Origin of the sequence: Mesorhizobium sp. CA10 (assembly GCF_020165285.1) — a bacterium.
In the GTDB taxonomy this organism is placed as follows: Bacteria; Pseudomonadota; Alphaproteobacteria; order Rhizobiales; family Rhizobiaceae; genus Mesorhizobium.
This window is the reverse complement of the sequence record NZ_JAIUHV010000005.1, coordinates 170164-227191: the sequence shown is the minus strand read 5'-3', so window position 1 is coordinate 227191 and position 57028 is coordinate 170164. Positions and strand designations below refer to the sequence as shown.

At 63.9% G+C, this 57028-nt stretch carries 52 protein-coding genes (1 of these 52 cut by a window edge); 22 read left to right on the top strand and 30 right to left on the bottom strand.

The genetic code is table 11. The features are described from left to right. A protein-coding gene (locus LB535_RS13450; RefSeq protein WP_224632522.1) for an efflux RND transporter permease subunit crosses the window boundary here: on the top strand, window positions 1-745 show its 3' portion. The gene continues 2408 nt to the left of window position 1, outside the view; 745 of the gene's 3153 nt are visible here — the last part of the coding sequence; its start codon lies off the left edge, out of view; it ends in the stop codon at window positions 743-745. Window positions 746-1033: 288 nt separating this feature from the next. On the opposite strand, the gene LB535_RS13445 is transcribed toward LB535_RS13450, so the two are convergent. The 16 genes from LB535_RS13445 to LB535_RS13370 all read right to left on the bottom strand — a co-directional run bounded on the left by LB535_RS13445 (window position 1034) and on the right by LB535_RS13370 (window position 18825). Next, on the bottom strand, window positions 1034-2743 hold the full coding sequence (locus tag LB535_RS13445) for an APC family permease (protein ID WP_224632521.1): 1710 nt from the start codon (window positions 2741-2743) through the stop codon (window positions 1034-1036). 365 nt (window positions 2744-3108) lie between these two features. Further along, a complete protein-coding gene (locus tag LB535_RS13440; RefSeq protein ID WP_224632520.1) occupies window positions 3109-5478 on the bottom strand; it encodes a DUF1989 domain-containing protein in 2370 nt (789 codons plus the stop codon). Window positions 5479-5738: 260 nt separating this feature from the next. Beyond that, complete coding sequence (locus LB535_RS13435) at window positions 5739-6365, bottom strand: sarcosine oxidase subunit gamma (protein WP_224629361.1); 627 nt, start codon at window positions 6363-6365, stop codon at window positions 5739-5741. Next, window positions 6358-9339, bottom strand: a complete 2982-nt coding sequence (locus tag LB535_RS13430; protein WP_224632519.1) for a sarcosine oxidase subunit alpha — start codon at window positions 9337-9339, stop codon at window positions 6358-6360. The genes LB535_RS13435 and LB535_RS13430 overlap by 8 nt, the downstream gene beginning before the upstream one ends. Further along, window positions 9339-9614 carry a sarcosine oxidase subunit delta gene (locus LB535_RS13425; RefSeq protein ID WP_224515831.1) on the bottom strand — a complete coding sequence of 92 codons (276 nt, stop codon included), beginning with the start codon at window positions 9612-9614 and terminating at the stop codon, window positions 9339-9341. Before LB535_RS13425 ends, LB535_RS13430 begins: the two co-directional genes overlap by 1 nt. A 67-nt stretch (window positions 9615-9681) precedes the next feature. Then, complete coding sequence (locus LB535_RS13420; RefSeq protein WP_224632518.1) at window positions 9682-10935, bottom strand: sarcosine oxidase subunit beta family protein; 1254 nt, start codon at window positions 10933-10935, stop codon at window positions 9682-9684. A gap of 92 nt (window positions 10936-11027) precedes the next feature. After that, the gene (gene glnT, locus LB535_RS13415) at window positions 11028-12335 is read right to left on the bottom strand and encodes a type III glutamate--ammonia ligase (protein ID WP_095768776.1); all 1308 of its coding nucleotides are present in this window, start codon (window positions 12333-12335) and stop codon (window positions 11028-11030) included. A gap of 36 nt (window positions 12336-12371) precedes the next feature. Next, entirely contained in the window at window positions 12372-13700 is a 1329-nt protein-coding gene (locus LB535_RS13410; RefSeq protein ID WP_140844228.1) for an FMN-binding glutamate synthase family protein, read from the bottom strand. A 6-nt stretch (window positions 13701-13706) separates the two neighbouring features. After that, the gene (locus LB535_RS13405) at window positions 13707-14438 is read right to left on the bottom strand and encodes a GXGXG domain-containing protein (RefSeq protein WP_224632669.1); all 732 of its coding nucleotides are present in this window, start codon (window positions 14436-14438) and stop codon (window positions 13707-13709) included. 19 nt (window positions 14439-14457) lie between these two features. Continuing rightward, the gene (locus LB535_RS13400) at window positions 14458-15354 is read right to left on the bottom strand and encodes a class II glutamine amidotransferase (RefSeq protein ID WP_224632517.1); all 897 of its coding nucleotides are present in this window, start codon (window positions 15352-15354) and stop codon (window positions 14458-14460) included. Window positions 15355-15440: 86 nt separating this feature from the next. After that, a complete protein-coding gene (locus LB535_RS13395) occupies window positions 15441-15770 on the bottom strand; it encodes a hypothetical protein (RefSeq protein ID WP_224632516.1) in 330 nt (109 codons plus the stop codon). Next, window positions 15767-16456 carry a hypothetical protein gene (locus tag LB535_RS13390; RefSeq protein WP_224632515.1) on the bottom strand — a complete coding sequence of 230 codons (690 nt, stop codon included), beginning with the start codon at window positions 16454-16456 and terminating at the stop codon, window positions 15767-15769. The genes LB535_RS13395 and LB535_RS13390 overlap by 4 nt, the downstream gene beginning before the upstream one ends. A gap of 46 nt (window positions 16457-16502) precedes the next feature. Then, window positions 16503-17909, bottom strand: coding sequence for an APC family permease (locus LB535_RS13385; RefSeq protein WP_224632514.1), 1407 nt, complete (start codon window positions 17907-17909; stop codon window positions 16503-16505). 12 nt (window positions 17910-17921) lie between these two features. Further along, on the bottom strand, window positions 17922-18083 hold the full coding sequence (locus LB535_RS13380; protein ID WP_095768770.1) for a hypothetical protein: 162 nt from the start codon (window positions 18081-18083) through the stop codon (window positions 17922-17924). Between the two features lie 65 nt (window positions 18084-18148). After that, window positions 18149-18526, bottom strand: a complete 378-nt coding sequence (locus tag LB535_RS13375) for a hypothetical protein (RefSeq protein ID WP_095768769.1) — start codon at window positions 18524-18526, stop codon at window positions 18149-18151. A gap of 11 nt (window positions 18527-18537) precedes the next feature. Continuing rightward, window positions 18538-18825 carry a hypothetical protein gene (locus LB535_RS13370; RefSeq protein ID WP_095768768.1) on the bottom strand — a complete coding sequence of 96 codons (288 nt, stop codon included), beginning with the start codon at window positions 18823-18825 and terminating at the stop codon, window positions 18538-18540. Between the two features lie 285 nt (window positions 18826-19110). Here LB535_RS13370 and LB535_RS13365 point away from each other — a divergent pair, with 285 nt between their 5' ends. From LB535_RS13365 to LB535_RS13350, 4 genes are read left to right on the top strand one after another with little or no spacing between them, the layout of a single operon-like run. Then, window positions 19111-20244 (top strand): aminomethyltransferase family protein, encoded by a 1134-nt coding sequence (locus tag LB535_RS13365; protein ID WP_224632513.1) that lies wholly within the window; start codon window positions 19111-19113, stop codon window positions 20242-20244. Window positions 20245-20285: 41 nt separating this feature from the next. Then, a complete protein-coding gene (locus tag LB535_RS13360; protein ID WP_140844223.1) occupies window positions 20286-20882 on the top strand; it encodes a dimethylamine monooxygenase subunit DmmA family protein in 597 nt (198 codons plus the stop codon). Then, entirely contained in the window at window positions 20879-21844 is a 966-nt protein-coding gene (locus LB535_RS13355; RefSeq protein WP_224544341.1) for a PDR/VanB family oxidoreductase, read from the top strand. The genes LB535_RS13360 and LB535_RS13355 overlap by 4 nt, the downstream gene beginning before the upstream one ends. Before the next feature lie 9 nt (window positions 21845-21853). After that, window positions 21854-22894, top strand: coding sequence for a heme-dependent oxidative N-demethylase family protein (locus tag LB535_RS13350; RefSeq protein ID WP_140747989.1), 1041 nt, complete (start codon window positions 21854-21856; stop codon window positions 22892-22894). Window positions 22895-23040: 146 nt separating this feature from the next. Here LB535_RS13350 and LB535_RS13345 read toward each other — a convergent pair whose 3' ends face one another. Then, window positions 23041-23763 (bottom strand): helix-turn-helix domain-containing protein, encoded by a 723-nt coding sequence (locus tag LB535_RS13345; RefSeq protein ID WP_095768763.1) that lies wholly within the window; start codon window positions 23761-23763, stop codon window positions 23041-23043. Between the two features lie 319 nt (window positions 23764-24082). Here LB535_RS13345 and LB535_RS13340 point away from each other — a divergent pair, with 319 nt between their 5' ends. Further along, window positions 24083-25441, top strand: coding sequence for an NAD(P)-binding domain-containing protein (locus LB535_RS13340; RefSeq protein ID WP_224632512.1), 1359 nt, complete (start codon window positions 24083-24085; stop codon window positions 25439-25441). A 52-nt stretch (window positions 25442-25493) separates the two neighbouring features. Here the strand turns inward: LB535_RS13340 and LB535_RS13335 are convergent, their stop codons facing one another. The 5 genes from LB535_RS13335 to LB535_RS13315 all read right to left on the bottom strand — a co-directional run bounded on the left by LB535_RS13335 (window position 25494) and on the right by LB535_RS13315 (window position 31901). Beyond that, complete coding sequence (locus LB535_RS13335; RefSeq protein WP_224632511.1) at window positions 25494-26597, bottom strand: mandelate racemase/muconate lactonizing enzyme family protein; 1104 nt, start codon at window positions 26595-26597, stop codon at window positions 25494-25496. 162 nt (window positions 26598-26759) lie between these two features. Next, window positions 26760-27128: a hypothetical protein gene (locus LB535_RS13330; protein WP_224632510.1), complete on the bottom strand. Its 369-nt coding sequence runs from the start codon at window positions 27126-27128 to the stop codon at window positions 26760-26762. A gap of 181 nt (window positions 27129-27309) precedes the next feature. Then, window positions 27310-28458, bottom strand: a complete 1149-nt coding sequence (locus LB535_RS13325) for an efflux RND transporter periplasmic adaptor subunit (RefSeq protein ID WP_140844218.1) — start codon at window positions 28456-28458, stop codon at window positions 27310-27312. Window positions 28459-28473: 15 nt separating this feature from the next. Then, window positions 28474-31671: an efflux RND transporter permease subunit gene (locus LB535_RS13320; protein WP_224632509.1), complete on the bottom strand. Its 3198-nt coding sequence runs from the start codon at window positions 31669-31671 to the stop codon at window positions 28474-28476. Continuing rightward, window positions 31665-31901, bottom strand: a complete 237-nt coding sequence (locus LB535_RS13315; protein ID WP_095768759.1) for a hypothetical protein — start codon at window positions 31899-31901, stop codon at window positions 31665-31667. The genes LB535_RS13320 and LB535_RS13315 overlap by 7 nt, the downstream gene beginning before the upstream one ends. A 251-nt stretch (window positions 31902-32152) precedes the next feature. On the opposite strand from LB535_RS13315, the gene LB535_RS13310 reads away from it, so the two are divergent. Further along, window positions 32153-32734 (top strand): TetR/AcrR family transcriptional regulator, encoded by a 582-nt coding sequence (locus LB535_RS13310; protein ID WP_140544202.1) that lies wholly within the window; start codon window positions 32153-32155, stop codon window positions 32732-32734. A 54-nt stretch (window positions 32735-32788) separates the two neighbouring features. Further along, the gene (locus LB535_RS13305) at window positions 32789-33577 is read left to right on the top strand and encodes a class I SAM-dependent methyltransferase (RefSeq protein WP_224632508.1); all 789 of its coding nucleotides are present in this window, start codon (window positions 32789-32791) and stop codon (window positions 33575-33577) included. Between the two features lie 277 nt (window positions 33578-33854). Here LB535_RS13305 and LB535_RS13300 read toward each other — a convergent pair whose 3' ends face one another. The 6 genes from LB535_RS13300 to LB535_RS13275 form a co-directional block, all read right to left on the bottom strand. After that, complete coding sequence (locus tag LB535_RS13300) at window positions 33855-34877, bottom strand: LacI family DNA-binding transcriptional regulator (RefSeq protein ID WP_224632507.1); 1023 nt, start codon at window positions 34875-34877, stop codon at window positions 33855-33857. Between the two features lie 87 nt (window positions 34878-34964). Beyond that, window positions 34965-35756, bottom strand: coding sequence for an ATP-binding cassette domain-containing protein (locus tag LB535_RS13295; protein ID WP_224632506.1), 792 nt, complete (start codon window positions 35754-35756; stop codon window positions 34965-34967). Window positions 35757-35760: 4 nt separating this feature from the next. Beyond that, entirely contained in the window at window positions 35761-36747 is a 987-nt protein-coding gene (locus LB535_RS13290; protein WP_224632505.1) for an ABC transporter permease, read from the bottom strand. Window positions 36748-36854: 107 nt separating this feature from the next. After that, window positions 36855-37787, bottom strand: coding sequence for a substrate-binding domain-containing protein (locus LB535_RS13285; RefSeq protein WP_140844574.1), 933 nt, complete (start codon window positions 37785-37787; stop codon window positions 36855-36857). Window positions 37788-38055: 268 nt separating this feature from the next. Further along, window positions 38056-39213: a fumarylacetoacetate hydrolase family protein gene (locus LB535_RS13280; protein ID WP_224632504.1), complete on the bottom strand. Its 1158-nt coding sequence runs from the start codon at window positions 39211-39213 to the stop codon at window positions 38056-38058. Beyond that, window positions 39210-39461, bottom strand: coding sequence for a hypothetical protein (locus tag LB535_RS13275; RefSeq protein WP_224632673.1), 252 nt, complete (start codon window positions 39459-39461; stop codon window positions 39210-39212). The genes LB535_RS13280 and LB535_RS13275 overlap by 4 nt, the downstream gene beginning before the upstream one ends. Between LB535_RS13275 and LB535_RS13270 the strand changes: the two genes are divergently transcribed. The 6 genes from LB535_RS13270 to LB535_RS13245 all read left to right on the top strand — a co-directional run bounded on the left by LB535_RS13270 (window position 39412) and on the right by LB535_RS13245 (window position 45489). Beyond that, the gene (locus LB535_RS13270) at window positions 39412-40695 is read left to right on the top strand and encodes an FAD-dependent oxidoreductase (protein WP_224632503.1); all 1284 of its coding nucleotides are present in this window, start codon (window positions 39412-39414) and stop codon (window positions 40693-40695) included. The genes LB535_RS13275 and LB535_RS13270 overlap by 50 nt on opposite strands. A gap of 103 nt (window positions 40696-40798) precedes the next feature. After that, complete coding sequence (locus LB535_RS13265) at window positions 40799-41686, top strand: ABC transporter permease (RefSeq protein ID WP_140845780.1); 888 nt, start codon at window positions 40799-40801, stop codon at window positions 41684-41686. After that, window positions 41683-42501 carry an ABC transporter permease gene (locus LB535_RS13260; RefSeq protein WP_224632502.1) on the top strand — a complete coding sequence of 273 codons (819 nt, stop codon included), beginning with the start codon at window positions 41683-41685 and terminating at the stop codon, window positions 42499-42501. Before LB535_RS13265 ends, LB535_RS13260 begins: the two co-directional genes overlap by 4 nt. Before the next feature lie 27 nt (window positions 42502-42528). Beyond that, on the top strand, window positions 42529-43599 hold the full coding sequence (locus LB535_RS13255; protein WP_224632501.1) for an ABC transporter substrate-binding protein: 1071 nt from the start codon (window positions 42529-42531) through the stop codon (window positions 43597-43599). Between the two features lie 206 nt (window positions 43600-43805). Beyond that, entirely contained in the window at window positions 43806-44414 is a 609-nt protein-coding gene (locus LB535_RS13250; protein ID WP_224632500.1) for a cupin domain-containing protein, read from the top strand. Next, on the top strand, window positions 44404-45489 hold the full coding sequence (locus LB535_RS13245) for an ABC transporter ATP-binding protein (RefSeq protein WP_224632499.1): 1086 nt from the start codon (window positions 44404-44406) through the stop codon (window positions 45487-45489). Before LB535_RS13250 ends, LB535_RS13245 begins: the two co-directional genes overlap by 11 nt. Before the next feature lie 16 nt (window positions 45490-45505). Here LB535_RS13245 and LB535_RS13240 read toward each other — a convergent pair whose 3' ends face one another. Next, window positions 45506-46204, bottom strand: a complete 699-nt coding sequence (locus LB535_RS13240) for a GntR family transcriptional regulator (RefSeq protein WP_224632498.1) — start codon at window positions 46202-46204, stop codon at window positions 45506-45508. Between the two features lie 227 nt (window positions 46205-46431). Between LB535_RS13240 and LB535_RS13235 the strand changes: the two genes are divergently transcribed. The 8 genes from LB535_RS13235 to LB535_RS13200 all read left to right on the top strand — a co-directional run bounded on the left by LB535_RS13235 (window position 46432) and on the right by LB535_RS13200 (window position 55652). Further along, window positions 46432-47472 (top strand): ABC transporter substrate-binding protein, encoded by a 1041-nt coding sequence (locus LB535_RS13235; protein ID WP_224632497.1) that lies wholly within the window; start codon window positions 46432-46434, stop codon window positions 47470-47472. A gap of 134 nt (window positions 47473-47606) precedes the next feature. Then, complete coding sequence (locus tag LB535_RS13230; RefSeq protein WP_224632668.1) at window positions 47607-48686, top strand: ABC transporter ATP-binding protein; 1080 nt, start codon at window positions 47607-47609, stop codon at window positions 48684-48686. Then, window positions 48683-49606: an ABC transporter permease gene (locus LB535_RS13225; protein ID WP_224632496.1), complete on the top strand. Its 924-nt coding sequence runs from the start codon at window positions 48683-48685 to the stop codon at window positions 49604-49606. Before LB535_RS13230 ends, LB535_RS13225 begins: the two co-directional genes overlap by 4 nt. Then, window positions 49603-50403, top strand: coding sequence for an ABC transporter permease (locus LB535_RS13220; protein WP_224632495.1), 801 nt, complete (start codon window positions 49603-49605; stop codon window positions 50401-50403). Before LB535_RS13225 ends, LB535_RS13220 begins: the two co-directional genes overlap by 4 nt. 21 nt (window positions 50404-50424) lie before the next feature. After that, complete coding sequence (ggt, locus tag LB535_RS13215) at window positions 50425-52011, top strand: gamma-glutamyltransferase (RefSeq protein WP_224632494.1); 1587 nt, start codon at window positions 50425-50427, stop codon at window positions 52009-52011. 45 nt (window positions 52012-52056) lie between these two features. Next, window positions 52057-53586 (top strand): acyl--CoA ligase, encoded by a 1530-nt coding sequence (locus tag LB535_RS13210; protein WP_224632493.1) that lies wholly within the window; start codon window positions 52057-52059, stop codon window positions 53584-53586. Next, window positions 53586-54563, top strand: coding sequence for a 2-dehydropantoate 2-reductase (locus tag LB535_RS13205; protein ID WP_224632492.1), 978 nt, complete (start codon window positions 53586-53588; stop codon window positions 54561-54563). Before LB535_RS13210 ends, LB535_RS13205 begins: the two co-directional genes overlap by 1 nt. A gap of 528 nt (window positions 54564-55091) precedes the next feature. Next, complete coding sequence (locus tag LB535_RS13200) at window positions 55092-55652, top strand: hypothetical protein (RefSeq protein WP_224632491.1); 561 nt, start codon at window positions 55092-55094, stop codon at window positions 55650-55652. 551 nt (window positions 55653-56203) lie between these two features. Here LB535_RS13200 and LB535_RS13195 read toward each other — a convergent pair. Beyond that, on the bottom strand, window positions 56204-56908 hold the full coding sequence (locus tag LB535_RS13195; RefSeq protein ID WP_224632490.1) for an SOS response-associated peptidase: 705 nt from the start codon (window positions 56906-56908) through the stop codon (window positions 56204-56206). Between the last annotated feature and the right edge of the window lie 120 nt (window positions 56909-57028).

Below are 57028 nucleotides of genomic sequence, written 5' to 3'. Positions count from 1 at the left end.
GGGCGTCGAATGGCGGCGCGACCGCCTGCCGACGATCAGCGTGCGCGCCACGCTGCCGGACGGCGTGCAGTCCAACGACGTCGTCACCAAGATGTACAACGACATGAAGGACCTGCGCGCCGGTCTTGCACCCGGCTACAACGTCGAGATCCAGGGCGGCGCCGAGGACTCGGCCGAAAGCCAGGCCTCGATCGCCGCCAAGGCGCCGATCATGCTCGCCGTCATCGTCGTGCTGCTGATGGTCCAGCTGCAGCATTTCGGCAAGTCGATGCTGGTGCTGGCCACGGGACCGCTCGGCATCATCGGCGCCGCAGCGGCGCTGCTGATCAGCGGCGCGCCGTTCGGCTTCGTCGCTATCCTCGGCGTCATCGCGCTGCTCGGCATCATCATGCGCAACTCGATCATCCTGGTCGATCAGATAGACCAGGATATCGCTGCCGGCATGGAGCGATCGGAAGCGATCGTGGGTGCAGCCGTGCGCCGCTTCCGGCCGATCATGCTGACGGCGCTGACCGCGGTCCTGGCGCTGATCCCGATCTCGCGCGGCGTTTTCTGGGGGCCGCTGGCCTACGCCATGATGGGCGGCATCCTCGTCGCCACCGTGCTCACCATCCTGGTGCTGCCGGCCGGCTACGCCCTGTTCTTCGGCCGCGCGCCGAAGAAAGCCAAGACCGACGAGCAGGCGCCCGAGCCGGAGAACGTCGAAGGCATCGAAAGACCGCAGCTGGCCTTGGCTGCGGAATAAAAGGTGGCAACCTTGGATCATCCGCCATCGGCGAAAGCCGGTGGCGGATGATCCGCGTCAAGGTCCGCGGGGCGGAAAAATGCGCTGTGGCAAGGCTTCCGCAAAACAGAATTCTTTCTCAGCAACGCCATAAAGGTTCGACGCTGCGAGAATCTCGGCCTGAAGCGTCCAGAAAATCGGCTCTTTGCAAGCGAGGCGGTCCGAAAGGCCGGCTGACGCCGGGGCGGGGCGATCGGCAAAAAGAACGGGCGCGCCGAGGCGCGCCCGTCTGTTTTCAAGGCTGCCGCGTCAGATGACGAACACCCAGTTGGCGATCAGCATCACCACCACGCCGGCAATCAGCGTCAGGTAAGGCAGCATACCCGCCTTCTTGACCGAGAGGTCGGCCCCCGCCATGCCGAGGTCTGCCAGCATGTGTTCGGGGAACTTGCCCTTGTCCTGGACGTAGTGGCGGAAGCAGAACACCGGGATGATCAAGGCAGCGGTGATCAGGCCGGCCCACAGCGCCATCGGGTTCCATACCTTGGCGCCGGCGCCCATGAAGATGGCGTTCACATAGGCGAAGATCGCGCCGATGCCGAGCAGCCAGGTCGGCGCCTTCCAGGGGCGGTTGATGTGGCCGTTGTCGATGCGATGGATCCAGCCGGCGTTGAGGTTGAGGAAGTTGAAGATGATGTAGCCGCAATTCGACACGGCGAGGATGAAGAAGAAGCTCGTCGCGTCGGCCGAGGCGATGGCCAGCACGATCAGGTTGAAACAGAGGTCGGTCCACATCGCCCGCGTCGGCGCGCCATGCTCGTTGACGTGGCTGAGATAGCGCGGCAGCCAGCCGTCGACCGAACCCTGGTAGAGCGTGCGCGAAGAGCCGGCCATCGCCGTCATGATGCAGAGCACCAGGGCCAGGATCATCAGCATGACCAGCAGGCTGTGGATCAGCTTGCCGCCGCCGACCATGCCGGCCAGCGCGTCGGCGACGCCCGAGCCGTCGACGATCGGCGTCGCCAGCATGCCGTTCAGGCCGAGCACGCCCTGGAAGGTGAAGGGCACCAGGATGAACAGAAGCATGCAGAGCAGGCCGGAATAGAAGATCGCCTTGAACGTGTCGGTGCCGGGGTTCTTGAACTCAGACGTGTAGCAGACGGCCGTCTCGAAGCCGTAGGTCGACCATGCCGCGATGAACATGCCGCCAAGCACCAGCGTCCAGCCGGCGATGTTCCACGAACCCGGATCGGGCGCGTAGGCGGCCGCCAACGGCACCAGCGGCGAGAAGTTCGCCCAGTCGATCTGGCCGGTGAAGATCGGCACGACGCCGACGATCAGCATCGGGACGATGACCAGCAGGCCGATATATTTCTGCACATTGGCCGTGCCGAGGATGCCGCGATGCTGGATCGCGAAGATGATCAGCATCAGCACCGCGCCGATGAAGAAGGTGGCGTTGAAGGTGAAGGACACTGGACCCAGCGTGTGGCTGAACAGCGACCAGGTGCGGATCGCGGGCGTGGCGGCAGCCGCCACCGCGGCGATGGCGTCGGCGGGCGCCGTTCCGGCATGCGCAGCGATGTAGGCAACGACTTCCGGCGATGTCTCGGTGAAGGCCGGGATCGGCGCCAGCGCGTTGAGGATGTAGGCGGCGGCGATTGAGCAGCCTAGCGACAGCACCGGCGACCAGGCGAACCAGTTGCACCACACCGATAGCGGCGCGATGAACTTGGAATAGCGCAGCCATGCCGTGGCGCCGTAGATCGAGGCACCGCCGGATTTGTTCGGGAACAGGCCGGCGATCTCGGCATAGGTGAAGGATTGCAGGAAACCCATGATCATGGATACCGTCCAGATCAGGAAGGCCAGTGTTCCGGTCGTGCCGGCAATGCCGCCGATCGAGAACAGGACCAGCGCTGGAACGCCGCTTGCGACCCAGAAGGCGCCACGCCAGTCGATGTGCCTGAGCAGCTTGCTTTCTGCAGGCTGCTCGAGGGCCGTGCTTATCGTGCTCATATCTTGTGTCTTCCCCTTTTTGTTGTTCCCCGCCAGCGATGCTTCAGCTCTTGCGAAGCTTGCTCCCCGGCAAATCGGCGTCGGCCTGTCGTGTTTCCACTCAGTCGTATTTTTTTCTTAAGAGTGAAGATTGATCCGACGCGCTTTCGCGTCAAGCGTTTTGTGGATGTCATGCACATCGCGCTTGCGAAACATGCTCTTTCCTTCTCCCCTTTGTGGGAGAAGGTGGATCGGCGCGTAGCGCCGAGACGGATGAGGGGTGTTCCAGCGAAGTGAGCGGCTGGTGTCTTCTGGAAGACCCCTCATCCGACCGAACTTCGCTCGGCCACCTACTCCCACAACGGAAGAAGGCAGAGTTGCCGCTATCAGGAACGCGGCTTGGTCTTCTGCGGATCGTAATGGGCGAAGGCGACAACCCGCGCCGGCAGCCGCTTGGCGTGGCCGTCGAGCTTGCCGATCTCGACCTCCGTGCCGATCTCGGCGTGAGTGACGTCGAGCCGTGCCAGCGCGATGGTCTTGCCGAGCACCGGCGAGCGCATGCCGGAGGTGACGACGCCGATCTGGGCGCGGCCGACATGGACGCAGTCGCCGTGGCCGACGGCGACATTGGCATCGATATCGAGACCGACGAGCTTGTGCTGCGGATGCTCCTTGCGCCGGATCAGCGCCTCGCGGCCGATGAAGTCGTCGGCCTTGGTCTTAAGTGGCACGGTGAAGCCAATGCCGGCCTCGAACGGATCGGTCTGGTCGGAGAATTCGTAACCGGCGAAGATCAGTCCCGCCTCGATGCGCACCATATCGAGCGCCTGCAGGCCCATCGGCTTCAGCCCGTGCGGCTGGCCGGCCTCCCAGACGGCGTCGAACACCTTTTCGGCGTCGCGCGGATGGCACCAGATTTCGTAACCGAGCTCGCCGGTGTAGCCGGTGCGTGAGACCACGACGGGCACGCCATTGCCGCCGCCGATGCGCGCGACGGCGAAACGGAACCATTCGAGCTCGCCGATCGATGGCTGCACGGGCGAGGTCCAGACCACTTCCTTCAATATGTCGCGGCTCTTCGGCCCTTGCACCGCGATGTTGTGCATCTGGTCGGTGGAGGAGCGCACCAGCACGTTGAGGCCGAGTTTTTTCGCGGTCTCGCGCAGCCATTCGCCGGAAAGATCGTCGCCGCCGACCCAGCGAAAATTATCCTTGCCGAGCCTGAGCAACGTCCCGTCGTCGATCATGCCGCCATGCTCGTAGCACATCGCGGTATAGACCACCTGGCCGACCCCAAGCTTCTTGACGTCGCGGGTCAGCGTGTATTGCAGCAGCGCTTCGGCATCCGGACCGGTGACCTCGAACTTGCGCAGCGGCGACAGGTCCATGATCACCGCGGCCTGCCGGCAGGCCCAGTATTCGGCGATGGGGCCTTCCTTGGCGAAGGAATTGGCGAGCCAATAGCCGCGATATTCGACGAAGTCGCGCGTGTGCTTGGCAAAGCTCGAATGAAAGGCTGTCTCGCGGGTCATCTTCGGTTCCGAGTCGGGCTTCATGCGTCTGGCGATCGCTCGCGAGAATTTGTGCTGGCCGGAATAGGCGCGCACATGGATGTCGGTGAGATCCCAGCCATTGGCGGGCGTGGTGTCGTCCGGGCAGGCCGAGGAGACGCAGACGATGTCGGTCAGGGCGCGCAAGAGCACATAGTCGCCCGGCCGCGACCACGGCTCGTCCGACACCATCACGCCATGCGCGTTGATCGCAGTGTTGAAGAAGAAATTGATCGCCATCCAGCCGGCGCGGGGCGTCACGCCCTTGTCCGACAGCGCCTTGTTGAAATTCTCCGAGCAGTTGGTGTGTCCGGGATAGCCGATGTCGTCGTAATATTTGGCGGCGCAGGCAAGCGCGAAGGCGTCGTGCCGGCCGCATGTATCCTGCACGACCTCGACCAGCGGCTCCATGTCCTGGTCGTAGTATTTCGAATGCAAGCCGGGCATCGGATAGGCCGAACCCATGAGCGTGCGGGTCGTCGTCACGTCGAGCGGCAGGTCGCGCCCCTTGTCCAGCTTGCGCGCGGAAAAACACTGGAAGTCGGTGCATTGCCGGCCATCGACATCGATGATCTGCAGATAGTCGCCGGCCTTGACGAAATAGGCCTCGGCGGTCGCCGACTTCACCCGAAGATCAAGCACCGGATCGGCAAACGGATCGGGAAGCTGCGACCTGTTCTTCAGCCGGATCGTGGCGCGCCGCACCAGGACGGTGAGCGGCGTCGCGGTGTTGTGTCCGTCGACCAGCATCGGCCCGCCGGGCGCCGCGATCAGCAGCGCGCCGTCGCGCTGGACGGCAAAGCTCTGCTCGGTGCCGGCGGGCGTAGCGCCGCCGAAAACGCGCACACCTTTCGGCTGATCGAGCTGCACGTTGCGGCGCTCGAGGCTGAGACGCAGCGCCGAGAGGCTGTCGTCGCCGTCGGCGAGCAGCGCCTTGATGCCGGCGGCGTTGCTGTTCGACCGTTCGCCGAAAATGCCGGGATCCGTCGCGCCTGATTTGTCCCAGGCCAGCAGCTCGCAGGGCTGGCCCCCCTCGACATTGCTCACGCTGACGCTGTCGCCGGCCTCGACGTCGATCAGCGCCGCGCCATTGCCCTGGACGGTATAGCGTTCGACGCCCGGCGGCAGGCTGATCTGGCCCGGCCGCAGGATTAGGCTTGGACGCGGCGGTCCGGACAGCACGGCGGGGTAGGACGACTGGCTCATCTCAAACCCTCCTCCGAGCGAGAAACAAGTTTGCCTGTGTGTAAAATTATTTTCGCTGAGAGAATAGCAGGGGGAATGCGTTTGGCAAGCGCAAGCTCCCCTTCTCCCCTTGTGGGAGAAGGTGGCCGCGAAGCGGCCGGATGAGGGGTGCTCCAGGGAATGCCAGCGTCTCGTTCCGCTGGAACACCCCTCATCCGTCTCGGCGCTTGCGAGCCGATCCACCTTCTCCCACAAGGGGAGAAGGGGGAGCCTGCGCACCGCTACGCCAGTTCCTCGGAATGGCCGATTGTCACACCGTATTCCGCGGCCGAGTCCAAAATGGTGTGCCACAGGCTCTCGGCGAAGGTCGCGAACACCAGCAGGTTGAACACCGCCTGTCCATCCGCCAGATCCTTGCCGCGCCACAGCGTGACACTGGTGTGATCCATCGACGTCGCGGCCGCCGCGCCCACGCCGAAAACATCGGGGTGCAGGTCGATCGAAGACAGCTTGGCGAGCATCGTGCGCGCCTTGTCGCCGGAGACGCTGATCAGCACCCGCGCATGCGATTGGTCGGAAAGCGAGGCCGAACCGACGAAGGCCGGCGCAAGCGCCTCGATCGTATGCTTGCCGCCTCTGGACAGCATCAGGAATTGGTCCGGTCCCGACCAGATCAGCGTCGCGTCGGCAGTATCGACCGCCTTTGGCGTTTCCGGCGCCGCCATGCCGAAGCGCGCCTGCGCGGCCTTCACCATCTCGCCGGCCTTGCCGCGCCGCGCCATCACCTGGACGAGATCGAAATTGCGGATCTCTGTCAGCGCCACGCCGGCGTCGCCTTGCGCGCCATAGGGGCCGGCAATCAGCGCGCGGTCGAGCGGGCTGCGGACGTCCCAGGAAAACTCAGCCACGCTGGCGCCCTCCATCCGGATCGTAGAAGACGGAATTGCAGAGCTCGACATCGTAGTCCTCGCCGCGCAGCGGATCATGCGCCCGCACGATCTCGCCGATGCGTTCGCGGCCGCGCTCGACGAGGCCCAACCCGATCCATTGGTCGAGCACCGGCGAGAAACAGACCGAGGTGACATAGCCCTGGTCGTTGTCGGGGCCGGGGGTCTCGCCCTTTGGAATGATGTGCGCGCCGGAGCGCAGGCGGCGCGCCTTGTCGGTCGGCTTGATGCCGACGACCACCTGCCGGTTCGGCGCGACAAGCGCCTCGCGGCCGGCCATGACGCGGCCGATGAAATCCTTCTTGGTCGACATCATCTTGCCGAGGCCGAGATCGCCCGCCGTGGTGGTGCCGTTGAGCTCCGGCCCGGCGACATGACCCTTTTCGATGCGCATCACGCCGAGCGCCTCGGTGCCGTAAGGCGTCACGCCGAACGGTTTTCCCGCAATCATCAGATTGCGCGCCATCGCCTCGCCATAGCGCGCCGGCACCGAAATCTCGAACGCCATCTCGCCGGAGAAGGAGATGCGGAACAGCCTTGCCTTCAGGCCGCCGCGCAGCTTGACCTCGCGCGCGCCCATGAACGGGAAACCTTCGTTCGACAGGTCCTCGGCCGGATCGACGATCTCTTTCAGCAGATCGCGGGTCTTAGGTCCGGCGATCGAGAACTGCGCCCATTGGTCGGAGACCGAGGTCAGCTGCACGTCGAGCTCGGGGAACAGAACCTGGCGGCAGAATTCCAGGTGCTGCATCACCAGTCCGGCCTTGGCCGTCGTGGTGGTGAGGAAGTAATGATCCTCGGCCAGCCGCGAGGTCGTGCCGTCGTCATAGACGATGCCGTCCTCGCGCAGCATCAGCCCGTAGCGAGCCTTGCCGACGGCGAGGCTGGAGAAGGCATTGATGTAGACGCGGTCGAGGAAGGCGCCGGCGTCGGGCCCGTGCACGTCGATCTTGCCGAGCGTCGAGACGTCGCAGAAGCCGACGCCGCTGCGCACCGCCTTGACCTCGCGGGTGACCGATTCCAGCCAGTCCTTCTCGCCCGCGCGCGGATACCATTGCGCGCGCTTCCACAGCCCGGTGTCGACAAAGACGGCGCCCTGTTCGGCCGCCCAGTGATGCGAGGGCGTCAGCCGCGTCGCATGGAAATTCTCGTCGCGGTGATGGCCGGCGAAAGCGCCGATGGCGACCGGCACGTAAGGCGGCCGGTAGATCGTCGTGCCGGTCTCGGGGATCGACTTGCCGCTGACCGCCGCCATGATGGCGAGGCCGGCGACATTCGAGGTCTTGCCCTGGTCGGTCGCCATGCCGAGCGTCGTGTAGCGCTTCAGATGCTCGACCGATTGAAAACCCTCGCGCTGCGCCAGTTCGACATCGGAAGCGGTGACGTCATGCTGCTGGTCGACGAAGGCCTTGCCCTTGCCGGCGACATGCCAGAGCGGTGTGATCGAAAAGGCCTCGTCGTCGGCGACCGGCATCGATCCGATATTGCCGCTGCGTCCGGCGTCGCGGGCTGCGGCAGCGCCGGCTTCGAACCCCTCGCGCAGGCAGGCGCCAAGTCCGAACGCGCCGTTGGCCGCGCCCGCTGCCACCATGCCGGGCGGCGCGCCCTCCGGCACGAAGGCGGCAATGTCGTCGCGCCATTTCGGCCTGCCGCGGTGGTAGGAGGTGAGGCCGACCGCGGGGTTCCAGCCGCCAGAGACGGCAAGCCCGTCCGCCTCGACCTCGGCGCGCGCGCCGCCGGCCAGCGAGACGGAGATCTTGCGCACGCCGTCCTTGCCGCCGTCGACGCCAGCGACAGCGCCGTGCAGAACCGGAAAGCCGCCTTTGCTTGCCAGCGAGCGGTGGGCCGGAGAAACGTCCGGCCGCGCGTCGATCACCGCCGCAACCTGCAGTCCGGCCGCGATCGCCGTTTCGGCGGTGCGCCAGCCATCCTCATTGTTGGTGAACAGCGCGATGCGTCTCGCCGGCGTGGCCGCATAGCGGTTGATGTAGCTGCGCATGGCCGATGCCAACATCACGCCCGGCGTGTCGTTGCCGGCAAAGACGATCGGGCGTTCGATCGCGCCGGCCGCGACGACGCAGCGCTTGGCCACGATCCGCCATAGCCGCTGGCGCACCTGATGCTCGGGCGGCACCGGCAGGTGGTCGTTGACACGCTCGATCGCGCCATAGGTGCCGCCGTCATAGACACCGAACAAAGTCGTGCGGGTCATGACGCGCACATCCGGCATCGCCGTCAGTTCGGCAACCGCGCGCGCAACCCATTCGGCGGCCGGCAATCCGTCGATCATGCCGCCATCGGCGAGCAGGCGCCCGCCGAGGGCGAAATCCTCCTCGCACAGGATGACGCGCGCGCCGCAGCGCGCGGCGGCAAGAGCCGCCGCCAGACCTGCCGGGCCGGAACCCGCGATCACCACATCGCAATGCGCCCAGGCCTTGTCATAATGGTCGGGATCGGAAACCTGGGCAGCGCGGCCAAGGCCCGCGGCGCGCCGGATCGCCGGCTCGTAGATCGCTTCCCAGAACTTCGCCGGCCACATGAAGGTCTTGTAGTAGAAGCCGGCGACGAAGATCGGCGCGAACAGCTGGTTGACCGACATCACGTCGAAATTGAGCGACGGCCAGCGGTTTTGGCTGGCGGCTTCGAGCCCTTCATAGAGCTCGGCGGTCGTCGCCTTGGTGTTCGGCTCGCGTCTTGCGCCGCTGCGCAATTCGACCAGCGCGTTTGGCTCTTCCGAGCCAGCCGTCAGGATGCCGCGCGGGCGATGATATTTGAACGAGCGGCCGACGAGCTTGACGCCATTGGCGACCAGCGCGGAAGCCAGCGTGTCGCCCTTGAAGCCGAAGAGGGTCTTGCCGTCGAAGCGGAAGTTGAGCGCGGTCGAGCGGTCGATGAGACCGCCATTGTTCAGCCGGTTTGCCTGATCGCCGCGCATCACACACCAACCTTGGCGGCGCCTGCGCCCGCCGCCGGCTCGACGGCCGAAATCTCATGCGTCAGCGTGTTGCGCGTGACCTTCAGCCAGGCCCGGCAGCCGCCGCCGTGGTACCAGTGCTCGCTCATCGGGCCGGCAATGTTGTCGCGCAGATAGACGTAGTCGTAGACCGCGTCCTCGCCGGCATCGGCCGCCGGCCGTTGCGGCTTTGCATCGCCGAGATAGGTGAACTCGCCGAGTTCGCGTTCGCCGCAGAAGGGACAGACTATGCGCATGGCTGGGTCTTCAATGCACGATGCCAAAAAGTGTGAAGCGGTTTTTGGATAACATCATGCTCTATCCCTAATGCAGGTTCGGTTGGGCGCCCTGGCCCTTCTCGTCGATCATGGCGCCGCGCTGGAAGCGGTCGAGGCGGAAAAGCGCGGCTTCCTTGTGCGATTGATCGCGGGCGATGAGATGGGCGAAGACGAAACCGGAGCCGGGCGTCGCCTTGAAGCCGCCGTAGCACCAGCCGGCATTGATGTAGAGGCCGTCGACCGGGCTCTTGTCGATGATCGGCGAGCCGTCCATCGACATGTCCATGATGCCACCCCACTGGCGTAAAAGCCGCACGCGGCCGATCATCGGGATCAGCGCCATACCGCCCTCGCAGACATCCTCCACGACCGGCAGATTGCCGCGCTGGGCATAGGAATTGTAGCCGTCGATATCGCCGCCGAAGACCAGCCCGCCCTTGTCCGACTGGCTGACATAGAAGTGTCCGGCGCCGAAGGTCATGACCCCGGGGATCAGCGGCTTGACCGCTTCGGAGACGAAGGCCTGCAGCACATGGCTTTCGATCGGCAGGCGAAGACCTGCCATAGCCGCGACCCGTGACGAGGAGCCGGCCACTGCCATGCCGACCTTGCCGGCGCCGATCTTGCCGCGCGATGTCTCGACGCCGGTCACCTTGCCGTTGGCGTCGCGCGTGAAGCCGGTAACCTCGCAATTCTGGATGATGTCGACGCCGAGTTCGCTCGCCGCATGCGCGTAGCCCCACACCACGGCGTCATGCCGCGCCGTGCCGCCGCGCCGCTGCAGCAGTCCGCCTTGCACGGGAAAACGCGCATTGTCGAAATTCAGGAACGGCAGCATTTTGCGCAGCGCCGCCTGGTCGAGCAGTTCCGCATCGATGCCGTTGATGCGCATGGTGTTGCCGCGCCGGGCGAAAGCATCGCGCTGCGCGTCGGAGTGATAGAGGTTGAGCACGCCGCGCTGGCTGACCATCGCGTTATAGTTGAGGTCCTGCTCCATCCGCTCCCACAGCTTCATCGACAATTCGTAGAAGCCGGTGTTGCCGGGAAGGCCGTAATTGGAGCGGATGATGGTGGTGTTGCGGCCGGCATTGCCGGAGCCGATCCACCCTTTTTCCAGCACCGCGACATTGCGGATACCGAACTCGCTGGCGAGAAACCAGGCGGTGGCGAGACCGTGGCCGCCGCCGCCGATAATGATCACGTCATAGCGGTCCTTGGGCGCAGCATCGCGCCAGGTCGGCTGCCAGTTCTTGTGGCCGGAAAGGGCGGCGCGGGCGAGCGAGAAGATCGAATATTTCATCAGTTCATTCCGAGGTCGCTCGCACCGCTAGAGCATGATGCCGAAAAGTGTGAAGCGGTTTTCGGACGACATCATGCTCCACTACAGGACGGTCAGATATCCAGCGTGTGGTCGCGCTCCCACTGTGTGAAGTGCGAAGCATAGGAATTCCATTCCTGCTGCTTCAGCTTTAGATATGCCGACGAAAATTCCTCACCCAGCGCCGCCTTGAGCGATTTGTCCTTGTCGAACTCGCGCAGCGCGTCGAGCAGGTTGAGCGGCAGTTTCGGCGCATCCGTCACCGTGTGGCCGAGCTGGTACATGTCGATGTCGTAGCGCTTGCCGGGATCGGCCTTCGAGCGGATGCCGTCGAGGCCGGCGGCGATGATGACCGCTTGCAGCAGATAGGGATTGGCGGCGCCGTCCGGCAGGCGCAATTCGAAGCGGCCGGGTCCCGGTACGCGCACCATATGCGTGCGGTTGTTGCCGGTCCAGGTCACCGTGTTCGGCGCCCAGGTCGCGCCCGAAATGGTGCGCGGCGCGTTGATGCGCTTGTAGGAATTGACCGTCGGATTGGTGATCGCGGCAAGCGCCGAGGCATGCTTCATGATGCCGCCGAGGAAGTTCCTGCCCTTGGCGGACAGGCCGAGCTCTTCCGAATTGTCGGCAAAGACATTGGTCTTGCCGGTCTCGTCCCACACCGAGATATGCGCATGGCAGCCATTGCCGGTCAGGCCCTGGAAGGGCTTGGGCATGAATGTCGCGCGCAGGCCATGCTTTTCGGCGATCGACTTGACCATGAACTTGAAGAAGGAGTGCTTGTCGGCGGTCGCCAGCGCGTGATCGAAGGTCCAGTTCATCTCGAACTGACCGTTGGCATCCTCGTGGTCGTTCTGGTACGGGCCCCAGCCCAACGCCAGCATGTGGTCGCAGATCTCGGCGATGACGTCGTAGCGCCGCATCACCGCCTGCTGGTCGTAGCAGGGTTTCGAGGCTGTATCGTATTCGTCGGAGATCGCCTTGCCATCAGGCGAGATCAGGAAGAACTCGGCCTCGACGCCGGTCTTGACATGCATGCCGTCGCGGGCGGCTTCGTCGATCAGCCGCTTCAGCGTGTTGCGCGGCGCCTGGTTCACCTCCTTGTCGTCCATGATGCAGTTGGCGGCTACCCAGGCGACGTCCTTCTTCCACGGCAGTTGGATGACCGAAGCCGGATCCGGCACCGCCAGCATGTCCGGATGCGCCGGCGTCAGGTCGAGCCATGTGGCGAAGCCGGCAAATCCTGCACCGTCCTTCTGCATGTCGGCGATCGCCTGCGCCGGCACCAGCTTGGCGCGCTGCCCGCTGAACAGGTCGGTGTAGGAGATCATGAAATATTTGACGCCGTTCTCCTTGGCGAATGCGGCGAGATCGTTCCCCATTATGTAGTTCCTCGCTTATGTGTCTTGGATTTTGTCCTAGAAGCCGTTCTTCCCCGGTATCCAGTTGGTGCCGGCCAAAGGCACGCCGGCCATGGCGGCGGCTTCGATCGAGAGCGCGACGAGATCCTCGGGCTCGAGATTGTGCAGGCTGTTCTTGCCGCAGGCGCGTGCGATGGTCTGGGCTTCCAGCGTCATCACCTTGAGGTAGTTCGCCAGCCGCCGTCCGGCCGCGATCGGGTCGACCCGCTTCATCAATTCGGGGTCCTGGGTGGTGATACCGGCCGGGTCGCGACCTTCGTGCCAGTCGTCATAGGCGCCGGCCGTGGTGCCGAGCGCGTTGTAGTCCGCCTCCCAGCGTGGATCGTTGTCGCCGAGCGCGACAAGTGCTGCCGTGCCGATCGACACCGCGTCGACGCCGAGCGCCAGCGCCTTGGCGACATCGGCGCCGTTGCGGATGCCGCCGGAAACGATGAGCTGCACCTTGCGGTGCATGCCGAGGTCCTGCAGCGCCTGCACCGCCGGCCTGATGCAGGCAAGCGTCGGCTGGCCGACATTCTCGATGAACACTTCCTGGGTGGCAGCGGTGCCGCCCTGCATGCCGTCGACCACCACGACATCGGCGCCGGCCTTCACCGCGAGCGCGGTGTCGTAGTACGGACGGGCGCCGCCAACCTTGACATAGATCGGCTTTTCCCAGTCGGTGATCTCGCGCAGCTCAAGGATCTTGATCTCGAGATCGTCCGGCCCCGTCCAATCGGGATGGCGCGAGGCCGAGCGCTGGTCGATACCCTTGGGCAGCGTGCGCATCTCGGCGACGCGGTCGGAGATCTTCTGGCCGAGCAGCATGCCGCCGCCGCCGGGCTTGGCGCCCTGGCCGACGACCACTTCGATGGCGTCGGCGCGGCGCAGGTCGCGCGGGTTCATGCCGTAGCGCGAGGGCAGGTACTGATAGACCAGCGTCTTAGAATGCCCGCGCTCTTCCTCGGTCATGCCGCCGTCACCGGTGGTGGTCGAGGTCCCGGAAAGCGTGGCGCCGCGTCCAAGCGCCTCCTTGGCCGGGCCGGAGAGCGAGCCAAAACTCATGCCGGCAATGGTGATCGGGATCTTCAGCTCGATCGGCTTCCTGGCGTGGCGCGAGCCGAGCACCACCGAGGTGTCGCAGCGCTCGCGATAGCCTTCGAGCGGATAGCGCGAGATCGAGGCACCGAGGAAAAGCAGGTCGTCGAAATGCGGCAGCTTGCGCTTGGCGCCGGCGCCGCGGATGTCATAGATGCCGGTCGCGGCCGCGCGGCGGATTTCGGAAAGCGTGTAATCGTCGAAGGTCGCGGATTTGCGCGGCGTCGTCGGCGGGTTGCGGTAGGTCATCTTGCCTCAATACGCGTCGGCGTTATCGATGTTGAAATTGTAGAGTTTGCGGGCCGAGCCGTAGCGCTTGAACTCCGAGGCCTTGACGCCGGTCACGCCGGCCTTGTCGAGCAGGGCCTGCAGCAATTCGATATGCTCGGACCGCATCTCCTTGGCGATGCAGTCGGCGCCGAGGCTCTCCACCTTGCCGCGCACGAAGAGCCGCGCCTCGTAGATGGAATCGCCCAGCGCGTCGCCGGCATCGCCCAGCACCACGAGGTTGCCGGACTGCGCCATGAAGGCCGACATGTGGCCGATATTGCCGTGCACGACGATGTCGATACCCTTCATCGAAATGCCGCAACGCGACGAGGCATTGCCTTCGATGACCAGCAAGCCGCCGCGGCCGGTGGCGCCGGCATACTGGCTGGCGTCGCCCTTGATGACGATCGAGCCCGACATCATGTTCTCGCCGACGCCGGGGCCGGCCGAGCCGTGCACGGTGATCGCTGCGCCGTCATTCATGCCGGCGCAGTAATAGCCGACGCTGCCGCGCACATCGATGCTGACGGGCTGATCGACGCCGACCGCCACCGAATGGCTGCCCTTGGGGTTGAGCACTTCCCAGGCGGTCTCGTTCGAGCCGGGCGTGAGCTTGTGCAGCGCCTGGTTCAATTCGCGCAGCGAATGCACGGACAAGTCAAAGACGCGTGACGCCTGATTGTGGGCAGGGCCTGGCTCGCGCTCGGCTTTCGACATTGGGGTTGCCGGCATCAGCTCAATGCTCCCAGAAATAAACGGTTGCGGGCTCGGGCTCCCAGACCCGCGCATTGTCGATGCCGGGAAGCTTGGTCAGCGCACGATATTCGGAGCCGAAGGCGACATACTGGTCGGTCTCGGCCATCACGGCCGGCTTGCAGGCGATCGGATCGCGCACCACACCGAAGCCGTTCTTGGTGCCGACGACGAAGGTGAAGAAGCCGTCGAGGTCGGAGAGCGTGCCTTCCAGCGCCTCGCCGAGATTCTTGCCATGCGCCATCCGGTTGGAGAGATAGGCAGCCGCCACCTCGGTGTCGTTCTCGGTCTCGAAGGTCATGCCGTCGCGGATCAGCTCGCGCCGTACATTGTTGTGGTTGGAGAGCGAGCCATTGTGCACCAGGCACTGGTCGGCGCCGGTCGAGAAAGGATGCGCGCCCATCGTCGTCACCGCCGATTCCGTCGCCATGCGGGTGTGGCCGATACCGTGGGTGCCGGTCATGGAGCGCACGTCGAAACGGTCGACGACGGCTTCGGGCAGGCCGACTTCCTTGTAGATCTCGACTGCTTCGCCGGCACCCATGATGCGGATGTCGGGCCGGAGCGTCTGCAGCGCCTCGCGCGCGGCGTCGACCTTGTCCGGCGTGGTCCGGATCACCGCATGCGTGGACTTGACCGCGACGCTGACCGGCGCGCTGATCGCCTTGGCGAGCTCGGCGTCGAGGCCGCGGAAATCGCGATCGGGCTTCGGCGACTGCACGGTGATCTTGGCTTCATTGCCGGTGGCTGCGCCATAGATGGCGATGCCGGCACTGTCCGGTCCGCGGTCGCTGAGCGACACCAGCATCTCCGACAGCATGGCGCCGAGCTTCGGCTCCAGCGCCTTGTCCTTCAAGAAAAGTCCGACGATTCCGCACATGCCAGCCTCCAACGTTTTTTGGCTCTCAGATGATGTACCCAATGAGTAAGCCGAATTCAATTGGTATGAAAAAAATTTTCCTGTGATTACATATTGGACGGCGCATTGCCCTCGGCACTATCGCCGTCCGGGCGCGCCTTGTGAACCCAGATCGCATGGCGGATGCGCGCGATCCTATAGGCGTCGAGGATCGAGAGGGCATAGATCAGGAAACCCCCGGCATGGCGGCCGATGAAGCCAGCGTCGACCGGCGCCAGCTTGGTGGTTATCCAGCCAAGGATCACCATGAAGAACAGGAATTGCAGTCCGCGCGCCGGCACGCCGAGCATGACATGGCCGCTTGCCGGCAAGACGATCGCGGCGCCGAGCACGAGATAGGGATTCGCGGGAGCAGGGGTGGCGGCTTCGTCGCTCATGCGGCCCGCCTTTCGCGCCGGTTGATGGCTTGGCGAAGCGTCGAGGCTGCCTCGAGCAGCCGTTCGATCAAGGCCGGATCGATCCCGGCATCGCCGAACGCCGCCTGCCGGAACACGCCGTAGCGAGCGCGCTCGGCCTCGGCCAGCAGCCACACGATGCGCACGCCCTTCGGCGTTATCAGCAATTCCTTGGCGCGGCTTTCGGCAAAGATGTCTGTATGCGCGGCGATCAGATCCTGCGGGAAGGCGACGCCTCTGCGGTCCGTCCTGAGCACCGCGTCGACGGGAAGGCCGAGCACCTTCGGCAGCGTGTGCGGCAGATGGTCGAAATTGGAGAATGTCGTCGCCGAATTCGGCCGCATCATCATGTCGAACGTGCCCGGCACCGCGACCGGCTCGGTGATCGAAACGCTGAGCCAGCGCGTCGGCAGCTTTCGCGTCGCCAGCGTGTCGACGATGGTCCGCACCTGGACGCGCTGACCGTTCCAGGAACCGGCCCAGGTGACGACGCCGGCCGTGCCGTCGGAAATGTCGGCGGCGTCCGCAACGACGCTGCGGACGCTCGCCATATTGGCGGCCAAGGCCGCCTTCGCCCTGTTGCGGCCCGCGCGCGCCAGCCAGACAATATGAGTGGCGACGCCCAGTGCGATCGCCCCGGTAAGCAATACTGACGTCAGCTCAGACATTTCGGTACGCCACGGCCCGCCATCGACCGGCGGGCCCTTACTCCACTCAATAACCCTGCGGCTTCGGCCACGGCATGGAGAACTGGTCGCCGCGCCGCACGAACTTGTAGCGGTAGAAGTGGAACCATAGCGAGATCAGGAAATAGAAGACGGTCATCGCGATCAACTGAGAGCCGAAGCCGAGGAAGATGGCGAAGAAAGTCACCATGCACAGGCAGAAGAGCACGATCGCCGGCAGCGGGTGGAAGGGGTGCGTGTAGCCGCGGCGGATCGAACCCAGCGGCCACTTCTTGCGGAACATCATGATGTTGATGCTCATGAAGGTGTATTGCAACACGCCCGACAGGATCGAGAAGGTGATCGCCTGGTTGAGATCGGCGATGAAGGCGAAGGCCAGCGCGATCGGCAGCAGGAACAGGATCGAGCGATAGGGCGTGCGATACTTCGGATGCACCGCCGAGAACCAGCTCGGCAGATAGCGGTCGCGGCCGAGCGAGAACCAGGCGCGCGCCGCGTCGTTGATGCAGCCATTGGCCGAAGCGAGCGCGGCCAGCAGCGTCGCGATGAAAAGCAGGTTTTCCAGCAGCGGACTGCCCGTCAGCTTGCCGGCGTCCCACAGCGGATAATAGGTGATGCCGAGATATTCCCAGGGCATCAGCGAGGCGCAGACATACCAGGTCATCGCGGCGGCGATCAGAAGCGTGATCATGCCGGCCATGGTGCCGTAAGGCAGCGAGCGCGCCGGCGAGCGCACTTCCTCGGCGGCCTGGGTCGTTCCCTCGATGCCGAGATAATACCAGATGCCGAACTGGAAGGCGGCGATGACGCCGATCCAGCCATAGGGCAGCGCATTGGCGGGGGTGACCAGTTCGTTGAGCTTCAGCACCGTGCCTTGCGTCCACGGGCTGACCGAGAAGAACAGGATGACGATCGAGACATAGGCGATCGCAGTGATGACGAAATTGACGTTGAGCGTCATCAGCACGCCGCGATAATTGAGCCAGGCGAGCACGACGATGGTGGCGGCGATGAAGGAGTTGTGCGTCAGCCCCTCGACGCCGGCCTTGGCGACGATCGTGTCGCCGAGCAGGATCGCGTCCGACACTTCCAGCATGGTGTAGGCGAACACCAGGAACAGCGCGACGTTGAAGGCCATCAGCGGCCCGACGATATGCTTGGCTTGCGCATATTGGCCGCCGGCGGCTGCGACGGTGGACGTCACCTCCGAATCGATCATGGCGACCGAGGTGTAGAGCAGTCCGACGACCCAGCAGACGATCAGCGCGGCGAGCGCGCCGCCCTTGTCGGCGGAGAAATTCCAGCCGGTGAACTCGCCGACCAGCACGATGCCGACGCCCAGCGCCCACACATGCGCCGGGCCGAGCACCCGAAGCAGCGAGACCCTGTCGCCGTGGATTGTCGTCGTTTGTGCCGTTTCAACCGCAGCCGTCATGTCAGTCCCCACTCAGATCCGGTGTTTTTCGGAAACGGCTTCAAGCTCGCCTTCACGGGAAGACGTCAAAGTCTCCTCGGAATAGGTCGTATCGACCTTGAACCAGTCGTAGAGCATCCACGCCGCAAGCACGACCGAGATGCCCCAGCAAACGTAAGACAGTCCCATCCACATGATGTCTTCCCCGGTCTCTTGTCGTCAAAGTCTCTTCGTCGTCGAAAGTCTCTTGTCGTCGAAGTCTATTTGTCGTCGAACTTCTCGTTGATGACCTCGCGATATTCCTTATCGGAGGCGCGGAACAGGAAGACGAAATAGGCGATCAGCACGATCGCCATGATGATCAGCGTCGGCCAGTCGATGATGTAGTGGAAGCGGTTCTGGATGATGTCGTGCGCCGTCTCCGGCGTGTAGCCCAGCTTCTCCCAGATCGAGGCCATGGTCGCGTTCTGGCCGAGCGCGTCCCAGGTCTTGGCATCGAGCGGGTCGATCGACTTCGCCGCCCCGGCAAACCCGAGTTTCAGCGGCAGCCAGAGCGCCACGAAGATTGCGACCACCACGACCGCGATGTCGAGGATCTGTCCGGCCTTGCTCTGCTCCGGCGGGGTGTAGCGAGCCATGGTTTCTCCCTTCACGATTGGCGGTTGCGGGCGGCGTCGGCGTTCTTGATGTCGAGCCCGTAGATGAAGTCCTTGTCTTCCTTGTAGTGGTTGAGCATGGCGAGGATCGCGGCGGTGTTGAAGATCAGCACCGCGGCGGCTGCAACCGCCACCACGAGCTTGATGCCGCTATGCGGAATGTATGGCCACGTCATCAGGAGGACGAAGAGGATCGTTGCCCACAGGCATACGATCAGGAGCACGGACCCACGCACGTCGGAACGGTACAGCGCTTCGATGCGCTGCTGCATGTCGGACATCGGTTTTCCCCTTCTGGCGACGTCCGGCCACACAACAAACCGGGCGTCCACTCTTTCAACAGAGTGAAATTTTTTTCATAAATTCCGCCCGATTCCCGAAATTGTCAAGCCGGATTTACGCATCGTAAACCGGTTGTTCCAAGGCAAGAAATTTGCCTGACAATGAAATTATTTGCTTCAAGGGGATTGCAGGGCTTCGCCGTTTGCGGTCAATATTCGACCAAGCTCCGCCACCAAGCAGGAGCAGGGAACAGCAACGGCTTAAATCGCACGGAGGACGATCGGATGACGGCATCCTGGAGATTCTCGACCCTGGCGGATCGCCATCGCGCGCTCGGCTCGAAACTCGAGGACTGGAGCGGCATGGGCACCGCCTGGACCTACGACAAGAATGCCGACGAAGAATATATCGCGATCCGCACCAAGGCTGGGCTGATGGACGTCTCCGGCCTGAAGAAGGTCCACATCACCGGGCCGCATGCCTCGCATCTCATCGACCTCGCCACGACGCGCGACGTCGAAAAGATCTATCCCGGCAAGTCGGCCTATGCCTGCATGCTGAACGAGGCCGGCAAGTTCACCGACGATTGCATCCTCTACCGCATCAGCCCCAACTCGTGGATGGTCGTGCACGGCTCCGGCACTGGCCATGAGGAGCTGCAGCGGGCGGCGATGGGTCGCGATGTCTCGCTGCGCTTCGATGACAATCTGCACGACCTTTCGCTGCAAGGCCCGACCGCGGTCGACTATCTCGCCAAGCATGTGCCGGGCATCCGCGACCTCAACTATTTCCATCACATGCAGACGCAGCTCTTCGGCTTTCCGGTGATGATCTCGCGCACCGGCTACACCGGCGAGCGCGGCTACGAGATCTTCTGCCGCGGCCAGGATGCCGGCACGATCTGGGACAGGATCCTCGAGGAGGGCAAGAGCGCCGGGATCATTCCCTGCCGCTTCACCACGCTCGACATGCTGCGCGTCGAGAGTTACCTGCTCTTCTACCCTTACGACAATTCCCAAAAGTATCCGTTCGAGAACGAAGGCCCCGGCGACACGCTGTGGGAGCTCGGCCTCGACTTCACCGTCAGCCCCGGCAAGACCGGCTTCCGCGGCGCCGAGGAGCATTATCGGCTGAAGGGCAAGGAGCGCTTCAAGATCTACGGCGTGCTACTCGACGGCAAGGAACCGGCGGATGAGGGCGCGCCCGTCTATCGCGACGGCAGACAAGTCGGCGTGGTGACCTGCGCTATGTATTCGCCGCTGGTCGAGAAATCGATGGGCATCGCTCGCCTCGACGTCGATTGCGCCGTCAAGGACACCAGGCTCGAGATTCGCAACCGGAGCGGCTCGATCAAAGCAACGGCGCAGCCCTTGCCGTTCGACGATCCCAAAAAGACCAAGCGCACGGCAAAAGGTTGAGGCATCATCAGCGGGAGGGCTTTCGGGGCACGAAGGAAAGAATGGCAGTCAAGACGATCATCAGCCGGCCCATTTACGGAACGCTGTCGCCGCAACCAGGCAAGCATCATCTGTTCATCGCCGATGCGGAAGGCGCGCTCGCGATAACGGACATGACCGGCAAGGCGCCGCCTGGCTTCTTCGACGGCGCCGAGATCGTCTTCATTCCGGGGCCCGAGGGGAAGCACATCGCCGCCCTCGAAGCGCTGAAGCCGATGCAACTTCACATCGCGCCGTCTTTCGCCAGCCTGTTGCCGCGGCTGAAGCAGACGCTGACCAACGCCCATATGGGCCTGCGCCTTTATCTTGCCGGCACCGAAGGCCTGATCGGCCAGGCAATGCAAGTAGCGCTTGAAGCTGGCATCGACCATACCTCCATTGCGACCGAGCATCGCGGCTCGCTGGCGCGGCGCATGCAATGCGTGCACTGCAAGGGCATCACCGAGAATGTAACGACGCAGCCGGCTACCTGCTCGCATTGCGGCCTGCTGCTTCTGGTGCGCGATCACTATTCGCGGCGCCTCGCGGCCTTCCAGGGCGTGTGCATCAATGCCGAGGATCGCTCCGAGATTCCTCCGATCGAGGAGGCCTTTCCATGAGCACCGGCACCACCAAGCTCGACGTCGTTGTCAGCGACGTCGTTCCCGTCAACGATCTCGTGACCCGTTTCCATTTCCGCCGTCGCGACGGCGAGCTGCTGCCGACCTTTTCCGGCGGCGCCCATGTCGTGGTCGAGATGCGCGACGGCGACCGCACCAGGCTCAATCCCTATTCGCTGATGGGCTCGCCGCTCGACACGCGCGAATACACGATCTCTGTGCGCCGAGACGATGCCGGCCGCGGTGGCTCGCTGTTCATGCACCGGCAGGTCAAGCCCGGCCTCGAGATGGTGATCAGCTATCCGGTCAATCTGTTCTCGCTGGATCTGCGGGCGAAGAAGCACCTGATGCTGGCCGGCGGCATCGGCATCACGCCTTTCATGGCGCAGACGTCGCAGCTGGCAGGCACCGGCGGCAATTTCGAATTGCATTACACTTGCCGCACCGCTTCGCTGGGCACCTATGCCGATGTGCTGCAGCAGCGCTATGGCAACCGGGTCAGGCTCTATCACGACGACCGCGAGGAGCGCATCGACCTCGAGCGGCTCTTGTCCTCGCAGCCGCTCGGCACACACCTCTATGTCTGCGGGCCGGCGGGCATGATCAACTGGGTGCGCGATCGCGCGGCTAGCCTCGGATGGCCGCCGGAGACCGTGCATTTCGAGCATTTCGCGGCCCCGCAGCCTGGCGCGCCGTTCGACGTGACCTTGGCCGTCAGCGGCAAGACGATTCGCGTCGGCGAGCAGCAGAGCCTGCTCGAGGCGATCGAAGCCGCCGGCGTCGACCCGCCTTATCTCTGCCGCGGCGGCGTTTGCGGCCAGTGCGAGACCAATGTGATCTCCTTCGACGGCAAGTTCATCCACAACGATCACTGGCTGAGCGAGGAAGACCACCGTTCCGGCTGCAAGATCATGCCTTGCGTCTCGCGTTTCGAGGGCAAGTCGCTGGTCCTGGAAAGATAGGAGGCGTCAATGGGCATCACCTTTCGCAAGGAAACGTTCCGGGACGACTACACGTTCAGGAACAGCCCGGAGCATATCCGGCGCTTTCCCTTCCCATTCAACGAAGACTCCTACATGTACGCGGTCAACATCGAGCCGCATGTGGTCGGCCCGAAGGGCAGCGTGCTCGAGAACCTGATCGACGTCGACGAGCACTATGTCGCCGAGATGCAGGACCGCGCGCTGGTGCTGGCCGAGGATCCACTGCGCTGCCAGTCGCTGCCGCATATGACGCTTGCCGGCTGGGACCTGCTCGAGCTTCTGATGGAGCAGCAGGCGCTCGGTTATCCCGAGCACTTCACACTGGAGCGAAACGGCGATCGCTGGCGCTGGATCAACCGGCCGCTCGGCATCGACGACACCTTCACCTTCGGCGACACCTCGACGCTGCCTTACGGGCCGATGGAATACATTACCCGCCAGAGCCAGGGCGATTTCTGTATCCTCGACCAGCGCGACGGCAATCTGTGGATGGATGCCGGCATGGTCACCACCCAGGCCGACTGGTCGCTCGACTTCGACATCGGCATGAATTTCTTTGAATGGCATGCGCCGGTGCCGCTGGCGCATGAGAAGGGCATTTTCACCCGCGCGCTGAAATTCCTCACCAACATCCAGCAGGGCAAGCCGGCACGGCGCCTCAACTGGACGATGACCATCAATCCGCGCCTCGACACCAGCCCCGAGAACTATCACAAATGGGGCCCGGACCGCGCCACGGTCACGCCCGAAAATGTCGGCCAGAAGGTGCATCTGCGCGTCGAATTGCAAAGCTTCTGGCGGCTGCCGCGTTCCAACGCCATCGTCTTCCCGATCCGTTGCTATCTGATAAAGATGGACGAGCTGGTCACGCAGCCGAAATGGGCGCGCCGCCTGCACCGCGTCATCCGCGACCTGCCGGAAGAGCTCGCCACCTATAAGGGCCTGACCCGATATAGGCCGACGCTGGTGGAATGGCTGTCGAAGCTCGACGACGGCAGTCCGACCAGCCCGGGGTTCGGGCCGGATTGAAGACTTGGGTTCCTCGCCCCCGCAAAGCGGGGGAGAGGTGTCCGCGAAGCGGACGGAGAGGGGGCCTTCGTAGGGCGCTCCCCTCTCCGTCTCGGCTTCGCCGAGCCACCTCGCCCCACTTTCGTGGGGCGAGGAACCAGAACGTCTCACCCGGCGCTGTTTTGCGGATAGCAGATGATCGACAGATACCGCATCGGCAGCCGCGTCAACTCTTCCGGGCCGTGCGGCGCGTCGGCGTCGAAGAACAGGCTGTCGCCCGGTTTCATCGGATAGAGATTGTTGCCGTGCCGGTAAACGACCTCGCCTTCGAGCATGTAGAGGAATTCCATGCCCGCATGCTGGAAAGTCGGGAACACGTCCGAATTCTCGGTCAGCGTGATGAGGTAGGGCTCGACGACGACGCCGCTGGTGTTGGCGCCGATATGTCCGAGCAGGTTGTATTGATGGCCGGCGCGGGTGCCGCGGCGCTCGACATCGACGCCTTCGCCGGCCTTGACGAAGACGGCGCTGTGCTCTTCCTCGAAACGCCGGAAGAAGGCGGTCACCGGAACGCCCAGCGCCCGCGACAGCGCCTGCAATGTCGTCAGCGATGGCGAGGTGATGCCGTTTTCGATCTTCGACAGCATGCCGAGCGAAATGTCGGTGGCGGTGGCGAGATCGGCGACGGTGATGCCGAGCTTCTTGCGGAACGCGCGCACCTCATGGCCGATCGCCACTTCCAGCACTTTCTCGCGCGTGTCGCGGATGGCGTGCGGATTTTGCGTCAACGGCGCGCGTATCGTGCGCCCGGCCGCCGAAACGCGCTTTAGCGGCGCCTTGCCCTTCGCTGCCGCATCGGTGGACCTGGTGCCGGAATTCTTGTTCGCCATGTCGCCCCCGACTCTCGCGGATTTATTTCACTCAAGGTGAACATATTCGGTGGCGATACAAGAGCGCAACCGCGACAGCAAGCCGCTGGCGGTTGCAGGGCGCGCCTGCTTCAACGTGACGCCGCCGCCTTTGCGCGCAAAAACCGTTTCACGCAAACGCCGCCGCCGCAGATGCTTGTTGACAGCACCAAAGACCCAATTACTGTCACTGTCAGTGAAATTTGTTTCGTGGGAGCAATTCCAGGAAAAGTGTCGAACGGTTTTCCGCCCGGAATTGCGTGAAGAAAAAAGTCGAAATCAAAAAAGGAGGAGGCCCGCAATGAAATCTCGTGTCGCCGTCATCGGAGCCGGACCGTCAGGGCTGGCCCAGTTGAGGGCCTTCAAGTCGGCCGCCGACAAGGGCGCCGAGATCCCGGAAATCGTCTGCTTCGAGAAGCAGTCTGACTGGGGCGGGCTGTGGAACTACACCTGGCGCACCGGCCTGGACGAGCATGGCGATCCGGTGCATGGCTCCATGTACCGCTATCTCTGGTCGAACGGCCCGAAGGAATGCCTCGAATTCGCCGACTACACCTTCGAGGAGCATTTCGGCAGGCCGATCGCATCCTATCCGCCGCGGGCCGTGTTGTGGGACTACATCAAGGGCCGTGTCGAGAAATCCGGCCTGCGCGACTGGGTGCGCTTCAACAGCCCGGTGCGCATGGTGACCTATTCCGACGAGACCGAGAAGTTCACCGTCACCGCGCATGATCGCACCAACGACGTGACCTACTCGGAGGAATTCGACAACGTCGTGGTCGCTTCAGGCCATTTCTCGGTGCCAAACGTGCCTTTCTTCGAGGGTTTCCCCACCTTCAACGGCCGCATCCTGCACAGCCACGATTTCCGCGACGCCATGGAATTCAAGGGCAAGGACATCTTGATCATCGGCCGCTCCTATTCGGCCGAGGACATCGGTTCGCAATGCTACAAATACGGCGCCAAATCGATCACCTCCAGCTACCGCTCCAAGCCGATGGGCTTCAAATGGCCGGAGAACTGGAAAGAGGTGCCGCTGCTGCAGAAGGTCGTCGGCAAGACGGCGCATTTCAAGGACGGCACGACCAAGGACGTTGATGCCATCATCCTGTGCACCGGCTATCTGCATTCCTTCCCCTTCCTCACCGACGACCTCAAGCTCAAGACCGCCAACCGGATGTGGCCGCTCGATCTCTATGAAGGCGTCGTCTGGGAGAAGAACCCGAAGCTTTTCTACATCGGCATGCAGGACCAGTTCTACACCTTCAACATGTTCGACGCGCAGGCCTGGTATGCGCGCGACGTCATCATGGGCCGCATAAAGCTGCCATCCGCCGAAGCGATGGCCGAGCACGGCGCCAAGTGGCGGGCGCGCGAGGAGACGCTGGAGGACGCCGAGCAGATGATCTGGTTCCAGGGCGACTACACCAAAGAGCTGATGGACCAGACCGACTATCCGGGCTTCGACGTCGAGGCGGTCAACCGCACCTTCATGGAGTGGGAGCACCACAAGATGGAAAACATCATGACCTTCCGCGACAACGCCTACCGCTCGCTGATGACCGGCACCATGTCGCCGGTCCATCATACGCCCTGGCTGCAGGCGCTGGACGATTCCATGGAAAGCTATCTCGAGGTGAAAGGCGTGGCGGCGGAGTAGTGCGGCGCGCTGGCGCCAATGTTCTCAGGCTCGACGCGCCTGATCTTCATCTTCAGCCGATCTCGAAGAAAGGCTTGCCGAGCAGGCCAGGGTTCACATCGATACCAAGGCCGGGGCCATCGGGAACGCCCATATGGCTGCCGGTCACCGGCGGCGCGTTCCTGGCCGTACGCACCGTCACCCATTCGTGGAAGGCGATGGCGTGCAGCCGGCGCTCCTGCGGCGTCGACAGCGACAGATGCGCCATGGCGGCGGTGTCGATCTCGGCGCCGCCGGTGTCCTCGACCGTGATCATGAAGCCGAGATCGACCGCGACGTCGCGGATCAGGCGGGTCTGCGTTACGCCGCCCAGTCGCGAGATCTTCAGCGTCAGCCCGTCGGCGGCGCCGCGGCGGTGGATCTCCAGCATCTCGCCCAGCGAGGTGACGGATTCGTCCAGCACCATCGGCTTGTCGAGCATGCGGCGCACCGACATGTTCTCCTCGATCGTCGTGCACGGCTGCTCGAACGTGTAGTCGATGCCGCGCGTGGCGTCGGCGAACTGGCGCGCCTGGTAAGGCGTCCAGCCGGCGTTGGCGTCACAGAAGATCACCGTGCCCTTCGGCACGGCGGCGGCCACTGCCGAGACCCGCTCGATGTCGTCGCGCACATTGCCGCCGACCTTGACCTGCAGGCGCCGGCAGCCTTCGGCGATGATCCTTTTGGCAAGTGCAGCCATCTGATCGAGCGTGCCGTGGGTGACGACCCGGTAGGTCTCGGCCATGTCGCTCTCGCGGCCGCCAAGCATGGTCACCAGCGGCACGCCGGCGGCGCGGGCAGCAAGATCCCAGCACGCCATGTCGAGCGCCGACTTGATGTAGGGGTGGCCCTTGAATGCCGTGTCCATCAGCCGGCCGATGCCGGCAAGGCCGCGTGGATCCTGGCCGATGAGATGCGGCGCGATCTCCGGCACGCCCGCGCGTGTGCCTGCGGGAAACGCGGCCGAGTAGAAATTGCCGAGCGGCGCCATCTCGCCCCAGCCGGTCTCGCCGCTGTCCGACGTGATGGCGACGATCACCGCGTCGAAGCAGTCGGCGATCCGCCCCTTGGACATGCGGTAGGGCCCGTCCACGAAGGGCTGCACGACATGATAGGCCTTGATGCTCTTGATCTTCACGTTTGTGTCCGTTGCAGGTCAGGTCATATTCCGGTGAACCGGCTGCAAGACAATCAGGTTGTCGACAATCCAACAAGGGAGCTAGCTGCGGATTCTGACTCCGGTGGTCGCGGCCCGACAATTGCAAGGGTCGGAGCGCTTCTTGAGATACCGCCGCGCCGCTCAGTCGTCAGATTGTGTTGCTATTTTCTCGACCACCTCTGGGCTGACATGCATGAAAGTCAGCTCGAAGGGAGACGGCAGAGCATCCGCCGATTCTTCGCCTCTTTGGATTGCATCTTTGACGACTGCGGCATGCATTCCTTCAATCATGGCAGCCAGGCCGTTGCGAGACTTGAATGCAGGACTTGAATGATTGTCATTCTCATCAAAGTGCGAAAATGCGCTGCGCACATGTATCTCAAAACATTCTTGAGGCGGAGCCTCGCTTATCCTTGACAACTCAGTGGCCAATTTTTGCAAAGCGTCGCGTGTCATATAGACGGTCAGGCCCGTGCAATCGATATACAAAGCCATGGTGTTTGGTGACATGAGGTGTCTTCCGTTAGGTGCCGATACTGACGTATTGCCTCGACGACCTTACCGCTGTGAATACCGCGCAAGCTAGGGGCGCTGTTGCCGGTTGGTATTGCGGACTCAGTGCCGCCCAACGAAACGGCGCCCTCGACGTGGGTATCGAGGGCGCCGTCGGACCGGAAACTGATGGGGGTTATCAGCTGGCCGGTTTCGGTTGCGGCAAGGGAGAAACCGGCATTCCGGGTCCGATCTTCTGCAAATTGCCCGTGATCACCTGGTCGGTCTCCGAGATGCCGGAGGTCACGGAAATCAGGTCGCCGTCGGTGGGCCCAAGCGACACCAGCTTCTGGTCGACGGTGTTGCCCTTGCCGATGACATAGAGGTATTTGCCGAGCTGGCTGGAACCCAGCGCCACCTGCGGCACCATCAGCGTGTTGGGCTGTTCCTTCACATGCAGCCGCACCCGCACATACTGTCCAGGCAGCAGCGTGAACTTGGCGTTGCCGATCGTGGCGCGCGCCGTGATCGTGCCGGTCGAGTGGTCGATCGTGTTGTCGATGAAGGTCAGCTCGCCCTTCTGGCTGGGCTGGGTCTCGCCGGGCAACAGCACGTCGACGGCGATCGGACCGGCGGCCTTCGCCTGCTCGATCTGCACCAGATCGCTCTCGCTCGGATTGAAGGTCACATAGATCGGATCGAGTTGCACCAGCGTGTTGAGCACTGTGCCGGCGACACTGACCAGCGTGCCGACCGAAGCCTGGTTCCGGCCAATGCGTCCCGAGAACGGCGCCTTGATCTCGGCATAGCCGAGATTGAGCTCGGCCGTCCGCACCGCCGCCTGGTCGACGGCAAGGGCGGCCTGGGCCGCGCGCAGATTGCTGGTGCGCTGGTCGAAGCTGTCCTTGTCCAGATAGCCGGCCTTGGCAAGGTCGGTGCCGCGGCCGAGATTGGATTTCGCATATTCGAGCGTCGCGCTATCGCGCTGCACCTGCGCCTTCGCCTGGTCGAGCGCGGCCTGATAATCATCGGGCGCGATACGGTAGAGCAGGTCGCCCTGCTTGACGTCGCTGCCGTCGGCAGCCGTCTGCTCCTGCAGATAGCCCGGCACGCGCGCCTGCAGCGTGATGCTGCGGATCGACTCCACCCGCGCCGCGTAGTCGAGATAGATCGGCAGCGTCTTCTTCACGACATTCACCACCGGCACCGGCATCACGAAGGCCGCCGGCGCTGGCGCCGCACCCGCTGCGCCGCCGCTCAAATTGCCCATGTCGAGAAAGTGCACGCTGGCCACCGAGATCGCGCCGAGCGCGACGGCCGTTCCCAAAGCGATTTTCCATCTACGCATAATTGATCTCCAATCTTATTCGGCCGCCTGGGCGAGCGGCTGAAGCGCCGGCTCGGCGGTCGGTTCAATTTCGTCTTGCTGAGGCGCATCGTCGTGCGCCTTGGCAGGTTTCCTTTCGCCACGTTCGCGCAACTGCTCGATCACGGCGTAGAAGACAGGCACGAAGACCAGCGACAGGACGGTCGCCGCCACCATGCCGCCGAAGACGGTGGTGCCGATCGATTGCCGGCTGGCTGCACCGGCGCCCGTCGCGAACATCAGCGGCAGCACGCCGAGGATGAAGGCGAAGGCGGTCATCAGGATCGGCCGCAGTCTCAGCCTCGCGGCTTCCATCGCCGCTTCGACGATGGTGAGGCCCTCCTCGCGCCGGCGTCTGGCGAACTCGACGATCAGGATCGCGTTCTTCGCCGCCAAGCCGATCAGCATGACGAAGCCGATCTGCGAGTAGACGTCGATCTGCATGCCGCGCAGCATCAGCACGAGGAAGGCGCCGAACAAAGCGAGCGGCACGGCGAGCAGCACCATGAAAGGCATCGCCCAGCTTTCATACTGCGCCGCCAGGATCAGGAACACGAAGACGATCGCCAGCCCGAACACCACCGAAGCGATCGATCCGGCCTTGAGCTCCTGGAAAGTGATGCCGGTCCACTCGTAGCCGAAGTCGCGCGGCAGCACATTCGCCGCCGCCCGCTCCATGGCCGCCACCGCCTGTCCGGACGAGAAGCCGGGGGCAGCACCGCCATTGATCAGGGCCGACGCGTTGTTGTTGTAATGCGGCACGGTCTCCGGCCCGACGATCGGCACCAGTCTGCCCAGCGTGCTCAGCGGCACCATGCCGCCCGACGCGTTGCGCACATAGAGCCGCGAGATGTCGGTGGCGTCGGCGCGCGCGTCCTTGTCGGCCTGGATGGTCACGCGGAAGGTGCGGCCAAACAGGTTGAAGTCGTTGACGTAGAGCGAGCCGAGATAGATCTGCAGCGTGTTGAAGACGTCCGGCAGGTTGAGGCCGAGCAGCTTCGCCTTGCTGCGGTCGAGGTCGTAGTTGAACTGCGGCGTCGAGGTCGAGAAGGATGAGAACAGCTGCTGCGGGTTGAGCTCCGGCTGCTTGCGCGCCTCGGCGAGCAGCGCCTGCGTGACGTCGTTCAGCGCCGCACTGCCGCGCCCGGACAAATCCTCGACCTGGAACTCGAAGCCGCCTGTGGTGCCGATGCCCGGGATCGAAGGCGGATCGAAGGAGAGCGCGAACGCATCCGGCATCTGCAGAAGCTTGCCGCGCACCTGCTCGACCAGTTTCGAGGCGCTCTGGTCAGGACCGCGTTCGTCCCATGGTTTCAGGATCGCGAACTCCACCGCCGAATTCGACTGCGCGGCGCTGGTTAGGAAGTTCAGGCCGCTGATCGAGCCGACGATGTCGACGCCGGGCGTCGATTGCAGGATGTCGCGCGCCCTTTGCGCCACCGCGTCGGTACGCTCCAGGGAAGCGCCGTCCGGCAGCTGGATGACGACGAAGAAATAGCCCTGGTCTTCCACGGGAAGGAAGGTCGAAGGCAGTTTCTGCCAGACGAAATAGGTGGCGACGAGGCCGGCCGCGAACAGGCCAAGCATGGCCCAGCGCAGCTTGATCAGAATGCGCACCCCATGCGCATAGGCATGCGACAGCCAGTCGAAGCCGACGTTGAACCAGCGGAACAGCACGAACTGGGTTTCGCCGCGATGGCGCAGGAAGGCAGCGCTCAGCGCCGGCGAGAGCGTCAGCGAGTTGAAGGCGGAGATGCCGACGGAGATCGCCACGGTCAGCGCGAACTGGTTATAGAGCCGGCCCGAGACGCCCGGGATGAAGGCGACGGGAACGAACACCGCCATCAGCACCGCCGTGGTGGCGATGATCGGACCGGTCACCTCGGCCATCGCCGCGCGCGTAGCGGCCAGCGGCTTGAGTCCTGCCTCGAGCTGACGTTCGACATTCTCGACCACGACGATCGCGTCGTCGACGACGAGGCCGATCGCCAGCACCATGCCGAGCAGCGAGAGCATGTTGAGCGAAAAGCCCAGCATGTACATCACCGCCAGCGTCGCGATCAGCGAGACGGGAATGGCGATGGTCGGGATGATGGTGGTGCGCCAGCTCTGGAGGAAGATGAACACCACCGCGACCACCAGCACCAGCGCTTCGCCGAGCGTGATCAGCACGTCGTGCATCGAGGCCGACACGAAACGCGTCGTGTCGTAATGCATGGCGTAGCTGACGCCCTTCGGGAAGCGCTTCGACAGCTCCTGCATCTTGTCCTTGACCCGCTGCTGCAGGTCGAGGGCGTTGGAGCCCGGCATCTGGTAGACGGCCAAAACCACGGTCGGGTCCTTGCCGAAGAAGGCGGAGGAAGAATATTGCAGCGCGCCGAGCTCGATGCGGGCGACGTCGCGCAGCCGCACAAGCGAGCCGTTCTGCGAATTGGCGCGCACGACGATGTCGCCGAATTCCTTCGGGTCGCTAAGGCGGCCTACCGCATTGACCTGCATCTCGAAGGCGGTGCCGGCGGGCGCCGGCGACTGGCCGATCTTGCCGGCCGCCACCTGCACGTTCTGTTCGGCGATGGCGTTCTGCACGTCGACAGCGGTGATGCCAAGATTGGCAAGCTTGTCCGGATCGAGCCAGACGCGCATCGAATAGCGGCGCTCGCCGAAGATCTGCACGTCGCCGACGCCCGGCAGGCGCTTCAGCGGGTCGACCACCTGCAGATAGGCGAGGTTGCTCAGCGCCACCGGATCGACCGAGCCGTCCGGCGAGGTCAGGTCGACGATCAGCACGAAATTGGGGTTCTGCTTCTTGATCGTCACGCCGCCCTGGTTGACGATGGCCGGCAGGGAGGATGCCGCTTGGCTGACGCGGTTCTGCACGTCGACCGCCGCCGTGCTCAGCGGATGGCCGACGTCGAAGGTGATGGTGATGGTGGAGGAGCCGTCATTCGAGCTCGTCGACGACATGTAGGTCATGCCTTGCACGCCGTTGATCTGCTGCTCGAGCGGGGTGGTGACCGTATCGGCCACGACCTGGGCGCTGGCGCCCGGATAGTGCGCGCTGACCACGACCTGCGGGGGCGTGATGTCGGGAAACTGCGAGACGGGCAAGAGGAAATAGGCGATCGCACCGGCGAGCACCATGATGATGGCGATCGCCGACGCGAAGATCGGGCGGTGGATGAAGAAGTTCACCATGATGCGGACGCCTCGCCGAACGGGTTTGCGAAATGGCGCAGGCGCCGGGCCCGGCCGGAGCCGGAATCCTGCAGGAAGGATGGCGGGATGTTGCCCGGCGCCTGGTCAGCCGCGCGCTGGCGCAGCATCCGTTCGAAGGCTTTGGGGTCGATCCCGTCCGCCTTCATCACCAGCCGGATCATCGGATCCCGGATGGCTTCGTCGATCGTCAGGTCTTTGCGCTTTTGCATAGGAGTGGCTCCTTGCTCGGTCCGCATCGCTTGATCACGAACCGCTTTTTCTCGTTCTTCACCGGCCAAAGCCGCATGACAGGCAGGTTTTGCGTCCTATCTCACTCTGGCAGGGCTATCGGAGGGCCTTGTCGTTTGACGGCGAGTGATATAGGTGTTACCAGTAAGTAACATGCTGGAAGTTACAGACCGGTAACACCATAGTCAAGAGGTGGCGACGGTTTTTTTGGAAACGACGAAAGGAGAGCATGATGACTGACGGCGTTGCGGAGCGTTCCCGTCCCCGGGATCGAATCCTGGAGACGGCGCAGGACATGTTCCACAAGCACGGCATCAAGGGTGTGGGCGTCGATGCCATCACCGAGGCTGCCGGCACCAACAAGATGACGCTTTACCGTCACTTCGAGTCCAAGGACGAATTGATCGTCGAATGCCTGCGCGCGACGGCGGCGAAGGCTTCGAGGATCTGGGACGAGTTCGAGGCCAAGCATCCCGGCGACAAGCTCGCCCAGTTGCATGCTTGGGTGCAAAAGGCTTCGGAGCTGCTCAGCGCCGACAGCCGCGGCTGCGACATGGCCAATGCCGCCGTCGAGCTCACCGAGACCGATCACCCGGCAAGGCGCGTCATCAAGGAACTGAAGGAGGCCCAGCGCGAAAAGCTGGTCGCGCTTTGCCGCGATGCCGGCATCGGCCAGGCCGAGCTTCTCGCCGACACGCTGTCGCTGCTGCTCGAAGGCGCGCGCGTCTCGATGCAGAGCGTCGGTGCCGAAGGTCCGAGCGCGCAATTCGTGCGCATGGCCGAAAGCCTGATCGCCTCGTTCCGGGCGCGCTGATCTCTTCGCCTCGTCCTGATTCTGTTATGCTGTTCCGGAAACGGGCGCTAGACGATGGGTCAGGCAAGTTTTCCGGAGATGTATGAGCGCTGGCTCGTGGGTCCTCTCTTCCGCCCCTGGGCCGAAGTGACCTTCGAAGACCTGAAGCTGTCTCCAGGCCATCGTGTGTTGGACATCGCCTGCGGCACGGGAATAGTTGCCCGGGTTGCCAGGGAACGGCTCGGTGCCGCCGGATATGTCCTCGGCATCGACATCAACGCAGATATGCTTGCTGTCGCGCGCACCGTGGCGCCAGACATCGATTGGCGCGTAGGCAATGCCGGTGCACTGCCTCTCCATGACGGAGAGCAGTTCGATTTGATCGTCTGTCAACAAGGGCTGCAGTTCTTTCCCGATAAGTCCGCTGCGGCGGCGGAGATGCGGCGAGCACTGGCGCAGGGCGGCCGGCTGGCCGTTGCCACGTGGCGCCCCGATGAGGAAATCCCCTTCTTTCGGGATCTCCGCCGCGTCGCCGAGCGCCTCCTCGGCCCAGTGGTGGACCTGCGCCACAGCTTTGGGAATGCGGCGCCGATCGAGGTGCTGCTCCGGGACGCCGGCTTCCACGACGTCCGATCAAGGACAATATCGCGCAGGATACGCTTTGAGGACGGGGCGCCTCTCCTGCGGTTGAACACGATGGCCCTGGTCGGCATGAGCGCCGCCGGCAAGGCAATGGCCGATCAGGAACGCAAGCACGTCGTGGAGGACATCGTGAGCGGGAGCGCGCCCGTGCTGCAGTCTTATGCGGATGGATCGGGGGTCGCTTTCGAACTCAGCTCCAATCTGGTGACGGCGAAAGGCTAGGCGCGTATCTGGTCAGCATTAGGTAGCTTCGCCTCCGCCTTTGGCACGCAAAGAAAAGCCCGCTGCCGGGAGGAGGTGGCAGCGGGCTCGATTTCGAATACGGCACGGGAGGAGGTGTACCGCACTCAGCGTCGGCATCACATCTGGGAGGAGGAGACGGCCGACACCCAGATAAATACGGGGTGCCTAACGATTCGGCAATTGCGAAACCTGCATAGCTGCTGTGCAGAATTGCGGGATCAATCGTCAGACAAATAAGCGAGCGGCGCGCTCCGCGCTACTGCGCCGGGACGTTTTCCTTGAAGATCAGCCGCGGCTCGATGAATTTCTTCGTCAGGTATGGCGCCGACGAGGCAATGGAGCCGAGCAGGCGGATCACCGACTGCTCCGCGATCAGCCGCGCATTCTGGTCGATGACGACGTCGGCAAGATCGTCGACGAGATAGCGCCGTGTTTCCCTGGTCAGATCGTGGCAGATGAAGACCGGCTTCAAACGCGGCTTGACCTCGAGCAACGCCTTGGCCACGCCGGAGCGTCCAGCGCCGACGCAATAGATGCCGAGCAGATCCGTTTCGTCGTGCAGCGCCTTGACGGTCGCGCGGTAGCTGGCGTCCGGGTCGTCGTTGCTTTCGGCCGCGCTTGAGACCGTGAGGTCGGGAAATTCTTCGGCGAGCACCGAACGAAAGCCCATCTCGCGCTCCTCGTGGCCGCGATAGGAGCGCGAGCCGACCACCATCGCCAGATGTCCCCTACGGCCGCCGAGGAAGCGGCCCATCAGCAGCGCCGCCGTGCGGCCCGCCACCCGGTTGTCGATGCCGACATAGGCCGAGCGCGGTGCCGCCGGCACATCCGAGATCAGCGTGACCAGCCTGATCCCGGCATCGACCAGCTCGCGCAGGATGTTGCGCGTGCGCGGATGGTCGACGGCGATCACGCCGACGCCATTGGCCTTGAGCGACAGGTTCTCCATGGCACTCTGCAGCGTGCCCGGCGAAATGCCGGCAAGGTTATGGATGCGGCAGGAAGCGACCAGCGGCAGGCGCGCCGCATACTCCTCGATGTGATGGGCGAGATCGGCCATGAAGGCATTGGATCCGATCGGCAGGAAGAATTCGAGATGCGCCGGCTTCGACGGCAGCACGACCTGGTCGAGTGTCGGCAGATAGCCGAGCTGCTTGGCCGCCTCCAGCACGCGCTGCCGGTTGGCAGCGCTTGCACCCGGGCGGTTGTTGAGCACCCGGTCGACGGTCGCGGTCGACAGGCCGCAGCTCCGGGCGATATCGGCTACGGTGGCTTTCATGGGTCCAGTCATAGGCGCTGATGCAATCCTGTGCCAGCGGCGGGCGTGAAGCGGCTGCCGGCCGCCGATCCGCCTGCCGGTCAGCCCTCAGCCATGCTGCGGACCGTCGGCGATGGCGTCGCGGATTTCCTTGTCCGACATGCCGGTGATGACGCGCTCGACTTCGGCGACCGTCGTCTTTTTCGGATCGATGTCGTCGGCCACCACCTTGCCCCGGCGCATCACCACGATGCGGTCGACCACCTGGAAGACGTGATGGATGTTGTGCGCGATGAAGATGCAGGAATGGCCGGAATCGCGCGCGCTGCGCACGAAGCTCAAGACCCCTTGCGTCTCGGCGACGCCGAGATTGTTGGTCGGCTCGTCGAGGATGATGAGATCGCTGTCGAAATGCATGGCGCGCGCGATCGCCACCGCTTGGCGCTCGCCGCCCGACAGCGAGCCGATCGGTGTTGTCGGCGGGATGTTCTTGGTGATGCCGACCTGCTTGAGCAGGTCGCGCGCCACCGCGTTCATCGCGTCCTGGTCCATACGGTTCAGGAAGCGCGGCGCCTTGATCGGCTCGCGCCCGAGGAACAGGTTGCGCGCGATCGACAGCTGCGTGACCAGCGCCGAGTCCTGGTAGATCGTCTCGATGCCGTGGGCGATGGCGTCGCTGGTGCTGCGCAGCGTGACCTTCTTGCCGCGGATGTAGATGTCGCCGCTGGTCAGCGGCACGGCGCCCGACAGCACCTTGATCAGCGTCGACTTGCCGGCGCCGTTGTCCCCCAGCAGGCCGACGATCTCCTTTTCATTGACGTGGAAATTGGCGTCCACCAGCGCCTGCACGCGCCCGTAGGACTTGCGGATATTTTCCATGCGGATGAGCGGTTCGGCCATCGTCCTAAGTTCCCGCCTGGTGCCGGCGTTCGAGCCATGAATGCAGCGCCATCATCCCGAGGATGATCGCGCCGATGAAGATGTTGTAGGCGAGTCCCGGCACGCCGATCAGCACGATGCCGTTGCGCATGACGCGCAGGATCAGGATGCCAAGCACCGTACCGATGATGGTGCCGCGCCCGCCGGTCAGCGCCGTGCCGCCGATCACCACCATGGCGATGACCTCGAGCTCGTAGCCGGTGCCGCTGTTGGGATTGGCCGCGGAGGTGCGTAGCGACGAGATCACGCCGGCGAGCGAGGCCATCACCGCTGACAGGATGAACAGGCCGACCTTGACGCGGCTGACGTTGACGCCGCGCGCGCGGGCCGCGTTCGGATTGCCGCCGGCGGCCTGGACCCAGTTGCCGGTGCGGCTCTGCGTCAGCACATAGCCGAGCACGATCGCGGCGCCGATGAACCAGAACAGCGAGGCGTAGATGCGGAAAGATCCGACATAGAAGTCGCCGACCAGTATGTTCGCCAGCCAACTGCCTTCCGCGCTCCAGGTGCGCTGCGGAAAGCCGTCGGTGATGAACAATGCCGAACCGCGCACGACAAGCAGCATGCCGAGCGTCACCAGGAAGGACGGGATCTTGAGCTGCGTGACGAACCAGCCATTCACCAGTCCGATCAGGGCAGCAACGATCAGCGCGATCAGCAGGCCCATTTCCAGCGAGGTGACGCCGCTGTTGAAGAGCGTCCACATCAGCACCGGCGAGAAGCCGAACAGAGAGCCGACCGAAAGATCGAACTCGCCTGATGTCATCAGCAAGGTCATTGCCAGTGCGATCAGGCCGAGCTCGACGGTGAAGGCCAGGATGTTCGAGATATTCTGCGGCGACAGGAAGTCGGGATTGATGCCCCAGAAGACGACGAGCTCGACGATAAGCAGTACCAGCGGGCCGAATTCCGCTCGAGCGATGAAACTTTGAATGAAGGAACGGTTTTCCATTGAGCCCGCGGCGTGAATGACTGGCTGAAGCCCGCTCCGATCAGGCAGGGCTCGACGGTACAGGAAAGCGGCCGCGGCCCGAAAGCCGCGACCGTTGATGTCAGGGATTATTTGCCGGACAGGATCTTGTCGTAGACGCCGGCGGTGTCCTTCTCATAGAGCGCGCCGGTGATGACGTTGAAGCCCGGAGGAATGCCGCTGGCGGCCATGTTGGCCAGCGAAAGCGCCACATAGCTGGTCGCCTGCGGGTCCTGCCACTGCCCGGCATTGACGTATCCGTTCAGCACTTCCTGCGTGGTGTCGAGCGAGTTGCCCCAGCCGACGACCGGGATTTCGCCCGGCTTGACGCCGGCCTGGTCGAACACGCGCTTGATCGAGCCGGTGACGAGGTCGCCGAGGCCGATGATCGCCTTCACCTTGCCCTTGTGGGCAGTGAGATAATCGACCATGCGGTTGATCACTTCGGCCTGGTCGAGTGTCGCTTCGGTCACCTCATAGGTGATGCCGGCCGGCCCGAACACGCTCTTGATGCCTTCCTCTTCCTGCACGCCATAGGTGGCGCCGGGGACCTCGACCGGCATCCAGACGAAGTCGCCCTTCTTCACCAGGCCCTTGTCGACCAGATATTGCGCCCAGTGCTTGCCGAAGGTGACGTTGTCGCCGCCGACATAGGCGTTGAAGTTTGCCTTCGGATCGGGCGTGTTGAAGTTGATGATCGGGATGTTGGCCGCGCGCGCCTCCTTGACGATCTCGACAAGGCTGCCCGGATCCGGGCTGGTGGTGACGATGCCATCTGCCTTGGCTGAGATGGCGGCTCGGACGGCTTCCTGCTGCGAGGCGACATCGCCATTGTGGAACGAGGTGTTCACCTTGTTGCCGGTGTCGCTCGCCCATTGCTTGGCGCCGGCCAGGAAGTAGGTCCAGACCGGATCGGCCGGGCCGCCATGCGAAATCCAGTAGAACGTCTTGGCCTCGGCCATCGCCGGAATGGCGATAGCCGCGATCAAGCCAAGCACGAGCAGTCTTAGCCGCGAAAGCATTCGATTTCCTCCCATGTTGAACTCTCCTCCCGGATCGGCGCGACGCGACCTTGGCCGCATCTCCTGCCCGCGCCGACCGGAACGTCTAGAGCATTCTCTTTTTCAGGCAGTGGCAAGCCTCCATCGCCAATGGATGTTGGCACAGGCGCGCGCGCCATCAGCAATCCCATCAGATTGCATCAGCAGCGGTGATATTCGTTGGGCAAGCGGCGCCATAGACCATCCGCTGCACGGATTGGCCTCCAAGCAGTCGCCTTCTGGTGCGGCTTTAGATCAGACCCGCCCTGGCCAGGTCGCGCATCAGATGGCTGGCGCCGTAGGTCCAGTGCGGGCAGTCCGGCGACAGCCTTACGCGGTTGACCAGCGCGCCGAGCTTTTCCGACGAGATGGTGACGATGTCGCCGATCTTGTGCGTAAAACCCTTGCCCTTCTCGCCTCGGTCCTTCGAGGGCACGAACATGGTGCCGAGATAGAGCGCGAGTCCGTCCGGATACTGGTGATGCGGGCCAATCGCCGCCTTGACCAGTTCCTCCGGCGAGCGGCTGATCTCGGCCATCGAGCTCGCGCCCTCCAGCGAGAAGCCGTCCTCGCCATCGACGTTGAGCCGCACCGTGGCGCGCTTCACGTCGGCGATGGAGAAGGTTTCGTCGAACAGCCGGATGAACGGCCCGAGCGAGGCCGAAGCATTGTTGTCCTTGGCCTTGCCGAGGAGCAGCGCCGAGCGTCCTTCGACATCGCGCAGATTGACGTCGTTGCCGAGCGTGGCGCCGACAATGCGACCCGAGCTGTCGGCGATCATGGCGATCTCGGGCTCTGGATTATTCCAGGTGGAGACGGGGTGCAGCCCGACATCGGCGCCGAATCCGACGGAAGCCATCGGCTGGCATTTGGTGAAGATTTCGGCGTCCGGGCCGATGCCCACTTCGAGATATTGCGACCATGCCCCGCGCGCGATCAGCTTGGCCTTGATCTCCATCGCTTCCGGCGACCCGGGCTTGAGCTTCGACAGATCGTGGCCGATCAGTCCGGCGATGTCGGCGCGGATGGCGTCGGCCTTTTCGGCCGAACCGCGCGCTTGCTCCTCGATGACGCGCTCGAGCAGGCTGACGACGAAGGTGACGCCGGAGGCCTTGACCGCCTGCAGGTCGACGGGCGACAGCAGGATGGGCTTCCCGGCATCACGTTTGGCCTCGAAACTGTTCGCCGCGATGTCTTCCAGCGCACCGATCGCCTTGCCCTTGGCCGAGCGCAGATAGTCAGCCGGATCCTTCAATTCGCAAAGATCGCGCACCGTAGGCGCCGCGCTCGAGGTGATGTCGATCACCTCGCCGTCCCGCACCGTCACCACCAGCGGATGGGAAGCGGCGCTGGTCTTGGCGCGACCGACGAAAATTCCATCGGCGGGCAGGCGGGTCGGATCGGTCATGGCATCATTCCTCTCAATTTTTCGCGCGCGGCACTTTTCCCCGATTTCGCGGAGACGTCTATCCCGCCAGCCGCAACATTTATGACCATGCATTTGCTGTCACACAGCCACGGCCGAACTGGCCCATCGAAGCGATCTTTCAAATCTATGAACTCGGCAATAGGATTTTCACGAAGCTCCAGCGCGTAGGTGATCCTCTTGGCCGAAGCCTTTTCCGATCCGATCTGGCGAAAGCCCCAGGCGGCCACGGCGTTTCAGTGTGAGCTTTCGGCTGACGGCATGCTGGACGCGGTCATCGTCGGCGGCGGCATCATGGGGCTGTCGACCGCGCTGCATGCGGCGCGCGCGGGCCTTTCCATTCAGGTGCTGGATGCCGGCTTGATCGGGCAGGGCGCTTCAGGCCTCAATGGCGGCCAGGTCATTCCCGGCCTCAAATACGATCCGGAATGGCTGATCGAACACTTCGGCAAGGAACGCGGCGAAGCCCTGGTCGCGTTCGCCGCCTCGACGGCCGATGCGGTGTTCGACGTGATCCGCGACGAGAAGCTGGCGGTGCCGTTCACGCGCAATGGCTGGATCCAGGCCGCGCACACCACGACCGCGCTGAAGGCAGCGGCGAACCGGGATCGCCAATGGTGCTCGCGGTGTGCCGACGTCGAGCTGCTCGACAAAGCGGGAATCGCGGCGATGACCGGCGCCAAAGGCTATCTCGGCGGCTGGCTGGACCGCCGGGCCGGCGTCATCGATCCGCTCTCCTACACGCTCGAGCTCGCCCGCGTCGCGTCGGCCGCCGGCGCCCGCATCGCCGAGCAGCAGCGGGTGGTGAAGCTTGCCAAGGAAGCCGGCGCATGGCGGGTCTCGACACAAGGCGGCGCCGGATTGCGGGCCAAGTCGGTCGTGCTCGCCACCAACGCCTATACGGACGGGCTGTTGCCTGGTCTTGCCCAGACGATCGTGCCGCTGCATTCCTTCCAGATCGCCACCGCGCCGCTTCCGGCCGAGCTTGCTGCAAGCATCCTGCCGGGCGGTCAGGCCGTTTCCGATTCCCGTCGCATCCTGGTCTACTACCGCCGGACTCCCGATGGCCGGATGGTGCTGGGCGGTCGCGGCCGCATGGCGCTGCCTTCAAGCGCTGCCGATTGGGCGCATTGCGAACGCGCGCTCACCCGCCTCTATCCGGCGCTTGCCGGCATCGCCATCGAAAAGCGCTGGTTCGGCCGCGTGGCGCTGACGCCGGACCACCTGCCGCATCTGCATGAGCCGGAAAAGGGCCTGCTCGCGGTCGTCGGCTGCCAAGGCAGGGGCGTCGGCCTGATGAGCGCGCTGGGCAAGCGCATGGCAAACTACCTTGCAAGCGGCGACGTGAGGCAGTTGCCGTTTCCGCTGTCGCCGATCAAGCCGATCCCGTTCCACGCTTTCCGCCAGGTCGGCGTCGCCGCGGCAATCACCTGGTACCGCATGCTCGACGCGTTCGAACGCTGACGCCGAATGCGTGCAGCGCACAAGCGAATCTGCTTGACAGTTTCATGAATATGAAAAAACATCAGGCGATTTCAAAAATCCGATGGAGCCAACAGGCACTTCGATGTCGACCATCGCCGCAACACGGCCCTTGCCGGAAAACCGCATCTCGCCGGTCTTCCGTTTCGCCATGCTGCTGCCGGGTGGGCTGGTCACCTTCTTTCTGATCCTGTTCGCGCTTGGCCTGGTGGTCTTTCTCGCCTTCAGGGGCAATGACGGCTCGCTGCTCGGGGTTGGCCTGACGGTCGAAAATTTCGTCACCGTCGCCACCGATCCGCTCTATTGGACGGTGACGCTGCGCTCGCTGGTCATCGCCGGCTTGGTGACGCTCGCCACCGTCGTTACTGCCTATCCGGTCGCCTATTACCTCGCCTTCCATGCCGGGCGGCGCCGCAACCTGCTGCTCTTCCTGGTCACGCTGCCCTTCTGGACCAGCTATCTTTTGCGCGTCTTCGCCTGGAAGATCGTGCTTGCCTATAATGGCGTTCTGAACTCGGCCTTTATCGAGACAGGCCTTTGGAAGGAGCCGACGCTCGCCTTCCTCAACACGCCGGCCGCGGTCGTGGTGACACTCGCCCACGCCTATGCGCCTTTCGCCATCCTGCCGATCTACGTGGCGCTGGACACGATTCCGAAGTCGCTGCTCGAAGCAGCCTCCGATCTTGGCGCGCGGCCATTCACCAGCTTTCGCCGCGTGGTGCTGCCCAATTCGATGCCGGGCGTTCTGGCGGCGGCGCTGGTCGTCTTCGTGCCGACGGTCGGCGACTATGTCACGCCGGCCATGGTCGGCGGTCCGGCCAGCACCATGATCGGCACGCTGATCCAGTCGCAATTCGGCAAGGCCAATGATTGGCCGTTCGGCGCCGCGCTCTCGGTCTGCGTCATGCTGGTCATCCTCTGCGTGGTGCTGGTCGCGCGCGGCGCCGACCGCCGGTTCGGCAGCCGCACATGAGCGCCCGGGCAGACATCAATAGCGACGGCCGCTGGCTCGGCGTCTACGTGCTTGGCTATCTCGTCTTCCTCTATCTGCCGGTGCTCTTGATCCCGCTGTTTTCTTTCAACAACTCGATCCAGGCGGCGTTTCCGTTGCAGGGTTTCACGCTTGAATGGTACCGGACGCTCTACGGCAATCCGGCGCTGTCCGGCGCCCTGGCCAACAGCCTGGCCATCGGGGTCATCGCCGCCTTCGGCGCGACGCTTTGCGGCATCACCGTCTCCTATATGGACCTTTACGGTCGTTCGCAGCTCGCCGCCACGATCAGCGCCATCGCCCGGCTGCCGATCCTGATCCCCGGCGTCATTGTCGGCATCTCGCTTTTGATCCTGGTCAATCTGATCGGTCTCGGCCCATCGCGTGTTTCCATCGTGCTCGGCCATATCCTCGTCGCGCTGCCGACGACGGTCGTGGTGATGCGCAGCCGCTTCGCCGCCATCCCGAAGACGATCCGCGAGGCGGCACTCGACCTCGGCGCTTCCGACTGGACGACGTTCCGGCGTGTCATGCTGCCGCTCAGCCTGCCCGCCGTGCTGTCGGCCTTCATGCTCTCTTTCCTGATTTCCTTCGACGAGTTCATCGTCGTCTTCTTCCTCGCCGGCACCGAGCCGACGCTGCCGCTCTACATCTGGAGCCAGCTGCGCTTCCCGCGCTCGCTGCCGACCGTGATGGCGCTCGGCACGGTGATCCTCGTCGTATCTTTCATCATCGCGGGCACAGCCGAAATCCTTCGCCACCGCGGCCTCGGCGCTGCGCACCGCAATCCAGCCTGAACCACAACAAAGAAGAGGAGAACGAAAATGACAGTCCACCTGAAATCGATCGCCGGACACAAAGCCCGGGCTGGCCTTGCCGCGCTGGCGCTCGCGCTGTCGTCGACAGTCGCTCTTGCCGCCGACAAGCTGCAATATTTCACCTGGTCGGGCTACGAATTGCCCGACTTCAACAAGAGCTTCCTTGCCGCGCATCCCGATGGCGTCGAGGCGACGATCTTCGGCGATGATGACGACGCCTTCACCAAGGTCAAGGCCGGCTTCCGCCCGGACATCGCGCATCCCTGCTACGACAAAGTGGCGCGCTGGAACAAGGAAGGCCTGCTGCAGCCGATCGACACCAAGCGCATCAAGAACTGGGATTCGATCTTCCCGGTGTTCAAGAACCTGCCCGACTTGCAGGCCGGCGACGGCAAGGTGTGGATGGTGCCCTGGGATTGGGGCAACACCTCGATCCTCTACCGCACCGACCTGGTGAAGAACCCGGAAGCGAGCTGGAATCTTCTGTGGGACAAGCAATATGCCGGCCGCATGGCGACCATCGACGCCGTGCACGACACGCCGATTGTCGCGGCGTTGCTGGCGGGCGTGAACCCCTTCGACATGACGCCTGACCAGATGGACAAGGTGGCCGAAAAGCTTCGCGAGCAGCGGCCGCTGCTGTCGAGCTACACCACCGACATGACCTCGGTCGAGCAGGCGCTGGCCAGCGGCCAACTGGTCGCCGCCATGACCTGGAATGCGTCGGCGACCTCGTTGAAGAAGCAGGGCGTGCCGGTCGAGTTCATGAAGCCGAAGGAAGGCATGCTGACCTGGGCCTGCGGCTTCGTCATGCTGAAGGACGCCAAGAACGTCGATCTCGCCTATGACTTCATCAACAGCCGGCTCGACGCCGACTCCGGCAAATTCCTTATCCAGTCCTATGGCTATGGCAGCTCCCTCTCGACCGCTTTCGCCGGCGTGTCGAAGGAGGAGCTGGAGAAACTGCAGCTGCCTGCCGATCCGGAGGTGATGCTGAAGAGCACCATCTTCACCGGCCCGATGAAGCAAAATGACGACGTGGCGAAGATGTTCGAAAAGGTGAAGGCAGGGGGCTGACTAGCTCCCCCTTCTCCCCTTGTGGGAGAACGTGGCCGCGAAGCGGCCGGATGAGGGGTGCTCCAGGGAACACAGACGTCTCACTTCGCTGGAACACCCCTCATCCGTCTCGGCGCTGTCGCGCCGATCCACCTTCTCCCACAGGGGGAGAAGGGGGAGCTTGGCGGCGCTGCGCCACACCGGGGAAAGACAACAAGGACCAACGCATGGACATTCTTGACGAAGCGGCGGCAAAGCCGAAAGACGATGCCGATATCCGCGTCGGCCGGCGCGTGCGGGCGCTCAGGCTCGAGCGCAAGCTGTCGCTGGCCGAGCTCGCGGCCAAGGCCGGCATCTCCATCGGTGCGCTCAGCCAGATCGAGCGCGGCATGTCCTCGCTACGCGTCAAGGTGATCTGGCCGCTGGCGGCGGCGCTCGATATCGAACCGTCGGCGCTGATCACGGACGGCAGCGAAGCGGTCAACGATCTCTATTGCGTGCGCGCCGACAAGCGACGGCAGATTCCGGTGAAATCCGAAGGCATCGCCAAGGCGCTGCTGTCGCCGCCGGCCGCGACGCTGACCGGCATGCTGGTCACGGTCGAGGCCGGCGGCGGCACGGCGGAAGCCTACGCCCACGCCGGCCACGAGTTCGGCTTCGTCATGGCCGGCGAGGTCGAGCTGGTGGTGGACGCCAGCACCTATGTCCTCAAGGCCGGCGACAGCTTCGCCTTCAAGAGCACCCTTCTGCATGCCTTCCGCAATCCCGGCGCCGAGCGTTGCCAGATCCTCTGGGTCAACACGACAAAACCGTCCGAGGTGCGCGATGGCGCCTGACGCGCTCGTTCGGCTGCAGAAGGTTTCGAAGGTTTTTCCTGGCGGCATTGTCGGGCTTGATAATGTCGATCTCGACATCGCTCCCGGCGAGTTCCTGACCCTTCTCGGCCCTTCCGGTTGCGGTAAGACGACGAGCTTGCGCGTCATCGCCGGCTTTGAGAGCCCGACCAGCGGCGATGTGCTGCTCGACGGCCGCGACATCACCGGCCTGCGGCCCTTCGACCGGCCGGTCAACACGGTCTTCCAGGACTACGCGCTGTTCCCGCATATGGATGTCGCCGCCAATGTCGGCTTCGGCCTGTCGCTGCGCAAACTCACCGGCGCCGAGCAGGCCAAGCGGGTCCGCGAGGCGCTCGACATGGTAGGCCTTGCCGACAAGCTGCGCGCCCGCGTCTCCGAACTCTCCGGCGGCCAGCGCCAGCGCGTCGCCTTAGCCCGCGCCATCGTCTGCGAGCCGCGCGTGCTTCTGCTCGACGAGCCGCTCTCGGCGCTCGACGCGCATCTGCGCGAGCAGATGCAGGTCGAATTGAAGCGGCTGCAGTCGCGGCTGGGCACCACCTTCGTCATGGTCACGCACGACCAGACCGAGGCGCTGTCGATCTCCGACCGCATCGTCGTCATGAACAAGGGCCGCATTGAGCAGATCGCGCCGCCGGCCACACTTTACGACCGGCCTGCGACACGCTTCGTCGCCTCCTTCATCGGCACCATGAACTTGTTGCAGTCGCGCTTTCTCGGCCGCGACGGCGAGCGCCTGCGCTTTGCCGCCGGCGACCTGCCGCTGGAGGCGATCTCAGACGGTGGCGAGACGCCGGCCGCCGGCGACACGCGAACCATCGGCGTGCGGCCGGAAGATCTCCAGGTTGTCGGTGAAGCCGGCGAAGGTACCGCGCCGGCGCGCGTCAGCGGCGTCGTCTTCCATGGCCGCACGCTGCGCCTGCATGCCGAGCTCGGACAAGGCACAGCAATCGTCATCGATGCCCCGCGCCGCGCCGACGGTACTCAATTCAGCGTCGGCGACGTGGCGCATGTCAGCCTGCGGCGCGGCGCCAACTGCCCCATGCTTTCCAACTGATGGAACGGGCCTAGGCTCAAGACGCCTTGGCGAAGAATCCCTGATAGTCGGACTTGGCCTGCAGCAGGCGCAGGATGTTCTCGCGCGAGCCGCGCACATGCGCGCGGGCGCGCTCGCCGGCCAGCGCGACGTCGCCGGCGCAGATCGCGTCGACGATGCCGGCATGTTCCTCGCGGGTGAGCTTCCATTCGTCCAGCCACAGAAGCTCGGTCCACACATATTGCTGGCATTTGTCGAGGATGCCGCAAAGCATGCCATGCAGCATCTCATTGCCGCTGATTTCGGCGATCACCCGGTGCAGGTCGATGCCGACCTGGAGCTCCTCGAATTTCTCCCTGGTGCTGCGGTCTGGGATCGCCGCCAGCCGCTCGCATTCGGCGAGCATCTCGCGCAGCCGTGCTTTGTCGGCGGCGGTCGCGTTGGCCGCCGCCAGCTCGGTCGCGCGCCCGTCGAGCAGCTCGCGGATGTCGAAAGCCTCGCGGAACATGATCAGGTTGAACTCGGCCACCACGTAGCCCTGGCGCGGCCGCCCGATCACCAGGCCGTCGCGCTCCAGACGGTTGAAGGCCTCGCGCACCGGCGTGCGGCTCACCTTCAGCCGCTCGGCGATTTCGTTTTCCGTCACGCGGCCGCCCGGCGGAATCTGGCCGGTGATGATCAACGCCTTGAGCTTCTCGAACACCGAGTCGCGCAGCGTGTTCTTTCTCTCCTTCAAGCGTTCCGCCTCCAACGGTCAGTCTGGAATCACAGTTTAGTGCCTTTTAGCGCCTGCTTGAACAGACCGTTTCGGGGCGAGCCGCCGCTCCGAACCGTCCTGCTTTTCCACCACCAAAAACCCGATGTCCCATGTTGACATCGGCTTCCAGCGAATTACACTCAAAATTGTATACAAATTCGCATACCAAATCAACGATAACGGGAACACCGGTTGGAGAAGCGAAAATGACGAAGAGACTCTGTATTCACGGCTTGGCCGTCGCCGGCCTGCTGGCCACGGTCGCCGTTCCGGCCTCGGCCGCCGACACCCTCACCGTCGCCTCATGGGGCGGCACCTATCAGGAAGCAGAGACCAAGGCCTTCTTCGATCCGACGGCCAAGGAACTCGGCATCACCATCAAGCAGGACACCACCAACGGCCTCGACGACGTGCGGCTGCAGGTCACCGGCAATGCCGTCAAATGGGACATCACCGAACTCGGCGCCGACGAATGCGCGCGCGGCTCCAAGGAAGGCCTGTTCGAGAAGCTCGACTACAACGTTATCGACAAGAGCGGCATCAACCCGAAGCTTGTCCACGATGATTGGGTCGGCATTTCCTACACGTCGGTGGTTTTGATCTATCGCACCGATGTTTTCGGCGACAAAGGTCCGAAGACCTGGGCCGATTTCTGGAATGTCGAGAAATTCCCTGGGCGCCGCGCGCTCTCCGGCAGCCAGGCGACGGAAACGCTGAGCGTCGCCGCACTCGCCAAGGGCATTCCGATCGACAAGGTCTATCCGGTCGACATAGACGGCGCGCTGCAATCCGTCGACAAGGTCAAGGGCCATATCGATGCCTGGTGGACCTCCGGCGCGCAGGCCATGCAGCTCGTCAAGGACGGCGAGGTCGACATGGCGAGTATCTGGAACGGCCGCGCCGGCACCTTGAAGAAGGAAGGCGCGCCGGTCAGCTTCTCCTTCGATCAGGGCGTGCTCACCGCCGACTGTATGGTCATCCCGAAGGGCTCGAAGAACAAGGACGTCGCCATGAAGGCGCTGGCCAAATTCGTCAGCCCCGACCTCCAGGCCAACCTGCCCCTCTATGTCGACAATGGCCCGGCCAACGAGAAGGCTTTCGAGACCGGCAAGATTCCGCCGGAGCGGATCAAGGATATCAATTCCGCGCCGGAGAACGTCGAGAAACAGGTGCTGCAGGATCCCGCCTTCTGGCGCGATACCCTCGTCGAGGCGACCGAGAAGTTCAACAACCTGATCCAGCAGTAACGCTAAGCAATTCCAGGAAAAGTGCGCAGCGGTTTTCCGTCCGAAATTGCGTAACAAGAAACTGTCGGAGCGGCTTCTGATACGCCGCTCCGCATCGTTTCGCGAAAAATGATCCGGAGTTGAAGGAGATGCTCTTGTCTCTCGCGCAGTTCGCGCTTCCCATAGGCATCAGCGGTATCGAGAAGCGCTTCGGTGCTGTCTCCATCCTCAGCGACCTCAGCCTCGACGTGGCGGCGGGCGAATTCCTGACGCTGCTCGGGCCGTCCGGCTCGGGAAAGACGACGCTCTTGATGATCCTGGCCGGCTTCGTGCGGGCCAATGCCGGCTCCATCAAGGTCGGCGGCGAGGAGATCATCACCATGCCGCCGCACAAGCGCAACATCGGCATGGTGTTCCAGAACTATGCGTTGTTTCCGCATATGAACGTCTTCCACAACATTGCCTTTCCGCTGAAGCAGCGCCGTGTGCCGAAGGCCGAAACGGCCGAGCGTGTCGAGAGGGCGCTGGACCTAGTGCAGTTGAAAGGCCTCGGCGAGCGCCGTGTCGACCAGCTCTCCGGCGGCCAGCGCCAGCGTGTGGCCTTGGCCCGCGCCATCGTCTTCGAGCCGCGCATCGTTTTGATGGACGAGCCGCTGTCCGCGCTCGACAAGAGCCTGCGCGAGCATATGCAGATCGAGCTGCGCAACCTGCACCGCCGGCTCGGCATGACGACGGTCTACGTCACGCACGACCAGCGCGAGGCGATCACCATGTCGGACCGCGTCGCCGTCATGAATGCGGGGCGCATCGAGCAGATCGATCAGCCCGAGATCCTCTACGCCAGGCCAAAAACGAAGTTCGTTGCCGGCTTCATCGGCGAATCCAGCTTCATTCCGGTTGAATGCCGCAATGGCGGCGTCTGGCATGAAGGCAACAAGCTGCGCATGAAGGATCCAATGCCGTCCTCGGGCCGGCACCTGATGGTGGTGCGGCCGGAGAAGCTGCGCCTGATCGCTGGCGAACAGACCGGCGACATCAATGCACTGCCGGCAACGGTCGGCGACGTCATCTATCAGGGCGACAGCTTCGTCTGCTATGCGACGCTCAAGGACGGCCGGCAGGTGATTTTGCGCGACTATTGCCGTTCCGAGGTGTTGGCGAGACTGCCGGCGCCGGGCGAGCCGATAACGCTCGGCATTGACGCGCAGGATGTGGTGCTGGTGGCGGACCAATGAGTACCGCGTCCGCCAGCCTCGACCACGCCGGACGGCCCGATGGGGCGCTCAATACCGACGCCTTGCGCGCCGACGCGCGGCGGGAAGCGCGGGGCCTGCTCGCGCTTTTGTCGCCCGGACTGCTTCTGGTCTTCGCAGTCATCATCGTGCCGATCGGCTGGCTGTTCTGGCTGTCGCTGTTCGACGAGAGCGGCCAGTTCAGCGCCGCCAATTATGCGCGCTTCTTCGAGCAGGCCTCCTACATCAAGACCTTCGCCACCACCTTCAAGGTGGCCTTCACCGTCACCGGCGCCTGCGTGCTCTTCGGCTATCCGCTGGCCTATATGCTGTCGCAACTGCCGCGCCGCGCCGCCTCCATCTGCTTGATCTTCGTCATCCTGCCGTTCTGGACCTCGGTGCTGGTGCGCACCTATGCCTGGCTCGTCATCCTGCAGCGCAAGGGGCTGGTCAACACATGGCTGATGGATCTCGGCGTCATTGGCCAGCCGCTGCCGCTCGCCAACAATTTCGCCGGCGTCGTCATCGGCATGACCCACATCATGCTGCCCTTCCTGGTGCTGCCGCTCTACGCCTCGATGAAGACCATCGACGTCGACTGCTTGCGCGCCGGCATGAATCTCGGCGCCAGCCCGGCCGCCACTTTCCGGCAGGTCTTCTTCCCGCTGTCGCTGCCCGGCCTGGCCTCGGGCGTGGTCATCGTCTTCGTGCTGTGCCTCGGCTTCTTCGTCACGCCGGCGCTGATGGGTGGCGGCAAGGTCATCATGTGGGCGATGCGCATGGAGCAGACCACCAGCCTCTATTCCAATTGGGGCGCGGGCGCTGCCCTCGGCGTCGTGCTGCTCGCCGTCACGCTGGCGCTGCTTGGCCTCTTCCACTGGCTGCTCGGCGCCCGCGCGACCGGTGTGTGGAGCCAGCGATGAGCATGGAAAATGCCCTGCCCATCTCACATCGGCAGCGCCTGTGGCTCTATACGCTCGGCGGCCTCGTCATGCTGTTCCTGATCGCCCCGTCGGTGATCATCGTCATCATGTCCTTTTCCGGCTCGTCGCTCTTAGAGTTCCCGCCGCAGGAATGGTCGCTGCGCTGGTATGAAAGCTATTTCGGCTCGGTCGAATGGCGCGACGCCACCGTCGTATCGGTCAAGGTTGCGGTCATGACGGCAATCGTCGCAACGCTGCTGGGCACCGCCGCCGCCTACGCCATCAACGCCCGCACACTGCGGCTGACCGGCGCGATCAACGCGCTGCTCACGGCATCGCTGATCATCCCGGTCATCCTGATCGGCATCGGAACCTTTTTCCTCTATGCCCGCATCGGCCTCAACAACACGCTGACCGGCCTCGTCATCGCGCACACAGTGCAGGCGCTGCCGCTGGTCGTGCTGACCGTGCTTTCGGGGTTGCGCTCCTACGACATGAACCAGGAGATGGTGGCGCGCAGCCTCGGGGCCGGCCGCTTCTCGGCCTTCTTCCAGGTGACGATGCCGCAGATACGCTTCTCGATCGTCTCCGGCGCGCTGTTTGCCTTCATCACCTCCTTCGACGAGGTGGTGGTGTCGCTGTTCATCTCCGGCGGCGAGACCACGACGCTGACGCGGCGCATGTTCAATGCGCTGCGCGATCAGATTGATCCGACGATCGCCGCCATTTCGACTTGCCTGATCGTGCTATCGATCGTCTTGTTGTCCGCTGCCCAGCTTTTCGGCCGCGGACGTTGATACAGGGATACCTTGAACAGCATGCGTGACTTCCAGTTCCCCGGCCGCTCCCCGGTCCGCGCCACCGAGGCGATGGCCGCGACCTCGCATCCGCTCGCTACGCTTGCGGCCATCGACATGCTGCGCTCCGGCGGCAACGCCATGGACGCTGCGGTCTGCGCGGCCGCGGTGCAGGCCGTGGTCGAGCCGCAATCGACCGGCATCGGCGGCGACTGTTTTGTCCTCTATTGCCCGAAGGGCGACGGGAACGTGCTTGCCTTCAACGGCTCGGGCCGTGCGCCAAGGGCCGCGACGGTCGACTGGTATCTGGACAAGGGATTCAGCGATCTTCCGAAGCAGGGTCCGCACGCTGTCACCATCCCAGGCGCCGTCGACGCCTGGTGCCGGCTGCTGGAGGATCATGGCCGCAAGGGTTTGGCTGACGCGCTCGCTCCGGCAATTCGTTACGCGGAAGACGGCTATGTCGTGCATGACCGCGTCGCCTTCGACTGGCAGGATCCCGAGACCGACCTGACGGCCGACGAGGTGGCAACGCGCATCTTCCTGCCGGGCGGCAAGCCGCCCAAGGCGGGCGACATCCATCGCCAGCCAGAGCTGGCCGAGACCTTACGCATCATCGCCAGGAAAGGCCGCGCCGGATTCTACGAAGGCGCGGTGGCCGAAGATATCGTCGGGCGGCTTCGCGCGCTCGGCGGCCTGCATACGCTCGACGATTTCGCCGCCACCAAGGGCGATTACCGGACCGCGATCAGCACCTCTTATCGCGGCTATGACATCCACCAGATGCCGCCCAACAACCAGGGCCTGACCGCGCTTCTGATGCTGAACGTGCTCTCGGGCTTCGAGCTGGGCAAGCTCGATCCCGACGGCGCCGCGCGCCTGCACCTCGAGATTGAGGCGGGCCGGCTCGCCTATCAGGATCGCGATGCATTTTTCGCCGATCAGGATCAAGTCGATGTGCCGGTCAAGGCGCTGCTTTCCGGCGCCTATGCCGACAGCCTGCGCGCCGCGATCGATCCCGAGCGCGCCATGACCGATCTGCCGCGCCTCGATCTTCCCGGCAGCGACACAGTCTATATCAGCGTCGTCGACCGTGACCGCAACGCGGTGAGCTTCATCAACTCGACCTATTATTCCTTTGGCAGCGGCGTTGTCGGCCCGAAGACGGGGGTGGTGCTGCAGAACCGCGGTTCCAGTTTCCGCCTCGATCCGAAGCACCCGAACGCCATCGCGCCCGGCAAGCGGCCGATGCACACGATCATGCCGGGCATGATGACGAAGGATGGCCGCGCCCTCATGCCTTTCGGCGTCATGGGTGGCGGCTATCAGCCCTTCGGCCATGTGCATCTTTTGACCAACATGATCGACTTCGGCATGGACCCGCAGCAGGCGATCGATGCGGCGCGCGTTTTCTACAACCACGACGTCGTCGAGGCCGAGCGAAGCGTGCATCCCGAGGCCATCGAAGGCCTGCGCCGGCGTGGACATCGCATTGTGGAGCCCGACCATCCGCTGGGCGGTGGGCAGGCGGTGCTGATCGACTGGGAAAAGGGCACGCTGACCGGCGCATCCGATCCGCGCAAGGACGGCCTGGCACTCGGATATTGAGCGGCGCTGGACATAAGCCGATCGTTCGAAACATAGTCTGGAACCATGACAAACAGCGAAAACGCCACCGATCTCGCCCATCGTCTTGCCCCCGGCGCCGACGACGCGCCGGCCATCGCCGCGCCCGAACGGACGGCACTCTCGCATGGCGGGCTGCGCCGTCTGATCCATGAGACTGTTGCTCGGCTCAACGCGCTCGGCATCGGCCGCGGCGACCGCGTCGCCATCGTGCTGCCGAACGGCCCGGAAATGGCCACATCCTTCATCGCGGTGGCGGCGGCTGCGTCCACCGCCCCGCTCAACCCGGCCTACCGGGCCGACGAGCTCGATTTTTATCTCAGCGATATCGGCGTCAAGGCGATCCTCGTGAGCAAGGAGGAGGCAGGCCCCTCGGTCGAGGTTGCCGGGCGCCTCGGCATCCCGGTGCTGCGGCTGGTCGTGCCGGAGGGCGCGCCGTCTGGAACCTTCACGATCGAGGGTGAGCCGGTTGGATCGCCGGTCTCGTCTGGCTTCGCCGCGGAAAGCGATGTTGCGCTGCTGCTCCACACCTCCGGCACGACGTCGCGTCCGAAACTGGTGCCGCTCAGCCACGCCAACCTTGCGGCGTCGGCGGCACATATCGGCGCGACGCTCGGCCTGACACCGGCCGACCGCTGCCTCAACATCATGCCGCTGTTCCACATCCATGGGCTGATCGCCGCGGTGCTGTCCTCGCTCGCCGCCGGCGGCAGCGTCTTCTGCACGCCGGGCTTCAACGCGCTGCGTTTCTTCCAGTGGCTCTCCGAGGCCAAGCCCAGCTGGTACACCGCCGTGCCCACCATGCATCAGGCGATCCTACCGCGTGCCGCCCGCAATCCCGAGCAGCTTGCCGAGGCGAAGCTGCGCTTCATCCGCTCGTCGTCGGCGTCATTGCCGGCGCAAGTGATGGCCGAGTTGGAGAAGACCTTCGGCTGCCCGGTGATCGAGGCTTACGGCATGACGGAGGCCGCGCATCAGATGGCGTCCAACCGTTTGCCGCCGGGCGTGCGCAAGCCCGGCAGCGTCGGCGCGTCGGCCGGACCGGAAGTCGCCGTCATGGCGCCGGACGGGCGATTGCTCAAGCCCGGCGAAGTCGGCGAGATCGTCATTCGCGGACCGAACGTCACGGCAGGCTACGAGAAGAACCCGGATGCCAATGCCAGTGCCTTCGCCCATGGCTGGTTCCACACCGGCGACCAGGGCGTGCTTGACGAGGACAGCTATCTGCGCGTCACCGGCCGGCTGAAGGAGATCATCAACCGCGGCGGTGAGAAGATCTCGCCGCTCGAGGTCGACGGCGTCTTGATGGATCACCCGGCCGTGGCGCAGGTCGTCACCTTCGCCATGCCGCATGACAAGCTCGGCGAGGAGGTGGCGGCGGCCGTCGTGCTGCGCGAAGGCAAGAGCGCCAGCGAGGCCGATATCCGTGGCTTTGCATCGACCCGGCTCGCCGACTTCAAGGTGCCGCGCAAGGTGGTGATCCTCGACGAGATCCCGAAGGGCGCGACGGGCAAGCTGCAGCGCATCGGGCTGGCGGCCAAACTCGGGCTCGGCTGATGCGCGTTACAGTCTTTGGCGCCGGCGCCATTGGCGGCTATCTCGCCGCCAAGCTCGCGATCGCCGGCTCGGTCGATCTGTCGATCGTGGCGCGCGGCGCGCATCTGGAAGCGATCAAGGCCGGCGGCCTGCGCCTGATCGAGAACGGCAAGGAAACGGTGGCGCGGGTGAAAGCGGCGGCACGCGCCGAGGAGCTCGGCGCACAGGATTATGTCGTGCTGGCGCTGAAGGCGCATTCGCTGGCTCCGGCGCTGGACGAGATTGCGCCGCTCTTGGGCGAGGGGACAGTCGTCGTCACCATGCAGAACGGCGTGCCCTGGTGGTACTTCTACAAGGCGGGCGGCGCTCTCGAAGGCACGCGGCTGGACGCGGTCGATCCGGGCGGAGCGATCTGGCAGCGCATCAGGCCCGAGCGCGTCATCGGCTCCGTCGTCTATCCCGCTGTCGAGGTCGATGCGCCGGGCCTGATCCGCCATGTCGAAGGCACGCGCTTTTCGCTGGGCGAGCCTTCCGGCGAGAAGAGCGAGCGGGCAACCGCGCTTGCCCGCGAAATGGTCAAGGCCGGGCTGCAGGCGCCGGTGCGCGAGGACATCCGCTCGGAGATCTGGGTGAAGCTTTGGGGCAACCTCTCCTTCAACCCGATCTCGGCGCTGACCGGCGCCACGCTTGCGGCAATCGTCGGCGATGAAGCCACGCGCGCCGTCGCCCGCGCCATGATGCTGGAGGCGCAGGCGATCGGGGAGAAGCTCGGCGTGCGCTTCCTCATCCCCGTCGACCGGCGCATCAAGGGGGCCGGCGATGTCGGCGAGCACAAGACATCGATGCTGCAGGATCTCGAACGCGGTCGGCCGATGGAGATTGACGCGCTGGTCACCGCCGTGCAGGAACTCGGCCGCCTCACCGGCCAACCGACGCCGACCATCGACACCGTGCTGGCGCTGGTACGGCGGCTGGCGATCGAGCGCGGGTGTTATTGAGGAACGCCGGTCCTGAAAATCCGCCGCTTCACTCCAATTGCTCTCTAATTGCCACAATGAACAAAAATAGAACAAAAGGGTCTGGCCTGAATTGACTCCGCGAGGAACGCATTCCTATTTCGTAGGTCATGCCGGAGCCCAGCAGCCGAACCCGACGCGTCGTCCAGACGCTAAGCCGCGCCCATGACATTGGGCAGTTAATCCGCATCCGCTGCGTCAACTGCAACATCACGCGCCACTACCTCCCAGGAGACCTCCTCAAGCTCATGGGGGACATTCCGTTCTGGGACGTCGAGCGGCACATGCGGTGCGAGCGCTGCAAGCGGCGGGAGTTCGATGTGGACATTCTTCTGCCTAGCGCGGTGCAAGCCGTGAAAATACGCGTGAGGCGGCTTGTGGTGGTGCGTATGGTTCGGCGGGTGATCTGGCGGGACGATACGTAAGGAAGCAGGGCGGCCGTTCTGCTTTCACTTTGTGTTTTTGCACACAGCATGATTACTTGGTGTGGGGGTTCGCGGGAGAGGGTTGATGTTGAAAGCTACTGCTGTTGTCGCTTTGGTGGGATTCCTAAGCGGCTGGCCTCTCACCGCTCACGGGGAAGACGCGTCTCGCGAAAAATGTACCTGCGATGTTGAACACGGGCTCGTCCAGCAACATGGAGCGGTGGTGAACAACGCCACAGCCTGCTGGTCCACCGTAGATGTGCAGCGGCAGTGGTGCCAGATAACGGTGCAGGCTCTAGAGGGCGGTTCGCAGCACGAGGCCATCATCAGCGAGCTTATCAAAGCCGACGACCCAGCAAGCCTTGTCGCCCTCATACAAAAGCTAGCCGCTGGCTCGACATCAGGCAACGAGCAAAGCGAGGTTACGGAAGCAAAAACGGAACTCCCCGCTGTAATCAAGAGCTTCGATAAACTCGCGGTGACCTGTATCGACGGGTTCCTTAAACCCTCAGAAAATAAAGGGGACCGCACCAACATCCACGAGGACGCCTTTGACTGTAGCGTCGGCAGAGAAACTGGCTGGTTGCGGCTATCTTACAAGGTGGGCGAGGTTCAATTCGTATTTATGATTGCCCCGCATGCCTGATTCACCGAGGAACCCCTCTAAGTTGCCCTGGGCCACAGGAGCTTTGGGGTTTTTCCTTGGTGCGGTTTTGAGTGGCCCTCTAGGCAATCTCGGAACCTACCTTTGGGATCAAGGAAACGCTCTTGTCTTCCCGCCAATTCAGGGCATAACCGTAGACTTCAACGCCACCCGCGCTTGCTCACAAGGCAAACTCGTGGACATCCGCCAGTTGTTTGCAGACCCCAGCACGCCCCTGACTAACGGGGCCGACACGCTTCGTATCTGTGACGTGGAGTCCTTGCAAACGGTTCGCCCTAGCCTGCCATACGACCTGTCGAGACGCTTTCCTGGGTGCTTAGTCTGGCGGGGTAAAGAAAGTGGCGGGCTGATTATGGTGCGCAAGAGCGATGCGGTTTGTGCTGTGCCGGGCGGGAACGACTATGTCTGTGACGGACAGAAGGCTCGCCATTTTACGGGGACAAGCGCCATCGCGGACTCTGTTGACGCGGTGACGCCCTGTTCAGACGAAACCTTGCGCAAATTCGGGTTGAGACCCTGAGCGTGATCGACGTCTAGAATAGAGATCCTTGCGCCGGAGCCTGCTGCGGAAACTTGATCTGTGTGGCCGGCTTCTCGACTATCACCAAGGCATCGTCCGGGGCTGTCCGCTGCATGTGCCGAGCCTCCGACCATGGGGCCGTGAGCCAGGTTTCCACCTCCTCCTGTGTGTTGAGGATGACCGGCATAGCCTTCTCGTGGATGGGCGCTATGAGGGTGTTGGGCTTGGTCGTGAGGAAGCCGAAAAGCTCGAAGTCACCAGGTCCGTCCTTGACCCTGCGGACCCCTTGCCAGCGCGTCCATAGGCCGGCAAAGAAGAACAGCGGACGGTCCTCGCTTCGGGCAAACCAGTAGTTCCGCTGTATGCCCGTCTCGGGGTCTTTATCGCCGGGCGTGGGGCTCGGCTCGGCGAAGCTCGTCACCGGCACCACACAGCGGTTCTCCACGCCAACGTATTGCTGCCAATGGGCGTATTGGGGATTGCGGATATTGGTGGTGCCATAGTCCGCCTTGCTCTTCACCCGCTCCGCCGGTGTAGGCATGCCCCAGAGCAGCTTGGCAAGCTCCCGCTGGCCATCAGGGGCGTTGCGGACCACGGCCCCAGGCATGTTGGGGTAGACATCCAGCGAAGGCTCAAGGTTGCCCATGATGTCCCGCATTGCGCGGGTCCACTCGCGGATGGCGTCTTGGCTGGTGGTGATGTTGTAGAGGTTGCACATGCCCTAGGATGCCCCAGCGATCACCCGTAATCCAGAAACAAAAAATGGCCGACGGACCTGTACTGGTCGGTCGAACATGCCTGCATCTCGAGCCTGTCTAAGGTCTTCTGTTTGGGGTCC

Excerpts from the sequence above, each read along its gene's own strand:
- LB535_RS13445 (WP_224632521.1), bottom strand. The coding sequence starts at position 2,743 with ATGAGCACGATAAGCACGGCCCTCGAGCAGCCTGCAGAAAGCAAGCTG.
- LB535_RS13440 (WP_224632520.1), bottom strand. The coding sequence starts at position 5,478 with ATGAGCCAGTCGTCCTACCCCGCCGTGCTGTCCGGACCGCCGCGTCCA.
- LB535_RS13430 (WP_224632519.1), bottom strand. The coding sequence starts at position 9,339 with ATGCGCGGCGATCAGGCAAACCGGCTGAACAATGGCGGTCTCATCGAC.
- LB535_RS13425 (WP_224515831.1), bottom strand. The coding sequence starts at position 9,614 with ATGCGCATAGTCTGTCCCTTCTGCGGCGAACGCGAACTCGGCGAGTTC.
- LB535_RS13420 (WP_224632518.1), bottom strand. The coding sequence starts at position 10,935 with ATGAAATATTCGATCTTCTCGCTCGCCCGCGCCGCCCTTTCCGGCCAC.
- glnT (WP_095768776.1), bottom strand. The coding sequence starts at position 12,335 with ATGGGGAACGATCTCGCCGCATTCGCCAAGGAGAACGGCGTCAAATAT.
- LB535_RS13410 (WP_140844228.1), bottom strand. The coding sequence starts at position 13,700 with ATGACCTACCGCAACCCGCCGACGACGCCGCGCAAATCCGCGACCTTC.
- LB535_RS13405 (WP_224632669.1), bottom strand. The coding sequence starts at position 14,438 with ATGTCGAAAGCCGAGCGCGAGCCAGGCCCTGCCCACAATCAGGCGTCA.
- LB535_RS13400 (WP_224632517.1), bottom strand. The coding sequence starts at position 15,354 with ATGTGCGGAATCGTCGGACTTTTCTTGAAGGACAAGGCGCTGGAGCCG.
- LB535_RS13395 (WP_224632516.1), bottom strand. The coding sequence starts at position 15,770 with ATGAGCGACGAAGCCGCCACCCCTGCTCCCGCGAATCCCTATCTCGTG.
- LB535_RS13390 (WP_224632515.1), bottom strand. The coding sequence starts at position 16,456 with ATGTCTGAGCTGACGTCAGTATTGCTTACCGGGGCGATCGCACTGGGC.
- LB535_RS13385 (WP_224632514.1), bottom strand. The coding sequence starts at position 17,909 with ATGACGGCTGCGGTTGAAACGGCACAAACGACGACAATCCACGGCGAC.
- LB535_RS13380 (WP_095768770.1), bottom strand. The coding sequence starts at position 18,083 with ATGTGGATGGGACTGTCTTACGTTTGCTGGGGCATCTCGGTCGTGCTT.
- LB535_RS13375 (WP_095768769.1), bottom strand. The coding sequence starts at position 18,526 with ATGGCTCGCTACACCCCGCCGGAGCAGAGCAAGGCCGGACAGATCCTC.
- LB535_RS13370 (WP_095768768.1), bottom strand. The coding sequence starts at position 18,825 with ATGTCCGACATGCAGCAGCGCATCGAAGCGCTGTACCGTTCCGACGTG.
- LB535_RS13365 (WP_224632513.1), top strand. The coding sequence starts at position 19,111 with ATGACGGCATCCTGGAGATTCTCGACCCTGGCGGATCGCCATCGCGCG.
- LB535_RS13360 (WP_140844223.1), top strand. The coding sequence starts at position 20,286 with ATGGCAGTCAAGACGATCATCAGCCGGCCCATTTACGGAACGCTGTCG.
- LB535_RS13355 (WP_224544341.1), top strand. The coding sequence starts at position 20,879 with ATGAGCACCGGCACCACCAAGCTCGACGTCGTTGTCAGCGACGTCGTT.
- LB535_RS13350 (WP_140747989.1), top strand. The coding sequence starts at position 21,854 with ATGGGCATCACCTTTCGCAAGGAAACGTTCCGGGACGACTACACGTTC.
- LB535_RS13345 (WP_095768763.1), bottom strand. The coding sequence starts at position 23,763 with ATGGCGAACAAGAATTCCGGCACCAGGTCCACCGATGCGGCAGCGAAG.
- LB535_RS13340 (WP_224632512.1), top strand. The coding sequence starts at position 24,083 with ATGAAATCTCGTGTCGCCGTCATCGGAGCCGGACCGTCAGGGCTGGCC.
- LB535_RS13330 (WP_224632510.1), bottom strand. The coding sequence starts at position 27,128 with ATGTCACCAAACACCATGGCTTTGTATATCGATTGCACGGGCCTGACC.
- LB535_RS13325 (WP_140844218.1), bottom strand. The coding sequence starts at position 28,458 with ATGCGTAGATGGAAAATCGCTTTGGGAACGGCCGTCGCGCTCGGCGCG.
- LB535_RS13320 (WP_224632509.1), bottom strand. The coding sequence starts at position 31,671 with ATGGTGAACTTCTTCATCCACCGCCCGATCTTCGCGTCGGCGATCGCC.
- LB535_RS13315 (WP_095768759.1), bottom strand. The coding sequence starts at position 31,901 with ATGCAAAAGCGCAAAGACCTGACGATCGACGAAGCCATCCGGGATCCG.
- LB535_RS13310 (WP_140544202.1), top strand. The coding sequence starts at position 32,153 with ATGACTGACGGCGTTGCGGAGCGTTCCCGTCCCCGGGATCGAATCCTG.
- LB535_RS13305 (WP_224632508.1), top strand. The coding sequence starts at position 32,789 with ATGGGTCAGGCAAGTTTTCCGGAGATGTATGAGCGCTGGCTCGTGGGT.
- LB535_RS13300 (WP_224632507.1), bottom strand. The coding sequence starts at position 34,877 with ATGAAAGCCACCGTAGCCGATATCGCCCGGAGCTGCGGCCTGTCGACC.
- LB535_RS13295 (WP_224632506.1), bottom strand. The coding sequence starts at position 35,756 with ATGGCCGAACCGCTCATCCGCATGGAAAATATCCGCAAGTCCTACGGG.
- LB535_RS13290 (WP_224632505.1), bottom strand. The coding sequence starts at position 36,747 with ATGGAAAACCGTTCCTTCATTCAAAGTTTCATCGCTCGAGCGGAATTC.
- LB535_RS13285 (WP_140844574.1), bottom strand. The coding sequence starts at position 37,787 with ATGCTTTCGCGGCTAAGACTGCTCGTGCTTGGCTTGATCGCGGCTATC.
- LB535_RS13280 (WP_224632504.1), bottom strand. The coding sequence starts at position 39,213 with ATGACCGATCCGACCCGCCTGCCCGCCGATGGAATTTTCGTCGGTCGC.
- LB535_RS13265 (WP_140845780.1), top strand. The coding sequence starts at position 40,799 with ATGTCGACCATCGCCGCAACACGGCCCTTGCCGGAAAACCGCATCTCG.
- LB535_RS13260 (WP_224632502.1), top strand. The coding sequence starts at position 41,683 with ATGAGCGCCCGGGCAGACATCAATAGCGACGGCCGCTGGCTCGGCGTC.
- LB535_RS13255 (WP_224632501.1), top strand. The coding sequence starts at position 42,529 with ATGACAGTCCACCTGAAATCGATCGCCGGACACAAAGCCCGGGCTGGC.
- LB535_RS13250 (WP_224632500.1), top strand. The coding sequence starts at position 43,806 with ATGGACATTCTTGACGAAGCGGCGGCAAAGCCGAAAGACGATGCCGAT.
- LB535_RS13245 (WP_224632499.1), top strand. The coding sequence starts at position 44,404 with ATGGCGCCTGACGCGCTCGTTCGGCTGCAGAAGGTTTCGAAGGTTTTT.
- LB535_RS13235 (WP_224632497.1), top strand. The coding sequence starts at position 46,432 with ATGACGAAGAGACTCTGTATTCACGGCTTGGCCGTCGCCGGCCTGCTG.
- LB535_RS13225 (WP_224632496.1), top strand. The coding sequence starts at position 48,683 with ATGAGTACCGCGTCCGCCAGCCTCGACCACGCCGGACGGCCCGATGGG.
- LB535_RS13220 (WP_224632495.1), top strand. The coding sequence starts at position 49,603 with ATGAGCATGGAAAATGCCCTGCCCATCTCACATCGGCAGCGCCTGTGG.
- ggt (WP_224632494.1), top strand. The coding sequence starts at position 50,425 with ATGCGTGACTTCCAGTTCCCCGGCCGCTCCCCGGTCCGCGCCACCGAG.
- LB535_RS13210 (WP_224632493.1), top strand. The coding sequence starts at position 52,057 with ATGACAAACAGCGAAAACGCCACCGATCTCGCCCATCGTCTTGCCCCC.
- LB535_RS13205 (WP_224632492.1), top strand. The coding sequence starts at position 53,586 with ATGCGCGTTACAGTCTTTGGCGCCGGCGCCATTGGCGGCTATCTCGCC.
- LB535_RS13200 (WP_224632491.1), top strand. The coding sequence starts at position 55,092 with ATGTTGAAAGCTACTGCTGTTGTCGCTTTGGTGGGATTCCTAAGCGGC.
- LB535_RS13195 (WP_224632490.1), bottom strand. The coding sequence starts at position 56,908 with ATGTGCAACCTCTACAACATCACCACCAGCCAAGACGCCATCCGCGAG.